The 57054-nt window shown below is 66.3% G+C and carries 50 protein-coding genes and 1 pseudogene (2 of these 51 only partly in view); 35 read left to right on the forward strand and 16 right to left on the reverse strand.

Translation table 11 applies throughout. The annotated features are described in order from the left end of the window. A protein-coding gene (locus tag QW861_RS16140; RefSeq protein ID WP_315751897.1) for an ActS/PrrB/RegB family redox-sensitive histidine kinase crosses the window boundary here: on the reverse strand, nucleotides 1-559 show its beginning. It extends 797 nt beyond the left edge of the window; 559 of the gene's 1356 nt are visible here — the first part of the coding sequence; it begins with the start codon at nucleotides 557-559; its stop codon lies beyond the left edge, outside the window. Nucleotides 560-656: 97 nt separating this feature from the next. Between QW861_RS16140 and QW861_RS16145 the strand changes: the two genes are divergently transcribed. From QW861_RS16145 to QW861_RS16165, 5 genes are all read left to right on the forward strand, one after another. Beyond that, nucleotides 657-1448, forward strand: coding sequence for an ABC transporter ATP-binding protein (locus QW861_RS16145; RefSeq protein WP_315751898.1), 792 nt, complete (start codon nucleotides 657-659; stop codon nucleotides 1446-1448). Beyond that, on the forward strand, nucleotides 1445-2257 hold the full coding sequence (locus tag QW861_RS16150; RefSeq protein WP_315751899.1) for an ABC transporter permease: 813 nt from the start codon (nucleotides 1445-1447) through the stop codon (nucleotides 2255-2257). Before QW861_RS16145 ends, QW861_RS16150 begins: the two co-directional genes overlap by 4 nt. A gap of 123 nt (nucleotides 2258-2380) precedes the next feature. Then, nucleotides 2381-3709, forward strand: a complete 1329-nt coding sequence (locus tag QW861_RS16155) for a polyhydroxyalkanoate depolymerase (protein WP_315715141.1) — start codon at nucleotides 2381-2383, stop codon at nucleotides 3707-3709. Between the two features lie 208 nt (nucleotides 3710-3917). Next, nucleotides 3918-4757 (forward strand): SprT family zinc-dependent metalloprotease, encoded by an 840-nt coding sequence (locus QW861_RS16160; RefSeq protein WP_315715142.1) that lies wholly within the window; start codon nucleotides 3918-3920, stop codon nucleotides 4755-4757. Nucleotides 4758-5074: 317 nt separating this feature from the next. Next, entirely contained in the window at nucleotides 5075-7738 is a 2664-nt protein-coding gene (locus tag QW861_RS16165; RefSeq protein ID WP_315751900.1) for an EAL domain-containing protein, read from the forward strand. Nucleotides 7739-7787: 49 nt separating this feature from the next. Here QW861_RS16165 and QW861_RS16170 read toward each other — a convergent pair whose 3' ends face one another. Further along, on the reverse strand, nucleotides 7788-9986 hold the full coding sequence (locus QW861_RS16170; protein WP_315751901.1) for a penicillin-binding protein 1A: 2199 nt from the start codon (nucleotides 9984-9986) through the stop codon (nucleotides 7788-7790). Between the two features lie 154 nt (nucleotides 9987-10140). Between QW861_RS16170 and QW861_RS16175 the strand changes: the two genes are divergently transcribed. The 4 genes from QW861_RS16175 (at nucleotide 10141) to QW861_RS16190 (ending at nucleotide 12191) form a co-directional block, all read left to right on the forward strand. Beyond that, nucleotides 10141-10569: a DUF1330 domain-containing protein gene (locus QW861_RS16175; RefSeq protein ID WP_315715145.1), complete on the forward strand. Its 429-nt coding sequence runs from the start codon at nucleotides 10141-10143 to the stop codon at nucleotides 10567-10569. Nucleotides 10570-10859: 290 nt separating this feature from the next. Continuing rightward, nucleotides 10860-11174 carry a metalloregulator ArsR/SmtB family transcription factor gene (locus QW861_RS16180; protein WP_315715146.1) on the forward strand — a complete coding sequence of 105 codons (315 nt, stop codon included), beginning with the start codon at nucleotides 10860-10862 and terminating at the stop codon, nucleotides 11172-11174. Further along, nucleotides 11171-11530: an SRPBCC domain-containing protein gene (locus QW861_RS16185; protein ID WP_315751902.1), complete on the forward strand. Its 360-nt coding sequence runs from the start codon at nucleotides 11171-11173 to the stop codon at nucleotides 11528-11530. Before QW861_RS16180 ends, QW861_RS16185 begins: the two co-directional genes overlap by 4 nt. Nucleotides 11531-11573: 43 nt before the next feature. Further along, nucleotides 11574-12191, forward strand: coding sequence for an ATP-dependent Clp protease proteolytic subunit (locus tag QW861_RS16190; RefSeq protein WP_315715148.1), 618 nt, complete (start codon nucleotides 11574-11576; stop codon nucleotides 12189-12191). Between the two features lie 255 nt (nucleotides 12192-12446). Here the strand turns inward: QW861_RS16190 and QW861_RS16195 are convergent, their stop codons facing one another. Beyond that, entirely contained in the window at nucleotides 12447-13673 is a 1227-nt protein-coding gene (locus tag QW861_RS16195) for an ABC transporter substrate-binding protein (protein ID WP_315715149.1), read from the reverse strand. A 464-nt stretch (nucleotides 13674-14137) separates the two neighbouring features. Between QW861_RS16195 and QW861_RS16200 the strand changes: the two genes are divergently transcribed. Further along, nucleotides 14138-15079 carry a transposase gene (locus QW861_RS16200; protein WP_316192330.1) on the forward strand — a complete coding sequence of 314 codons (942 nt, stop codon included), beginning with the start codon at nucleotides 14138-14140 and terminating at the stop codon, nucleotides 15077-15079. Between the two features lie 83 nt (nucleotides 15080-15162). Here QW861_RS16200 and QW861_RS16205 read toward each other — a convergent pair whose 3' ends face one another. Together QW861_RS16205 and QW861_RS16210 are read right to left on the reverse strand one after the other, a co-directional pair. Beyond that, nucleotides 15163-15528: a DUF1304 domain-containing protein gene (locus QW861_RS16205; protein ID WP_315715150.1), complete on the reverse strand. Its 366-nt coding sequence runs from the start codon at nucleotides 15526-15528 to the stop codon at nucleotides 15163-15165. A gap of 94 nt (nucleotides 15529-15622) precedes the next feature. Then, the gene (locus QW861_RS16210; RefSeq protein WP_315768051.1) at nucleotides 15623-18418 is read right to left on the reverse strand and encodes a [protein-PII] uridylyltransferase; all 2796 of its coding nucleotides are present in this window, start codon (nucleotides 18416-18418) and stop codon (nucleotides 15623-15625) included. A 196-nt stretch (nucleotides 18419-18614) separates the two neighbouring features. Here QW861_RS16210 and QW861_RS16215 point away from each other — a divergent pair, with 196 nt between their 5' ends. The 6 genes from QW861_RS16215 (at nucleotide 18615) to QW861_RS16240 (ending at nucleotide 24251) form a co-directional block, all read left to right on the forward strand. Continuing rightward, nucleotides 18615-19589 carry an aliphatic sulfonate ABC transporter substrate-binding protein gene (locus QW861_RS16215; RefSeq protein WP_316193265.1) on the forward strand — a complete coding sequence of 325 codons (975 nt, stop codon included), beginning with the start codon at nucleotides 18615-18617 and terminating at the stop codon, nucleotides 19587-19589. 367 nt (nucleotides 19590-19956) lie between these two features. After that, on the forward strand, nucleotides 19957-20898 hold the full coding sequence (locus tag QW861_RS16220) for a transposase (RefSeq protein WP_316192330.1): 942 nt from the start codon (nucleotides 19957-19959) through the stop codon (nucleotides 20896-20898). Nucleotides 20899-21026: 128 nt separating this feature from the next. Next, nucleotides 21027-21878, forward strand: coding sequence for an ABC transporter permease (locus QW861_RS16225; RefSeq protein ID WP_315825556.1), 852 nt, complete (start codon nucleotides 21027-21029; stop codon nucleotides 21876-21878). Further along, nucleotides 21878-22663, forward strand: coding sequence for an ABC transporter ATP-binding protein (locus QW861_RS16230; protein WP_315825555.1), 786 nt, complete (start codon nucleotides 21878-21880; stop codon nucleotides 22661-22663). The genes QW861_RS16225 and QW861_RS16230 overlap by 1 nt, the downstream gene beginning before the upstream one ends. A 57-nt stretch (nucleotides 22664-22720) precedes the next feature. Continuing rightward, nucleotides 22721-23230, forward strand: coding sequence for an OsmC family protein (locus QW861_RS16235; RefSeq protein ID WP_316193266.1), 510 nt, complete (start codon nucleotides 22721-22723; stop codon nucleotides 23228-23230). 220 nt (nucleotides 23231-23450) lie between these two features. After that, a complete protein-coding gene (locus QW861_RS16240; RefSeq protein ID WP_316193267.1) occupies nucleotides 23451-24251 on the forward strand; it encodes a hypothetical protein in 801 nt (266 codons plus the stop codon). A gap of 171 nt (nucleotides 24252-24422) precedes the next feature. Here the strand turns inward: QW861_RS16240 and mutS are convergent, their stop codons facing one another. Beyond that, on the reverse strand, nucleotides 24423-27167 hold the full coding sequence (gene mutS, locus QW861_RS16245; protein ID WP_316193329.1) for a DNA mismatch repair protein MutS: 2745 nt from the start codon (nucleotides 27165-27167) through the stop codon (nucleotides 24423-24425). A 360-nt stretch (nucleotides 27168-27527) separates the two neighbouring features. Here mutS and pcaF point away from each other — a divergent pair, with 360 nt between their 5' ends. Together pcaF and QW861_RS16255 are read left to right on the forward strand one after the other, a co-directional pair. Beyond that, nucleotides 27528-28736 (forward strand): 3-oxoadipyl-CoA thiolase, encoded by a 1209-nt coding sequence (pcaF, locus tag QW861_RS16250; RefSeq protein ID WP_316193268.1) that lies wholly within the window; start codon nucleotides 27528-27530, stop codon nucleotides 28734-28736. Between the two features lie 131 nt (nucleotides 28737-28867). Beyond that, the gene (locus tag QW861_RS16255) at nucleotides 28868-29761 is read left to right on the forward strand and encodes a dioxygenase (RefSeq protein WP_315751910.1); all 894 of its coding nucleotides are present in this window, start codon (nucleotides 28868-28870) and stop codon (nucleotides 29759-29761) included. Here the strand turns inward: QW861_RS16255 and QW861_RS16260 are convergent. Further along, nucleotides 29754-30044, reverse strand: coding sequence for a hypothetical protein (locus tag QW861_RS16260; RefSeq protein WP_316191547.1), 291 nt, complete (start codon nucleotides 30042-30044; stop codon nucleotides 29754-29756). The genes QW861_RS16255 and QW861_RS16260 overlap by 8 nt on opposite strands. Here QW861_RS16260 and QW861_RS16265 point away from each other — a divergent pair. The 4 genes and pseudogenes from QW861_RS16265 (at nucleotide 29926) to QW861_RS16280 (ending at nucleotide 34715) form a co-directional block, all read left to right on the forward strand. After that, a pseudogene (locus QW861_RS16265) lies at nucleotides 29926-30884 on the forward strand (phosphotransferase). The gene QW861_RS16260 and the pseudogene QW861_RS16265 sit on opposite strands and share 119 nt — an antisense overlap. A gap of 257 nt (nucleotides 30885-31141) precedes the next feature. Further along, a complete protein-coding gene (locus QW861_RS16270; RefSeq protein WP_315825821.1) occupies nucleotides 31142-32314 on the forward strand; it encodes a PspA/IM30 family protein in 1173 nt (390 codons plus the stop codon). Between the two features lie 22 nt (nucleotides 32315-32336). Further along, nucleotides 32337-32987, forward strand: a complete 651-nt coding sequence (locus QW861_RS16275; RefSeq protein WP_315825552.1) for an OB-fold-containig protein — start codon at nucleotides 32337-32339, stop codon at nucleotides 32985-32987. A gap of 36 nt (nucleotides 32988-33023) precedes the next feature. Next, a complete protein-coding gene (locus QW861_RS16280; RefSeq protein ID WP_315751913.1) occupies nucleotides 33024-34715 on the forward strand; it encodes a flotillin family protein in 1692 nt (563 codons plus the stop codon). 263 nt (nucleotides 34716-34978) lie between these two features. On the opposite strand, the gene QW861_RS16285 is transcribed toward QW861_RS16280, so the two are convergent. Genes QW861_RS16285 through QW861_RS16295 form a run of 3 tightly spaced genes read right to left on the reverse strand, consistent with a single transcriptional unit; the run spans nucleotide 34979 to nucleotide 38169 of the window. Next, the gene (locus QW861_RS16285) at nucleotides 34979-36535 is read right to left on the reverse strand and encodes an MDR family MFS transporter (protein WP_315751914.1); all 1557 of its coding nucleotides are present in this window, start codon (nucleotides 36533-36535) and stop codon (nucleotides 34979-34981) included. Nucleotides 36536-36539: 4 nt separating this feature from the next. Beyond that, nucleotides 36540-37697 (reverse strand): HlyD family secretion protein, encoded by a 1158-nt coding sequence (locus QW861_RS16290; RefSeq protein WP_315715163.1) that lies wholly within the window; start codon nucleotides 37695-37697, stop codon nucleotides 36540-36542. Then, nucleotides 37690-38169, reverse strand: coding sequence for a MarR family transcriptional regulator (locus tag QW861_RS16295; protein ID WP_315751915.1), 480 nt, complete (start codon nucleotides 38167-38169; stop codon nucleotides 37690-37692). The genes QW861_RS16290 and QW861_RS16295 overlap by 8 nt, the downstream gene beginning before the upstream one ends. 173 nt (nucleotides 38170-38342) lie before the next feature. On the opposite strand from QW861_RS16295, the gene QW861_RS16300 reads away from it, so the two are divergent. From QW861_RS16300 to QW861_RS16315, 4 genes are all read left to right on the forward strand, one after another. Next, the gene (locus QW861_RS16300) at nucleotides 38343-38834 is read left to right on the forward strand and encodes a Fur family transcriptional regulator (protein WP_315751916.1); all 492 of its coding nucleotides are present in this window, start codon (nucleotides 38343-38345) and stop codon (nucleotides 38832-38834) included. A gap of 194 nt (nucleotides 38835-39028) precedes the next feature. Next, entirely contained in the window at nucleotides 39029-39982 is a 954-nt protein-coding gene (locus tag QW861_RS16305; RefSeq protein WP_315751917.1) for a DMT family transporter, read from the forward strand. 13 nt (nucleotides 39983-39995) lie between these two features. Then, nucleotides 39996-41297, forward strand: coding sequence for a flavodoxin-dependent (E)-4-hydroxy-3-methylbut-2-enyl-diphosphate synthase (ispG, locus tag QW861_RS16310; protein WP_315715167.1), 1302 nt, complete (start codon nucleotides 39996-39998; stop codon nucleotides 41295-41297). A gap of 456 nt (nucleotides 41298-41753) precedes the next feature. Further along, nucleotides 41754-42266, forward strand: a complete 513-nt coding sequence (locus QW861_RS16315) for a GNAT family protein (RefSeq protein WP_315751918.1) — start codon at nucleotides 41754-41756, stop codon at nucleotides 42264-42266. A gap of 143 nt (nucleotides 42267-42409) precedes the next feature. Here QW861_RS16315 and QW861_RS16320 read toward each other — a convergent pair whose 3' ends face one another. Together QW861_RS16320 and QW861_RS16325 are read right to left on the reverse strand one after the other, a co-directional pair. Continuing rightward, complete coding sequence (locus tag QW861_RS16320) at nucleotides 42410-44017, reverse strand: Na+/H+ antiporter (RefSeq protein WP_316193269.1); 1608 nt, start codon at nucleotides 44015-44017, stop codon at nucleotides 42410-42412. A gap of 30 nt (nucleotides 44018-44047) precedes the next feature. Beyond that, the gene (locus QW861_RS16325) at nucleotides 44048-44422 is read right to left on the reverse strand and encodes a nuclear transport factor 2 family protein (protein WP_315756871.1); all 375 of its coding nucleotides are present in this window, start codon (nucleotides 44420-44422) and stop codon (nucleotides 44048-44050) included. 219 nt (nucleotides 44423-44641) lie between these two features. On the opposite strand from QW861_RS16325, the gene QW861_RS16330 reads away from it, so the two are divergent. Next, nucleotides 44642-46537 carry a caspase domain-containing protein gene (locus QW861_RS16330; RefSeq protein WP_316193270.1) on the forward strand — a complete coding sequence of 632 codons (1896 nt, stop codon included), beginning with the start codon at nucleotides 44642-44644 and terminating at the stop codon, nucleotides 46535-46537. Here QW861_RS16330 and QW861_RS16335 read toward each other — a convergent pair whose 3' ends face one another. After that, complete coding sequence (locus tag QW861_RS16335) at nucleotides 46538-47230, reverse strand: DUF1345 domain-containing protein (protein ID WP_316193271.1); 693 nt, start codon at nucleotides 47228-47230, stop codon at nucleotides 46538-46540. A gap of 9 nt (nucleotides 47231-47239) precedes the next feature. Next, nucleotides 47240-48163 carry a farnesyl diphosphate synthase gene (locus QW861_RS16340; RefSeq protein ID WP_315751923.1) on the reverse strand — a complete coding sequence of 308 codons (924 nt, stop codon included), beginning with the start codon at nucleotides 48161-48163 and terminating at the stop codon, nucleotides 47240-47242. Between the two features lie 185 nt (nucleotides 48164-48348). Here QW861_RS16340 and QW861_RS16345 point away from each other — a divergent pair, with 185 nt between their 5' ends. From QW861_RS16345 to QW861_RS16355, 3 genes are all read left to right on the forward strand, one after another. Then, on the forward strand, nucleotides 48349-49020 hold the full coding sequence (locus tag QW861_RS16345) for a transglycosylase domain-containing protein (protein ID WP_315751924.1): 672 nt from the start codon (nucleotides 48349-48351) through the stop codon (nucleotides 49018-49020). A gap of 168 nt (nucleotides 49021-49188) precedes the next feature. Next, entirely contained in the window at nucleotides 49189-49371 is a 183-nt protein-coding gene (rpmF, locus tag QW861_RS16350; RefSeq protein ID WP_006610266.1) for a 50S ribosomal protein L32, read from the forward strand. 187 nt (nucleotides 49372-49558) lie between these two features. Continuing rightward, complete coding sequence (locus tag QW861_RS16355) at nucleotides 49559-50284, forward strand: hypothetical protein (protein ID WP_315751925.1); 726 nt, start codon at nucleotides 49559-49561, stop codon at nucleotides 50282-50284. Nucleotides 50285-50302: 18 nt separating this feature from the next. Here the strand turns inward: QW861_RS16355 and QW861_RS16360 are convergent, their stop codons facing one another. Beyond that, nucleotides 50303-50524, reverse strand: a complete 222-nt coding sequence (locus QW861_RS16360; RefSeq protein ID WP_315715175.1) for a hypothetical protein — start codon at nucleotides 50522-50524, stop codon at nucleotides 50303-50305. Nucleotides 50525-50891: 367 nt separating this feature from the next. Here QW861_RS16360 and QW861_RS16365 point away from each other — a divergent pair, with 367 nt between their 5' ends. Continuing rightward, nucleotides 50892-52559, forward strand: coding sequence for a bifunctional diguanylate cyclase/phosphodiesterase (locus QW861_RS16365; RefSeq protein WP_316193330.1), 1668 nt, complete (start codon nucleotides 50892-50894; stop codon nucleotides 52557-52559). Between the two features lie 20 nt (nucleotides 52560-52579). Here QW861_RS16365 and phaR read toward each other — a convergent pair whose 3' ends face one another. Further along, a complete protein-coding gene (gene phaR, locus QW861_RS16370; protein WP_315715176.1) occupies nucleotides 52580-53173 on the reverse strand; it encodes a polyhydroxyalkanoate synthesis repressor PhaR in 594 nt (197 codons plus the stop codon). Nucleotides 53174-53555: 382 nt separating this feature from the next. On the opposite strand from phaR, the gene QW861_RS16375 reads away from it, so the two are divergent. The 4 genes from QW861_RS16375 to QW861_RS16390 form a co-directional block, all read left to right on the forward strand. Further along, a complete protein-coding gene (locus QW861_RS16375) occupies nucleotides 53556-54734 on the forward strand; it encodes an acetyl-CoA C-acetyltransferase (RefSeq protein WP_315715177.1) in 1179 nt (392 codons plus the stop codon). Nucleotides 54735-55005: 271 nt separating this feature from the next. Beyond that, nucleotides 55006-55731, forward strand: coding sequence for a beta-ketoacyl-ACP reductase (locus QW861_RS16380; RefSeq protein ID WP_315825544.1), 726 nt, complete (start codon nucleotides 55006-55008; stop codon nucleotides 55729-55731). A gap of 153 nt (nucleotides 55732-55884) precedes the next feature. Then, nucleotides 55885-56757, forward strand: coding sequence for a DMT family transporter (locus tag QW861_RS16385; protein WP_315751928.1), 873 nt, complete (start codon nucleotides 55885-55887; stop codon nucleotides 56755-56757). Between the two features lie 227 nt (nucleotides 56758-56984). Further along, nucleotides 56985-57054, forward strand: the beginning of a protein-coding gene (locus tag QW861_RS16390) for a putative bifunctional diguanylate cyclase/phosphodiesterase (RefSeq protein ID WP_316193272.1). 1940 nt of this gene lie beyond the right edge of the window; 70 of the gene's 2010 nt are visible here — the first part of the coding sequence; its start codon is at nucleotides 56985-56987; its stop codon lies beyond the right edge, outside the window.

Genomic DNA, 57054 nt, shown 5'->3' on the forward strand with positions numbered 1-57054 from the left:
ACGCATAGAGGCTGGTGACCCCGATCGCGAGCGCGATCGAGAGCCAGACACCGAACAGATAGATCGGCGGGAAGATCAGCGGCTCCTCGCCTTCCCACGGCAGCGGCAGATGCATGAAGAACAAGGCGGTGGCGCAGGTGACGGCGAGCAGGCCGAGCATGATCGTCAGGCGGACGGGGAGGGCGGTCGCCGAGATCAGCACCGGGGCGAGGAACATGTAGGAGAAGGGATTCTCCAGCCCGCCGGTGAGATAGAGCAGCACCGTCAGCTCGATGATGTTGAGCGCGAGCAGGCCGCCGGCGTGGGCCGGCTCCAGCAACTGCATCGGGTTGAAGGCGATCTGCAGGCCGAGATTGAGCAGCGCCGAGATGCTGATCACCGCGAGACAGGGCACCACTGGCAGGTCGAACTCCAGGCCCTGCACCACGATGAAGATCGCGCTCAATTGACCGAGCGCGGCCAGCCAGCGCAGCCGCAGGATGGTGTCGAGCCGGACGCGCTGTCGCGGATGGCGATAGTCGGTGTCGGGCGTGTCGATGATCAGGGCGTCGTCGGTCATGACGGGAACCTAATGCCGCGCAAGCACGGCGACAAATCTGGCCCGCCGTTGGTGGCCTGTTGCGGTTTGCGGCACAATGCCTCAATGAACCCCTCCCATGACGCAAGATGACGCAGTGCCGACCCTCTCATCCGATTCCAGCTCGGTTTCCCCCGCGATTGCCGTGTCGCGGCTGACCAAGGTCTACAAGACGACGACCGCTGTCGACGGCGTCTCGTTTGCGATCCGCCGGGGCAGCATCACCGGGCTGCTCGGCGGCAACGGTGCCGGCAAGACCACGACGATTGCGATGATCATGGGGCTGGTGCAGCCGACCTCGGGCGAGGTCGCCGTGCTCGGCCACAAGATGCCGGACGAGGCTGCGGCCGTGCTGGGGCGGATGAATTTCGAGAGCCCCTATGTCGACATGCCGATGCGGCTCACGGTGCGGCAGAACCTCACCATCTTCGGCCGACTCTATGCGGTGGACCACCTCAAGGAGCGGATCGCCGAGCTCGCGGCGCAGCTCGACCTGAGCGACTTCATCGATCGCGCCAATGGCAAGCTCTCGGCCGGGCAGAAGACCCGCGTGGCGCTGGCGAAGGCGCTGATCAACGATCCCGAGCTGCTGCTGCTGGATGAGCCGACGGCCTCGCTCGATCCCGACACCGCCGACTGGGTGCGCGGCCATCTTGAGCGATACCGACAGCGCCGCGGCGCCACCATCCTGCTCGCCTCCCACAACATGCTCGAGGTCGAGCGTCTATGCGACCGCGTCATCATCATGAAGCGCGGCCGCATCGAGGACGACGACAGCCCGGCGCAGATCATGGCACGCTACAACCGCTCGACGCTCGAGGAGGTCTTTCTCGACGTCGCCCGCGGCCGCAACCGGGAGGCGGCGCAATGAACGATCTTTCGCTCCGCATCGCCCCGCACCGGATCGGCGCGATGATCCTGCGCTACTGGTATCTACTGCTGTCGTCCTGGCCGCGGCTGCTGGAGCTGATGTACTGGCCGACCTTGCAGATCATCACCTGGGGGTTTCTGCAGACCTACATCGCCGCCAATGCCGGCTTCTTCGCCCGCGCCGGCGGCACCCTGATCGGCGCGGTGATCCTGTGGGACATCCTGTTCCGCGGACAGCTCGGCTTCTCGATCTCCTTCCTGGAGGAGATGTGGGCGCGCAACATCGGCAACCTGATGATGAGTCCGCTGACCCCGATCGAATTCCTGCTGGCGCTGATGACGATGAGCCTGATCCGGCTGGCCATTGGCATCATTCCGATGACCCTGATCGCGGTCTGCTTCTTCGACTTCAACTTCTACAGCATCGGCCTGCCGCTGATCGCCTTCTTCTGCAACCTGATCTTCACCTCCTGGGCGGTCGGCATCTTCGTGTCGGGGCTGGTGCTGCGCAACGGGCTCGGCGCCGAAAGCATCGTCTGGACACTGATGTTCGCGCTGATGCCGCTGGCCTGCGTGTACTATCCCGTTCAGGTGCTGCCGCACTGGCTGCAACTGGTTGCCTGGTCCCTGCCGCCAACCTACGTGTTCGAGGGCATGCGCGCGCTGCTGGCGGATCACGTCTTCCGGTCCGACCTGATGCTGACCGCGCTCGGGCTCAATGCCGCCCTGCTGCTGGCGTCGTTTGCGGCATTCACTGCTCTCTTGCGCAGCGCACGCCGCGCCGGCTCGCTGCTGGCGTCAGGGGAATAATTGCGCTTTTCCCGTGGATTTCCGGGCTTTTTCGTCGCTTTGAGGCACCTTCTCGTACACCACCGCATTGACGCATAATTACGCATTCGGCAGTATGCTGCGCTGCAGAGAGGTTGAACGAGAATGCCGATAGGTGAGTTTGGCGGTGCACCGCCCCTGGCGTCGGAAGGCAGTCCGGTCCTGACGACGCCGATGTACTGGATGTACGAAATGGCGCATGCCTCGCTCAATCCGGCGCGCGCCGTCACCGACGCCACCAAGATCCTGTTTCAGAATCCGCTCAATCCCTGGGCCCACACCCAGATGGGCAAATCGGTCGCGGCGGCCTGCGAACTGTTCGAGCGCACCACACGCCGCTACGGCAAGCCCGAATGGGGACTCGACGAGACCGAGGTCAACGGCATCCGGACCCCGGTCGAGGTCCGCTCGATCTGGGAAAAGCCGTTCTGCAGGCTGCTCTATTTCGACCGCAAGCTGACCCGCCCCTTGCGCGCGCCGCAGCCCCGGCTGCTGATCGTGGCGCCGATGTCCGGCCATTACGCCACCCTGTTGCGCGGCACGGTGGAAGCGTTCCTGCCGACCCACGAGGTCTACATCACCGATTGGTCCGATGCGCGGATGGTCCCGCTGGCCGAAGGCCGCTTCGATCTCGACGACTACATCGACTATGTCATCGAGATGCTGCGCTTTCTCGGCACCAACATGCACGTCATGGCGGTGTGCCAGCCGGCGGTGCCGGTGCTGGCGGCGGTCTCGGTCATGGAGGCCGAGCGTGACCCGTTTGCGCCGATCTCGATGACCTTGATGGGCGGCCCCATCGACACCAGGCGCAACCCCACCGGCGTGAACAATCTCGCCCAGGAGCGCGGCATCGACTGGTTCCGCAACCACGTCATCACCAAGGTGCCGTTCCCGCATCCGGGCGTGATGCGCGACGTCTATCCGGGCTTCCTGCAGCTGAACGGCTTCATCAGCATGAATCTCGACCGCCATGTCGACGCCCACAAGGCGCTGTTCGCCAACCTGGTGAAGGGCGATGGCGATCAGGTCGACAAGCATCGCGACTTCTACGACGAGTATCTCGCCGTCATGGACCTGGCTGCGGAATATTATTTGCAGACGGTGGAGACGGTGTTCATCAAGCACGCGCTGCCGAAGGGCGAGATGACCCATCGCGGCACCCTGGTCGATCCGTCGAAGGTTACGCGTGTGGCGTTGATGACGGTCGAAGGCGAGAAGGACGATATCTCCGGTCTCGGTCAGACCGAGGCGACGCACGGACTCTGCTCGTCGATCCCGGATCACCGCCGGGTTCACTACGTGCAACCGGGTGTCGGTCACTACGGCGTGTTCAACGGCTCGCGATTCAAGTCGGAGATCGTGCCGCGCATCAACGATTTCATGTTGTCGGCAGCCGATCCGAAGTCACTGCTCGCCATTGCGGCTGAATGAGCGAAGACGATGGTCACCGCGCCTCCGAATCCGGCTGCGCGGTAACCCTTTGAAGGGACGGTCGAAACCGAAACTCAGGAGTGACTCAAGCAGTGAATGTGGCGTCGCTTCTTGAGCGATGCTTTTGAATCTGAATTCATGTTTTCGGGGGCGCGCGAGGCCCAACTGCTAGGGTGCGGAACCTCCTGAACCCCTGTATGTTGGGCAAATGATTTGTTTTTGCGCCGAGCGCTTTCCGTGGCGGTGGATATGGCAAAATCCGGGCGAGCTCTTACCCCCCGGACTGACAGAAATGGCCACTCGCGCGCTACTCTATCGGCGGCCCGCCGAACCCTCGCGTCTTCTCGTCAAGCATGGCTCGCAAATCTACTCGATTAGATTGCGGCGTCACCGTCGTGCGCGACGTTATACCCTGAGAATTCATCCGTCGGATCGCGAGGCGATCCTCACGATGCCGCCGCGCGGCACCATCATCGAGGCGAAAGACTTCGCGCAGCGTCACGGCGCCTGGATCGCAGCCCGTCTAGGACGTCTGCCGAAGGCGGCGCCGTTCCTGCCGGGCACGTTGGTGCCGCTTCGCGGCGTGCCGCACAAGATCGTGCATCGCGCGGGCGAACGCGGCACGGTGTGGACCGAGACGCGAGACAGTGGCGAGAAGATCCTGTGCGTGGCCGGCGGGATCGAACACACTGAACGCCGCGTGCTCGACTTCCTGAAGCGCGAGGCGCGCCGCGACCTGCAGAAGGCGGCCGACGCCTATGCCGAGCAGCTTGGCGTCAAGGTCAAGCGGCTGTCGATCCGCGACCAGTCCAGCCGCTGGGGCTCGTGCACCTCGGCCGGCTCGCTGTCGTTCTCGTGGCGCCTGATCCTGGCGCCGCCCTTCGTGCTCGATTATCTCGCCGCGCACGAGGTCGCGCATCTGATCGAGATGAACCACTCGCCGCGGTTCTGGAAGGTGTGTGGCCGGATCTGCGCCTCGGTCGAGCGCGCCAAGAAGTGGCTCGACACCTGCGGCAACGACCTGCATCGCTACGGCATCGACGATTGAGGTATCGACGACGGACCGCTCGACGATGTGAATCCCAATGGCCCGGCCGTCTGGTCCGGGCCATTTCTTCGTAGGGTTCCAATCTGCAACGATGAACTCAGAACCCGCCTGCGGACTATCGAATTCTTAAGCCTTCTCGCCTGCAGTCGGAGGATATTGCCCAATTCGGCGGCGCTTTAACGTGGCTGTAACGCTGCGCTCGCCAGATTTACCGCAATCAAACCCAAGGTGACGTCCCAGCGAGCTGCCGGGTCGTTCGCTGCAACCAAAGCGCAGATCGTTTCTCTCGAAACGTGCAGCGCGCCTCGAATCAAACGATGCTTGCAAGCGAGTTCCAACCGGCCGCATCCACACAATTGCTCTCGGCCGCGCTCGACGGTGTTTCCGAGGCGATTCTCTTTCTCGACGCGCAGGGCCACGTCCAGCACGCCAATCGGGCGGCGTCGGTGCTGCTGCGGCGTGAGCCGGCCGCTCTGGTCGGCGCCGACCTCGAAAGTCTGGGTCTGCCCGCGGATCTGATCCCGGCGATCGCGTGCGACGAGACGACCGACGCGCAGCAGGAGGCGGACCAGTCCGACGCCCGCGAAATGACGATGCGCCATGCCGACGGCGGGTGGACCCGCCTCCGCCTGTCGCTGTGCGCGCTCCCGCCGGGCCGGGAGGATGAGCCGGTCCGTTCGCTGCTGTTTATTCGTGACGTGACCACCGAAGTCGACATGCGCGAGCGCAATGCGCTGCTGACGTCGGTCGCCGACCGGACCAACCGGGCCGTCATCGTCACCGACCGCGATCTCAACATCCTCTACACCAACGCCGCCTTTGCCAGCCTGTTCGGCTACACGCCTGAACAGGCGGTCGGGCGCCGCGCCGAGGAGCTGCTGATCGGCCCCTGCACCGATCCCGCCATCGTCGACCGGCTGAGACAATGCCTCGAGGACGACCGTGGCATCGAAGAGGACGTGCTGGTCTACGACAAGGACGGCCGCGAGATCTGGACAACCGCCTATGTCAAGGCGCACCGGACCAAGCGGGGCAAGGTCAGATATCTGTTCGGGCTGCTCACGGACATCCGGGAGACCAAGCAGCTGCGCTCGCTGCAGCAGCTGATCATGGCGTCGCTGGCGTCCGACGTTTCGATCACGACCATCGCCGATCAGCTGTGCCGCCGGGTCGAAGAGCTCGCTCCGGACGTCGTCTGCTCGATCCTGCACGTCGATTCCGATGGGCACGTACATCCGCTCGGCGGCCCCAGCCTGCCGCCCGCTTATTCGGCCAGCCTCGACGGCGTCGCGATCGGGCCGGACGTCGGCTCCTGCGGCACCGCCGCCTATCTCTGCGAGCCGGTGCTGTCGCACGACATCGATAATGATCCGCGTTGGCAACCCTACAAGGCCGGCCCGCTCGCCGCCGGCCTGCGTGCCTGCTGGTCGTCGCCCATCAAGGGTAAGGATGGCCGCGTCATCGGCACCTTTGCCTTCTACTTCCGTGAATGCCGCGGCCCCAGTCCCTGGCACGAGCAGATCGTCGCCGCCTGCGTCCAGCTCGGCGCGCTCGCCATCGAGCGCCAGGAGGTCCGCTCGACGATCTCACAGGTCGCCTATCACGACATGCTGACGGGCCTGCCCAACCGGGCCCGCATCCCGTCGCTGATCGCCGAAGCCATCAAGGCGTGTCCGGACGGCGGACACGTCGCCGTGGCCTTCCTCGACGCCGACAATTTCAAGGACGTCAACGACACGCTGGGCCATGCCGCCGGCGACGAGTTCCTGGTCGGCTTCGCCAACCGCCTGCGAGCGCAGATCCGCCCCGGCGACATGCTGGGCCGGCTCGGCGGCGACGAGTTCGTGATCGTGCTGCAGAACCGCGATGCCCTGGAAGCCTCGCTCGCGGCGGCGCGCATCACCGCCGCGCTGGCGATGCCGCTGACGATCGGCAAGCGCCAGGTGCCGATGTCGGCGAGCATGGGACTCAGCCTCTATCCTGATAATGCCAAGGACATCGAGACCCTGATCAAGCAGGCCGACGCGGCGATGTACAAGGCCAAGCGCGGCGGCCGGGCGACCTACCGCTTCTTCAGCGCCGACATCGACAAGCTCGCCGAAGAACGGCTGATGCATTCGACCGCGCTGCGCGAGGCGATCGCCAGCGAGGCCCTGACATTGCACTATCAGCCGCAGATCCGCACCCGCGACGGCGCGATCCACGGCGTGGAAGCGCTGGCGCGCTGGCACGATCCGGTGCTCGGCGACGTCTCGCCCGCCAAGTTCATTCCGCTCGCCGAGGAATGCGGCCTGATCGAGCAGATCGGCGTGTGGTCGATCAAGCTGGCCTGCCAGCAGATGGCGTCGTGGCGCCGCGCCGGTCTCGACATCCCCTGCATCTCGGTGAACCTGTCGCCGATCAACTTCCAGAACGTCAACCTGGCGGCGATGGTGGCGCAGATCCTGGCCGCCAACGACCTGCCGGCGAAGATGCTGATGCTGGAGATCACCGAGGGCGTCATCCTCAACGAGCGCGCCACCGTGATCGCGACCATGAACGAGCTGCGCAACATGGGCGTCGGCCTGTCGCTGGACGATTTCGGCACCGGCTATTCGAGCCTGAGCCGACTGGCCCAGCTGCCGATCGACGAGCTGAAGATCGATCGCAGCTTCATGCGCGATTTCGAGAACGACAGCGGCACGCGGGCGATCGTGACCGCGGTCGTGCGCGTCGGCCAGAGCCTCGACGTGGCTGTGGTCGCCGAAGGTGTCGAGACCGAGCCGCAGCGCAAGCTGCTGGCCGAGCTCGGTTGCGATGCAATGCAGGGCTTCCTGTTCGCGCGGCCGATGGCCGCCAGCGCCTTCAGCCGCTGGCTGCTGGACTACAGCGCGCTGCGGGCGAGCCTGATGCTGCGGCAGATCGGGCGCAAACTGGCCCGAGCGTCCGGCGCGGCAACCGCCGAGCCGGCAGCGCGTCCCATCGCCGCAGCCGCCAGCTGAGAAGGGTGCATCCCCTCGCGGATGCGCCTCTCACCTCATCTTCGCCGGCTCAGCGCTTTCCACCGAACAATCGATCCACCAGCCAGCCGTCGAGACCCGCGGCGGCTTCCGGTCGCGCGTTGCCGCGGCTCGGCGGCGCCGAGCGTGCGCTCGGTGCCGGCGCGGATGGCGCCGTGATCTGTGAGGCGATCTGCGCCAGGGTCGGGACCAGGCCCGAGCCCTGCGCGTTCGGCAGCGCCGCGACCGGCACGCCCTGATGCGCTGATCGCATGAAGCGGGTCCAGACCTCGACGGGCAGGCCGCCGCCGGTCGCCTTCTTGGTCGGCGAGTTGTCGTCGTTGCCGAGCCAGACGCCGGTGACGAGATGCGCGGTGTAGCCGATGAACCAGGCGTCGCGGAAATCCTGGCTGGTGCCGGTCTTGCCGGCAGCGATCCAGCCCGGGATCTCCGCCTTCTTCGCGGTGCCGGAGATCAGCGTCTCCTGCATCATCTGATTCATCATCGCCGCGTTGCGCGGCTCGATCACCTGCACCGGCTGCTCGGTCTGGCGCATGTAGAGCAGCTTGCCGTCGAGCGTCCTGATCCGCGTCACCACATGCGGCGAGACGGTGAGGCCGCCATTGGAGAACGGCGCGTAGGCGCCGACCAGCTCGATCATCGACACCTCGGAGGTGCCGAGCGCGATCGACGGGTTGGGATCGAGCTTGGAGGCGATGCCGAGCCGGTGTGCGGTCCGCACCACGTTCTTCGGTCCGACCTCGAGGCCGACGCGCACCGCGACCGTGTTGAGCGACATCGCCAGCGCCTGGGTCAGCGTCACCGGGCCGAAATATTCGCGGGTGTAGTTCTCCGGCTTCCAGCCCTTCAGATCGAGCGGCGCGTCCTGGCGGACCGTGTCCGGCGTCAGGCCCTGCTCGATCGCGGTGAGATAGACGAACGGCTTGAACGCCGAGCCGGGCTGGCGTTTGGCGGTTACGGCGCGGTTGAACTGGCTGTCGGCATAGTTGCGACCGCCGACCATGGCGCGCACGGCGCCGTCGGGGGTCATCGCCACCAGCGCGCCCTGGCTGACGTTGAACTTGACGCTCTTCGCCGCGAGCTCGTCGATGATGGCCGCTTCCGCCACGCTCTGCAGCTTCGGATCGATCGTGGTCTCCACCACGATCGATTCCTCGACCTGGCCGACGAGGTCGTCGAGCACCTCGCCGATCCAGTCGGCGACGTAGTTGATGGTACCGGCGCCGGCCGGCTTCACCGCGACGGATGGATGCGCGATCTGGGCCTGCGCCTGGGCCTCGGTGATGAACTTGGCCTCCGCCATCGCCGCCAGCACGGTCTGGGCGCGCTTGGCCGCGCCCTCCGGGTTGCGGTTCGGCGCCAGCCGCGACGGCGATTTGACGAGGCCGGCGAGCATCGCCGCTTCGCCCACCGTCACCTGCCGCGCCGACTTGCCGAAATAGCGCTGCGCCGCCGCCTCGACGCCATAGGCGCCGGAGCCGAAATAGACCCGGTTGAGATACAGCTCGAGGATCTCGCGCTTGGAATATTTGCGCTCCAGCCACAGCGCCAGCTCCGCCTCCTGCAGCTTGCGCGCCAGCGTGCGCTCCTGGGTCAGGAACAGGTTCTTGGCGAGCTGCTGCGTCAGGGTCGAGCCGCCCTGCGACACGCCGCGATGCAGGATGTTGGCGACGACGGCGCGGGCGATGCCGATCGGGTCGATGCCGAAATGCTGGTAGAAGCGGCGGTCCTCGATGGCGATGAACGCCTTCGGCAGATAGGGCGGCAGATCCTTCAGCGCGACGTTGGCGCCGGCCATCTCGCCGCGCTGCGCCAGCATGGTGCCGTCATAGCCCACGATCTCGATCGTCGGCGGCCGCTTGGGGATCTCCAGCGATTGGATCGGCGGCAGATGCGCGCCGGCCCAGATCACGACGCCGACCAGCGCGATCACGCCCCACAGGCCGCAGACCAGCGCCCAGTAGAACATGCGCCCGATCGACATTCCCCAGCGCGACTTGCCGCGTCTCGGCTTTGGTTTCGGTGTCGAGGCCTTCGGCTCGCGCGCCGGCACATCGTCCTCGTCGTCGGGCTCGACCGGCCTTTTCTTTGCAGTCTTTGCAACTGACTTCTTGGGCGTGTCGTCGGAGGGAATGCGATCCTTGGGGTCGAGGCGCAGATCGGCCATCGCGGCCGCAAGACCGAATCGCGGCTCCTTGCGTCCGCCGCCCTGTTTCCGTCCCCGCGCCATACGCAACCCGAGCCCGCGACCCCGCCGTCCGACCACGGTAACGTCCGGAGTTTAAGGGGCAGTTAGAAAGACCTTAACGCGCGATTAGGAGTTTCGCGCCGCTAACGCCGCGTTATGGTTAAGCCAAGGTAAACAACAACAGGCGAGGGAGTTCATGGGCCATATCGATCCCACCAAGGAGGTGTTCGCGCAGTTTCGGGAGAACGACCGCCCGGGGCCGATCCACATGCTGAACCTGGTGAGGCTGCGCAGGGAGGCAGCCTATCCCGATGGACGCAAGGTCAGCGGCGCGGAAGCCTATGCCGCCTATGGCCGCGAGAGCGGCCCGGTGTTCGAGCGCCTCGGCGGCCGCATCGTCTGGCAGGGCCGCTTCGAGCTGATGCTGATCGGTCCGCAGGACGAACGTTGGGACCACTGTTTCATCGCCGAATATCCGAGCGTGCAAGCCTTCGTCGAGATGATCCGCGATCCCGTCTATCGCGAGGCGGTGAAGCATCGCCAGGCGGCGGTCGAAGACTCGCGCCTGATCCGCCACGCCGTGCTGCCGGTGGGCAAGAACTTTGGCGAGGTGCCGGCGGTGTAAGTCTGACTACACCCGCAAGATTGGTAGTTCCCAGTCGCCAAGCAAAAGGTACGTTCCCTCCCCCTGTGTGGGGGAGGGCTAGGGAGAGGGGGCGTCCGGGCGACCGTCTCCGTGGCTACTCCCTCCCGAACCCTCCTCCCCCACAAGGGGGGAGGGAGCGCGGCAGTGGGCTGGGTGAGAGCGAATGCTGATCCAGAAGCGCCCGGGCGCGTCGCTCTGCTCGAAGACATCCGCGTTCTCAGCCTCCGTTGCCGCTTGCACGACACATAAGTTTATGCTTATGTGTCGGTATGATCGAGAGTGACATCTTCAGGGCCCTGGCTGATCCGACGCGATACGCGATCTTCGAGAAGCTGGCGAACGGCAGCATGAATGCCAGCGCGCTTCGCGAGGGTCTGACGATCAGCCAGCCGGCGATGTCCCAGCACCTCGCGGTTCTCCGAAGCGCGGGATTGGTGAGGGAAGAACGGCAGGGTCGCTTCGTCAACTATGAGGTCGATCCGGAGGGCTTGGCGCAGATCGCGCGCTGGCTGGCGAAGTACCGTGCCTACTGGCCGTCGCGGGTCGATGCGTTGAAGGCCGTGCTGAAGGACATGGACCAATGACCGATATCAAGGCTGACCTGCAGAGCGACGATCTGGTGCTCGACTACGAACTGGACGCGCCGCCGGAGAAGGTCTGGCGTGCCATCAGCATTCCTGCGCTGCGCGAGAACTGGCTGCCGCGCGGCGACCTCGCCGATGCTGCGCCAATCTCCGCGACGCCCGGCGAAGAAGTCCGCTACCGGATGCGCGACCACGAACCGCCGTTCCTGGAGAGCATCGTGACGTTTCAGGTCATGCCCAATGCCGAGGGCGGCACCCGGCTCAGAATCACTCACGGGTTGGTCGCCACGACGCTGATGCGGCGGACGCCGTCGGCGGCGAACAGCAACAGGCGCAGCCTGATGCGCGCGGCCTGATTCTCCAAGTCACCGACACCTCACTGAAACCGGGAGCTCGCGCATGCGCGACACGATGCAACTCGTCCCTATGGTCATCGAGCAGTCGAGCCGGGGAGAGCGATCCTTCGACATCTATTCGCGGCTGCTGCGCGAGCGGATCGTCTTCCTCAACGGCGAGGTCAACGATACGGTCTCCGCCCTGGTCTGCGCGCAACTGCTTTTCCTCGAGGCGGAGAACCCAAAGCGGCCGATCCATCTCTACATCAATTCACCCGGCGGCGTGATCACCAGCGGCCTGGCGATGTATGACACGATGCAATTCGTCAAAGCACCGGTGCACACGCTCTGCATGGGAACGGCGCGTTCGATGGGCTCGTTTCTTCTGATGGCGGGAGAGCCGGGCGAGCGGACGGCGCTGCCCAATGCAAGCCTTCACGTCCATCAGCCGCTCGGCGGCTTTCAGGGCCAGGCGTCCGACATCCTGATTCACGCGAGGGAGATGGAGCAGACCAAGCACCGCATGATCAGGCTCTACGCCGAGCATTGCGGGCGCAGCTATGAGGACGTCGAGCGCACCCTGGATCGCGATCACTTCATGACCGCGGACGAAGCCTTGCAGTGGGGCTTGATCGACCGCGTCGTCAAGCAACGCGACCTGGGTGACGTCATCAACGACTGATACTCCCTCGACGCGACGGCGGATCCTGCCGCAACAGCCGTCGTCACCCGCGATGCGGTCGAATGACCGTCGGCGAGCGCACGCAGCGGCGAACGGGCGCAACCCGTGCCGCAATGCAGAACGGGGCCGCGCCATCGCGCAGCCCCGTACCATCGATGTTGACCGCGTCATTCCGGGGCGAAGCGCAGCATCGAACCCGGAATCTCGAGGTTGGTTCGTCGCTGTCGCGACGCCCTGGAACGACGTCGAGTGCAGCTAGCCCGCCGCGCCCTTGTCCTCCAGGATCGGGCCGAACAGCTCCCAGCGCTCGCCGTTGAACTTCATCATCTGCAGTTGCTTGTTGACGCGATAGTCGGTCGGCGAGGTGTTGATCTTCATTCCCGGTAGCGAGAAGTCGCCGGTTACATCCTTCAGCGACGCCGCCTGCTTCATGACGTTCTCGTGCGTCAGGTTGTCGCCGCACATCTGCAGCACGGTGACCAGGAGCTGCGCGGTCGAATAGCCGTAGGTATTGAAGTTCGAGTTCTTGTCACCCTCGGGATAATACTTGGCCATGAAATCGAAATAGCGCTTCAGGCCCGGATCGTCCTTCCACTGCGGGTCGAGCGGATCCTTGCCGTAGTTGACGGAGATGACGCCCTTGGCAGCGTCGAGGCCCGCAGGCTGCATGACCGCGCCGACCGAGGTCGCGTTGATGTCGACAATGTGCACGGGGTGCCAATCGAGCTCATGGAGCTTCTTGATCGCCTGCGCGGCTTGTTTCGGCGTCGCGGCCGAGAACAACAGGTCGGCTCCCGCCGACTTGATCTTCAGGATCTGCGAGTCGATGGTCGGATCGGAAACCTCGTAGGAGGCTTCGGACACGATCATCGTCGACGCCTTGTCGCCGAGGCCGGCCTTGATGCCGTTCAGGTAGTCCTTGCCGAGATCGTCATTCTGATAGAGCACGCCGATCTTGGCGTTGGGATGCTCCTTCAGAATATACTGGCCGTAGATGCGGCCCTCGGTGAAGTAGTTGGGATTGTACCCCATGGTCCACGGGAAGTTCTTGGGGTCCGTGAACTTGGTGGCGCCGGTGGCGGCGAACAACTGCGGCACCTTCTTGGCGTTGAGGTATTTCTGGACCGCGGCGTTGGACGGCGTGCCGATGATCTGGAAGGTCAGCAGAACTCCGTCGTCCTCGACCAGCTTGCGGACCTGCTCGACGGCCTTGGGCGGCGAATAGGCGTCGTCATACTGGATCAGCTTGATCTTGCGGCCGTTGATGCCGCCCTGCTCGTTGATCATGTTGAAATAGGCGGCCTGGGTCTTGCCGATCGAGGCATAGGCCGAGGCGGGACCCGAGAACGGCACGGTCTGGCCGATCTTGATCTCGGTGTCGGAGGCGCCGGGGTCGTACTTCTTCTGGGCCGAGGCTGACGTGACGGAGAGGGTGACGGCCAAAGCAGCCGCCCCTGCAAGACGGAAATATCCCTGTCGCATGGGGTCTATCGTTCCTCCTGATTTGTTATGCGGCTGGTCTGCCCGACCGGGGCGCCATCGCTGGGAGGGAGTGTGGAGGAAGGGCTGGGCGGACGCAAGGCGAGGGGAGCACGGGTGCGGCGGTTCCGTCGATGTCGCTATGATGAGCCCAACTGGCTCAACAAGTTCGGTGTCGTCCCGGCCAAGCCCGGCGTCGCGCAGCGACGTCGGGCGCAGAGCCGGGATCCATAGCCACAGGCCGTCGTGTGGCTACGGCTCGGCGTGGCGATCCTGCCCCAAAACGCTGCCTGGGATTATGGGTCCCTGTGTCTGGAAAGTCTGCCATGATGATGGTGGGCGGGAAGCCGTTGGGTCCTTGGCGCTAGACGCCGTGAGCCGGCTCGGTCTCCCGCCCGTTCCATTTATCAACCTGAACAGTTGCACGAGGCTGCGCCAACAGACCTCGCATCACAGGGACAGGCACCGTGATCGTACCTTTTCGTTGCGTCGGAATCGACGTTTGCAAACCCTATCTCGATATTTTTGATGAAGCCGTGGGGGCGCCGGAGCGCATCGCCAACGGGCCACAGGCCATCACACAGCTGGTGGCGCGTTGGCGATGCGATGTTCTGGTGGTCTTTGAGGCCACGGGCGTCTACGACCTCGAACTGCGCGAGGCCCTGCGTCGGGCGGGCATCCGCTTTGCGCGGATCAACCCGGCTCGAGCTCGCGATTTCGCCCGCGCTAGCGGCCAACTCGCCAAGACCGATCCGATCGACGCGCGAACGCTGGCAGCCTTTGGGCGCGCCATGCAGCCAGCCACCGAGCAGGCCATGACGCCTGCCCAAAGCGCCCTCGCCAAGCTTGCAAAACGGCGGGATCAACTGGTTGCCATGCGCGCCCAGGAAAAGAACCGCCGCAGCGAGGCCGAGGACCGCGCCATGGCCGAACGCATCAGCCGCCTGATCGAGGTCCTCAATGACGAGATCGTCGAGATCGAGGCCGAGATCAACGCGCTCATCAAAGCCGAGCCGGTGCTTGCGGAGCAGGCACAGCTGATGCGCTCCGTGCCCGGTGTGGGACCCGTCGCCTGCATGCAACTCATCACCCAGATGCCGGAACTCGGCCATCTCGGGCCAAAGGAGGTAGCCGCTCTTGCGGGCCTGGCTCCCTTCAATCGCGATAGCGGGGCGTATCGTGGCAAGCGCAAGATCGGCGGCGGCCGGAAGCGTGTCCGCGACGCCCTCTACATGGCCGCCCTCAACGCCGTCCGCCGCGCCGATCGCTTCAAGATCTTTTACAACCGTCTGCGCCAAGCCGGTAAACCCGCCAAGCTCGCCCTCATCGCCGTCGCCAGGAAGCTTCTAACCATCCTGAATGCCATGATGCGCGACCGAAAACCTTATGCGATCACTCCATCAACATAACAGTTGCCGGATCGGCGCCGCGACGCGCTTGTGCGCGTCACGGCTTGTCCGGGACGACACAGAGGATGGAGATACAGCCCGGCTCAGCCCGCGAGCCAAACCAGCACAAGGCCGATCGTGGCCGGCACGCTCTGGATGAACAGGATTTTGCGGCTGGCGGTGGCGGCGCCATAGAGCCCGGCGACGAGCACGCAGAGCAGGAAGAAGATCTTGATCTGGAACGCGAAGGCCGGCGTCGGGTGCGCCAGGCCCCAGAACAGGCCGGCGGCGAGGAAGCCGTTGTAGAGGCCCTGATTGGCGCCGAGCACCTTGGTCTGCTCCGCGCGCTCCGGCGTGTTGTTGAACGCTCTCAAGCCGGCCGGTTTGGTCCAGAGAAACATCTCGAGTACGAGAATATAGACGTGCAGCAGGCCGATCAGCCCGACGACGATGTCTGCAATCAATGCCATGGTTCGGCTCCCCCAAGCCTGCGTGGGCCGGCGCTGGTGCCGGTCCCCTCGTTCAAATCGAGCTCCGAGCGGCTCAGGGCCGCGCGATGGTCGCTCATGCCGCCGGTTGAGCGGCCGCGTCGTCGTTCGCCAGCAGATGCAGCAGCGCGCTCTTGATCGCGGCCTGCCGGGTCGGCGCGTTGATCTGCGCGCCCAGCAGGTCGGTGACGTAGAACACGTCGCGGGCGCGTTCGCCGAAGGTGGCGACATGGGCCGAGGCGATGTTGAGATTCAGCTTCGAAATCGCGGTGGTCAGCTCGTACAGCAGGCCGGGGCGATCGAGGCCGGAGACCTCGATGACGGTGTAGAGCTCCGACCATTGATTGTTGATGGTGACCTCCGGCTCGACCGAGAATGCCTTGTGCTGCTTGCCCCGCGTGGTCCGCCGCGCCACGGCGTCCGGCAGCCGCAGCTTGCCCTCCAGCACCTGCTCGATGGTCTCGCCGATCCGCGTCGCGCGCCGGCCTTCGTCCTCGTCGCGCTCATATTCGCGGGAGATCGCGATGGTGTCGAGCGCGCGGCCGTCGGTCGTGGTGTAGATCTGGGCGTCGACGATGTTGGCCCCGGCGGAGGCGCAGGCGCCGGCGATGATCGACAGCAGCCACGGATGGTCCATCGCGAAGATCGTCAGCTCGGTCACGCCCCGCGCCGGATCGAAGCCGACGTTGATCGCGAGCTTGTGGCCGGCATCCTCGCTCGATCGCACGAAGCGGGCATGGCGGATCTTGCGCGGCAGCTCGACCTTGAGCCAGTAGGCCGGATAGTGCCGGCCGATATAGGTGTTGAGCTCGTCCTCGGGCCAGTCGGTGAAGGCGTTGCGGAATTCGGCCTGCGCCGCGGTGATGCGTTTGGCGCGGTTGACCTCGGAGAAGCCGCCGGTCAGCACCGGCTCGGTCTCGTAATACAGCGTACGCAGGAGCTGCGCCTTCCAGCCGTTCCAGACGCCGGGCCCGACTCCGCGGATGTCGGCGGTGGTCAGGATGGTCAGCAGCTTCATCTGCTCGACGGACTGCACCACGGCGGCGAAATTCTCGATCGTCTTGCGGTCCGACAGGTCGCGCGACTGCGCCACCGTCGACATCGTCAGATGCTCCTCGATCAGCCAGGCGACCAATTCGGTGTCGGCATTGTTGAAGCCGAGCCGCGGGCACAGCCGGCGCGCGATCTTGGCGCCGGCGATGGAATGGTCCTCGGGCCGCCCCTTGGCGACGTCGTGCAGCAGCACGGTGATGTAGATGACAGCGCGGTGCTCGGGCCGGATCTTGCGCATCAGGTCGGAGGCCAGGGTGAACTCGTCGATGCCGCCGCGCTCGATCTCCTGCAGGAACCCGATGCAGCGGATCAGGTGCTCGTCGACCGTGTAGTGATGATACATGTTGAACTGCATCATCGAGACGATGCGGCCGAAGGCGCGAATGAAGTGGCCGAGCACGCCGGTCTCGTTCATCCGCCGCAGCACGACCTCGGCATCGTTGGAGGTCAGGATCTCCATGAACAGCCGGTTGGCCTCGGGATCGTCGCGCAGCTCGGTGTTGATCAGGTTCAAAGAGCGCGTGACCGCGCGCATCGCGTCGGGATGGAAGGCGAGGTTGTGCTTCTGCGCCAGCCGGAAGATGCGGATCAGATTGACCGGATCGTGCTTGAAGACGTCGGGCGCGGCGAGGTTGATGCGGTTGTTGTCGACGATGAAGTCGTCGCTCTCCGGCACGCGCCGCCAGGTGGCGCCGGTGGTCAGGCGCGAGATCATCCGGCTCAGCACCGGCGCCGGCTTGGCCTGCTGGTCCTCGAGCTTGGCGCACAGGATGGCGGTGAGATTGCCGACCTCCTTGGCGACCAGGAAGTAGTGCTTCATGAAGCGCTCGACATCCTGCATGCCGGGATGGCTGGTGTAGCCAAGCCGCACCGCGATCTCGCGCTGCAGGTCGAACGACAGCCGTTCTTCCGGACGGCCGCTGACGAAATGCAGGTTGCAGCGCACCGACCACAGGAAGTCCGCGCAGCGCCGGAAGGTGCGGTATTCATGCGCGTCGAACACGCCGCGCTCGACCAATTCGGCGGTCTCGCGCACGCGGTAGACGTATTTGGCGATCCAGAACAGCGTGTGCAGGTCGCGCAGGCCGCCCTTGCCGTCCTTGACGTTGGGCTCGACGAGATAGCGCGACTGGCCGCCGCGGCGGTGCCGCTCCTCGCGCTCGGCGAGCTTGGCGGCCACGAACTCGGCTGCGGTGCCCTGCACCACCTCGCTGTCGAAGCGCGCGACCAGCTCGTCATAGAGCGGCCGGTCGCCCGCGAGATAGCGCGTCTCCAGGATGGCGGTGCGGATGGTCATGTCGCCGCGCGCCTGGCGGATCGACTCGTCGACCGAGCGGGTCGCGTGGCCGACCTTCAATCCCATGTCCCACAGCGAGTACAGAATGGCTTCGGCGACCTGCTCGCCCCAGGCGGTCTGCTTGTAGGGCAGGATGAACAGGAGATCGATGTCGGACTCCGGCGCCATCAGGCCGCGGCCATAGCCGCCGGTGGCGACCACCGCCATGCGCTCGGCGCCGCTCGGCACCTGCGAGCGATAGAGGTGCTGGGTGGCGGCGGCGTAGAGGATGCGAATGATCTCGTCCTGCACGAAGCAGAGCTGCTCGGCGCAGCGCCGGCCGTGGCGGTCCTTCAACAGTTGCGCCTGGGCCGCCGCGCGCGCCTTGACCAGCTCGGCCTTGAGGAATTGCACCACGGCGGCGCGGAACATGTCCTCGCGTCCCGAATGCTGCGCGGCCAACGCGTCGACCGCAGCCGCGATGCCGGCGCTGTCGAAATCGGAAAGGCTATCAGGGTGGGAATGGGGGGCGACGCTGTCCATGGATGCAACCGGATATCGAACAAGGCCTGTGCTGTCACGAAACTTCCAATGCAACAATCGATCCATGCTGTCATCGGTGCTCACGGGATGATGATCGTTCTGAACGGCGCCGTCGAAAGGAAAAGCAATTCTCGCGCGCCCCTGGCATAACTCATTGAAACAACAGCAATGTTTCTTGAGGGTTGGAGGGGTGACGATGGGTGGATTGTCGAGGCGCGGATTTGCTGCGGTTGCGGCCGTGGTTCTACTGGGATGCGGCGCTGCACGCGCAGCCGAGCCGGTGAAGGAGATCCGCTTGGATTGGGCGACCTACAATCCGGTGTCGCTGGTGCTGAAGCAGAAAGGACTTCTGGAGAAGGAGTTCGCCAAGGACGGCATCAGCATCGTCTGGGTGCAGTCGGCCGGCTCCAACAAGGCGCTCGAATTCCTCAACGCCGGCTCGCTCGATTTCGGCTCGACCGCCGGCTCCGCCGCGCTGGTCGCCCGGATCAACGGCAACCCGATCAAGTCGGTCTACGTCTATTCGCGGCCCGAATGGACCGCGCTGGTCACGGGCAAGGATTCCAAGATTGCCTCCGTGGCCGACCTCAAGGGCAAGCGGGTCGCGGTGACCCGCGGCACCGATCCGCACATCTTCCTGGTGCGCGCGCTGCTGTCGGCGGGCCTCACCGACAAGGACATCACGCAGGTATTGCTGCAGCACGCCGACGGCAAGGCGGCGCTGATCCGCGGCGACGTCGACGCCTGGGCCGGGCTCGATCCGATGATGGCGCAGGCCGAGGTCGAGGAGGGCGCCAGGCTGTTCTACCGCAAGGCCGACGCCAACACCTGGGGCATCCTGAACGTGCGCGAGCAGTTCCTGAAGGATAATCCGGAGATCGTCCGCCGCGTGCTCGCCACCTACGAGGTCGCGCGCAAGGACGCGCTGGCCAACTACGACGACCTCAAGAAGACCTTCATCGCCGTCACGAAGCTGCCTGAGACGGTGGTCGACAAGCAGCTCAAGGAGCGCACCGAGCTGACCCATAGCCGCATCGGCGCACCCCAGCGCGAGTCGATTCTGGCTGCGGGCCTGGCGCTGCAGCAGGCCGGTGTCGTCGATGCCAAGGTGGATGTGAAGGCCACGCTGGACGCCCTGATCGACGACCAGGTCCCGTTGCCGACGAATTAGGACTTGCGCGGCTCGGGCAATAGGCCGCTGCGCCAAATCGCCTATGCCAAGAGCCGGCGATCAAAAACCGGTGTCGTCCCGGACAAGCTCGCCAACGCGATAGCGTTGGCGGGCGCAGATCCGGGACCCATAATCTGTGACGCCTGTTGTGAGGCAAAGCTGGAGCGGCATCTCGCTTCAATACGACGGCCGCGGAGTATGGGTCCCTGTGTCTGGAAAGTCTGCCATGATGATGGTGGGCGGGAAGCCGTTGGGTCCTTGGCGCTAGACGCCGTGAGCCGGCTCGGTCTCCCGCCCGTTCCATTTATCAACCTGAACAGTTGCACGAGGCTGCGCCAACAGACCTCGCATCACAGGGACAGGCACCGTGATCGTACCTTTTCGTTGCGTCGGAATCGACGTTTGCAAACCCTATCTCGATATTTTTGATGAAGCCGTGGGGGCGCCGGAGCGCATCGCCAACGGGCCACAGGCCATCACACAGCTGGTGGCGCGTTGGCGATGCGATGTTCTGGTGGTCTTTGAGGCCACGGGCGTCTACGACCTCGAACTGCGCGAGGCCCTGCGTCGGGCGGGCATCCGCTTTGCGCGGATCAACCCGGCTCGAGCTCGCGATTTCGCCCGCGCTAGCGGCCAACTCGCCAAGACCGATCCGATCGACGCGCGAACGCTGGCAGCCTTTGGGCGCGCCATGCAGCCAGCCACCGAGCAGGCCATGACGCCTGCCCAAAGCGCCCTCGCCAAGCTTGCAAAACGGCGGGATCAACTGGTTGCCATGCGCGCCCAGGAAAAGAACCGCCGCAGCGAGGCCGAGGACCGCGCCATGGCCGAACGCATCAGCCGCCTGATCGAGGTCCTCAATGACGAGATCGTCGAGATCGAGGCCGAGATCAACGCGCTCATCAAAGCCGAGCCGGTGCTTGCGGAGCAGGCACAGCTGATGCGCTCCGTGCCCGGTGTGGGACCCGTCGCCTGCATGCAACTCATCACCCAGATGCCGGAACTCGGCCATCTCGGGCCAAAGGAGGTAGCCGCTCTTGCGGGCCTGGCTCCCTTCAATCGCGATAGCGGGGCGTATCGTGGCAAGCGCAAGATCGGCGGCGGCCGGAAGCGTGTCCGCGACGCCCTCTACATGGCCGCCCTCAACGCCGTCCGCCGCGCCGATCGCTTCAAGATCTTTTACAACCGTCTGCGCCAAGCCGGTAAACCCGCCAAGCTCGCCCTCATCGCCGTCGCCAGGAAGCTTCTAACCATCCTGAATGCCATGATGCGCGACCGAAAACCTTATGCGATCACTCCATCAACATAACAGTTGCCGGCCCAAGGCCGGGACGACAGCGATTGCTGGGCGCCGTCCTTGGTCACCATGCTGATCGGCCACCACGACTATCCGCCAACGCCACGCCTTGCATTCCCGCGCGAGACACTGTTCTCACTATGACCATGACCGTCGAATTGCAGGCACCCGCTTCGGCCGCCCCGACATCCCAGACCGCTACCACGCCGCGGCTCGCACGCTTCGCGCGGCCGCTGGTGGGCCTGCTGCTGCCGCTATCGCTCGCACTCGCCTGGGAGCTTGCCGTCCGGGCCGGCTGGTCCAACGGCCGGCTGGTGCCGCCGCCCTCGAAGGTCTTCACCACCATCGCCGAGCTCGCCCGCTCCGGCGAACTCTCCCGCCACATCACGATGACCTTGACCCGCGTCGGCATCGGCTTCGGCCTCGGCGTCGCCGCCGGCACGCTGCTCGGCGGCATCTGCGGCTATTGGGGTTTCGCGCGCCGGCTGGTCGATCCGACGATCCAGGCGCTGCGTGCGATTCCGTCGATCGCCTGGGTGCCGTTGTTCATTCTGTGGCTCGGCATCTTCGAGACCTCCAAGGTGGCGCTGATCGCAGTCGGCGTGTTCTTCCCGGTCTATCTCGGCCTGACCGGTGCCATTCTTTCGGTCGACCGCAAGATCGTCGAGGTCGGCCGCGTTTTCCGCCTGTCCGGACCGGCCATGATCCGCCGCATCCTGCTGCCGGCGGTGCTGCCGGCCTATGTGGTGGCGCTGCGCGTCGGCCTCGGCCTGGGGTGGATGTTCGTCGTTGCCGCCGAGTTCATGGGCGCCTCCGAAGGGCTCGGCTACCTCCTGATCGACGGCCAGCAGCTCGGCAAGCCGGCGCAGATCGTGGCGGCCATCGTCATCTTCGCGATCATCGGCAAGGTCACCGACTGGCTCCTGGAGATATCAACCGCGCCGCTGTTGCGCTGGCAGGACAGTTTCGCGCGCCAGAGCGGGGCGGCCTGATGCTGCAGCTCGCATCCGTCACCAAGGTCTATCCCAACGGTGTCCACGCGCTGGAGCGGTTCTCGGCCGGGATCCAGCTCGGCGAGATCATCGCCATCATCGGCGGCTCCGGCTGCGGCAAGTCGACGTTGTTGCGCACCATCGCCGGGCTCGACCGCGCCAGCGCCGGCGCCGTGACGCTCGACGGCGAGGCGATCATTGCGCCGCATCCCAAGGTCGGCATCATCTTCCAGGAGCCGCGGCTGCTGCCGTGGCTCACGGTCGCCGACAACATTGGCTTTGGCCTGTCCGAGCTGCCGGCAGCCGAGCGTCGCGACCGTGTCGCCCGCGCGCTGCAACGTGTGGGCCTCGCCGACAAGGCCAAGGTCTGGCCGCGCGAACTGTCCGGCGGCCAGGCGCAACGCGTCGCGATCGCCCGCGCATTGGTGGCGCAGCCGGAGGTGCTCCTGCTCGACGAGCCGTTCTCTGCGCTCGATGCCTTCACCCGCAAGGATCTGCAGGATCATCTGCTCGATCTCTGGGCCGATACGCGCCCGACGCTGGTGCTCGTGACCCACGACGTCGAGGAGGCCGTGGTGCTGGCCGACCGCGTGCTGGTGATGCGGCCGCATCCGGGCCGGCTGTTCGAGGAGATCACCATCAATCTGTCGCGGCCGCGCGACCGCAACGCGCCCTTGTTCGAGCAGTTCAAGCGGCATGTCTTGACCGCGCTGGACCGCTCGCTCGACCGGACGATGCCGGACACGCAGGGCAGGCGTGAGCCCGGCGGCGGCCTGTGGTGGTGACTTTGGCGGCCCGGCCCGGTAAATCTCGTCTGAAATAAATCCGGGAGAGAACGACAAATGGATGCTGCCGAGCTGCGCGCCATGCAGGCGCCGATCAAGGAACGCTACAAGGCCGACCCGTCCGCCGCCGTGATCACCTTGAAGGCCAAGGGCGAGGTCGGGCAGGAGGGGCTGACCTGCAAGCTCGAGACCGGGCGCGCGATGGCGGTGGCCGGCCTGCATCCGGGGACCGGCGGCTCGGGGCTCGAGCTGTGTTCCGGCGACATGTTGCTGGAGGCTCTGGTGGCCTGCGCCGGCGTCACCTTGAAATCGGTCGCGACCGCAGTCGAGGTGCCGCTCAAGAGCGGCCACGTGTTCGCCGAAGGCGATCTCGATTTCCGCGGCACGCTCGGCGTCGACAAGGAGGCGCCGGTCGGCTTCCAGGAAATCCGTCTGCGCTTCGAGGTCGACACCGACGCGCCGCAGGACAAGCTCGAACTCCTGCTCAAGCTCACCGAGCGCTATTGCGTGGTCTATCAGACCATCAAGAACGGCCCGAAGGTGTCTGTCAGCTTGAAGCGGGTGTAGTTGCGCGGCGGCGCTGCCGCTGAGGAGACAAGCTGTTGAGGCTCGCTCGGTCTGCGCCTCCCCCGCCTGCGGGGGAGGTCGCCTCGCATCGCCGATGCGAGGCGGGTGGGGGACTTCTCTCCACACGGCACACCCCATCATCGCCACCCGAGCCGCGCCCCCACCCCAGCCCTCCCCCGCCTGCGGGGGAGGGAGCCCACTGCCTGCGCAGCATGAACTGATGTCCCTCGATCCCTCCTTCCTGCTGCTGCTGGCTCTGCGCATGGCGATCGCGGCGTCGTTCGTGGTGTCGGCGTCGATGATCGCCGAGCGCACCGGCCCGGTGATCGGCGCGCTGGTCGCGACCCTCCCGATCTCGGCCGGCCCGACCTACGTCTTCCTGGCGCTGGATCACGATGCCGCCTTCATCGCGCAGGGCGCGCTGACCAGCCTGCCGATCAATGCCGCGACGATCTTCCTCAGCCTTGCCTATGCCGTGCTGGCGCAGCGCCGCAGCGTGCTGGTGGCAAGCGCCACCGCGGTGGCGGTGTGGCTCGGTCTCGCCGCGCTGATCAAGAGCGTGCAATGGACGCTCTTGATGGGCATCGTCGCCAACATCATCACTTTCGCCATCTGCCTGCCGTTGTTGCAGCGCTATCGCCATGCCAAGATGCCGCTGATCACGCGGCGCTGGTACGACGTGCCGCTGCGCGCCTCGCTGGTGGCAACGCTCGTCGCCACCGTCACCTCGGTCTCCGGCTGGGCCGGCCCCAGCGTCTCCGGCATCCTGGCGCTGTTTCCGATCGTCTTCACCTCGATGATGCTGATCCTGCAGCCGCGCATCGGCGGGCCCGCGACGGCGGCCGTGCTGGCCAACGGCGCCTGGGGCCTGATCGGCTTCTCGCTCGCGGTGGTCGTGCTGCATCTCGGCAGCCTGCACCTGGGCGCCGTCGCCGGCCTGAGTGGTGCGCTGGCGACCTGCGTCGGGTGGAATCTCCGCCTGTGGTGGCTGGGGCGACGGAAGGTCGCTGCGGTCCGATAGGTCTCTCCACGTCATTGCGAGCGAAGCGAAGCAATCCAGGGCTGCGGGCGGGACTCTGGATTGCTTCGGCGCAAAGGCGCCTCGCAATGACGGCGGTTGTTGATCGATTGACCTCGCCACACTCGGTGTCATTCCGGGCTCGCGCTTTGCGCGCCCCGGAATGACACCCAGCTACGACTTCGGCAATTTCGCCTTCAGCGCATACAGCGCGTCGATCGCCTCGCGCGGCGTCATCTCGTCCGGATGCAGCGCCTTCACCGCGGCGATCAGCTCTTCCGCTTCCTTCGACATGGTGGGCTCGACCGCCGCGCGCGAGGGCACCGCGAACAGCGGCAGATCATCGACCAGCGCGCGGGCGTTCTGGCCGCGGTCGGCGGCCTCCAGTTTCGCCAGCACCGATTTGGCGCGGCTGATCACGGCCGGCGGCAGGCCGGCGAGCTTCGCCACCTGGATGCCGTAGGAGCGGTCGGCGGAGCCGGGCAGCACCTCGTGCAGGAACACGACGTCGCCCTGCCATTCCTTGACCCGCACCGTGGCGTTGAACAGCCGCGGCAGCTTGGCGGCGAGCGCCGTCAGCTCGTGATAATGCGTGGCGAACAGCGTGCGGCAGCGGTTGCTCTCGTGCAGGTGCTCGATCGCCGCCCAGGCGATGGAGAGGCCGTCGAAGGTCGCGGTGCCGCGCCCGATCTCGTCGAGGATCACCAGCGCGCGCTCGCCGGCCTGGTTGAGGATCGCCGCGGTCTCGACCATCTCGACCATGAAGGTCGAGCGTCCGCGCGCCAGATCATCGGCGGCGCCGACGCGCGAGAACAGCCGGTCGACGATGCCGATGCGGGCACGGCTCGCCGGCACGAATGAGCCGATCTGGGCGAGCAGGGCAATCAGCGCGTTCTGGCGCAGGAAAGTGGACTTACCCGCCATGTTGGGGCCGGTGAGCAGCCAGAGCTGACCGCTCTTGTGCCCCGGCGTCGGCGACAGGTCGCAGGAATTGGCGATGAACGGCTGCCCCTCACGCTTCAGCGCCTGCTCCACCACCGGATGACGGCCGCCCTCGATGGCGAAGCCCAGCGAGCCGTCGACCTCCGGGCGCACATAATTGTCGTCGACCGCGAGCTTCGCCAGCGCAGTGGCGACATCGAGCATCGCGAAGCCGTGCGCGGCGGCGCGCAGATCGTCGCCGATCGCGAGCACCTGTGCGCACAGCCGGTCGAAGATCTCGAGCTCGAGATTGAGCGCGCGCTCGCCGGCATTCGCAATCTTGGCCTCGATCTCGCCGAGCTCTGATGTCGTGAAGCGCACCTGGCCCGCCAGCGTCTGGCGGTGGATGAAGGTCGCGTTCAACGGCGCCGACATCAGCTTGTCGCCGTGCTGCGCGGTGACCTCGACGAAATAGCCGAGCACGTTGTTGTGCCGGATCTTCAGCGCCTTCACGCCGGTCTGGTCGGCATAGCGCGCCTGCATCGAGGCGACGACGAGCCGCGAGGCGTCGCGCAGATTGCGTGTCTCGTCGAGCGTCGCATCATAGCCGGATCGGACGAAGCCGCCGTCGCGCTTGATCAGCGGCAGCTGCTCGTCGAGCGCACGGGCGAACTCCTCGGCGAGCGTGCGCGCCGGCCGCGCCAGCGCGGACATGACCGACGCCACCTCCTGCGGCGGCTGGTCGAGCGCCGACAGCCGCGCCAGCGCCTGGTCGGCCGCAACGATACCGTCGCGCAGAGCGGCGAGATCGCGCGGACCGCCGCGGCCGACGGACAGCCGCGCCATAGCACGGGTCATGTCGGGCGCGCCGCGCAGGATCGAGCGGATGTCCTCGCGCGCGGCGCTGTCGGCGACGAAGACGTTGACGGCATCGAGCCGCCGGCCGATCTGCACCGGCTCCGTCAGCGGCGCGGCGAGCCGCTGCGCCAGCAGGCGCGAGCCGGCCGAGGTCACCGTGCAGTCGATCGCGTCGAGCAGCGAGCCGCGGCGCTCGCCGGCGAGCGTGCGCGTCAGTTCGAGGTTGGCGCGCGTCGCCGGATCGATCGCCATCGTGCTGCCGGTCGCCTCGCGCGCCGGCGGCGCCAGCGGCGGGCGCTGCCCCACTTGCGTACGTTCGACATAGGTGACGCAGGCGGCCGCCGCGGTCGCTTCCAAACGCGACAGCACCGCGCGGCCGTCCATGGTGGCGACGGCGAAATAGTCGCACAGCCGCCGTTCGGCGGTGGCCCCGTCGAACACGTCGCGCGTGAGCGGCGTCACCGCGGCGAGCTCGCGCAGCACCGGCTCGAACGCTTCGTCCGAGTACAGCGCGTCGGAGACGATGACTTCGTTGGGATTGATCCGTGCCAAGGTCGCCGTCAGCTCGGCGAACGCGCATTCGGTGACGATGAAGTCCGACGTCGAGATATCGATCCAGGCAAGCCCGAGCCGGTCGCCACCGGAGGAGCCGCGGCTGCGCGCGATCGACAGCAGATAGTTGTTGGCGCGCGCATCGAGCAGATTGTCTTCCGTCAGCGTGCCCGGCGTGACCACGCGCACCACGCCGCGCTTGACCACGCTCTTGTTGCCGCGCGCCCGCGCCGCCGCCGGATCCTCCATCTGCTCGCAGACGGCGACGCGGATGCCTTGCGCGATCAAGCGATGCAGATAGTCCTCGGAGCGCTCCACCGGCACGCCGCACATCGGGATGTCCTGGCCCAGGTGCTTGCCGCGCTTGGTCAGCACGATGCCGAGCGCTTTCGAGGCGGCTTCCGCATCCTCGAAGAACAGCTCGTAGAAGTCGCCCATCCGGTAGAACAGCATCAGCCCCGGATGCGCTGCCTTGATGTCGAGATACTGCTCCATCATCGGCGTGAGCTTGGCCGGCGCCTCGGCGGGCGCGGCCGCAGGCACTGATTCTTGCGGAACCGGGGCGGAGATCGGCTGCTGGATCGTCATGGCGCGGAAACTAGCCAATTTGCCCGGACGGTCCTACCGCTTTGCAGGCGATGTCCCGGTTTTCCACGATGAGCGGTGCCTGCTGTTGCACCTCCCCCGCTTGCGGGGGAGATCGTATCGCATCGAAGATGCGATACGGGTGGGGGAAGTCTCTCCTCACGGGGATTCTCGCTTGGGGCGGCCCCCACCCCAACCCTCCCCCGCAAGCGGGGGAGGGGGCGCACCGCTCGCGTTGAGATAGCGTCGCATACGACAGCGCCGCGCATGCCACCCCGCGCTCCCGTCATTTGACCTGCCCCGATCGCACTCCTAAAACCGCCGTCAATTCTGACCAGAAACACGAAAGTTCGGGAGAGAGCGATGCGAGACGTGTTCATTTGTGATGCGGTGCGGACTCCGATCGGCCGGTTCGGCGGCGCGCTGGCCAAGGTGCGCACCGACGATCTCGCGGCCACCCCGCTCAAGGCGCTCAAGGCGAAGCATCCCAATCTCGACTGGGCTGCCGTCGACGAGGTGTTCTTCGGCTGCGCCAACCAGGCCGGCGAGGACAACCGCAACGTCGCGCGCATGGCGCTGCTGCTCGCGGGCCTGCCGGATTCAATTCCGGGCCAGACCTTGAACCGTCTCTGCGCCTCCGGTCTCGACGCGGTCGGCGCGGCGGGACGTGCGATCCGCGCCGGCGAGGTCGATCTCGCGATCGCGGGCGGCGTCGAATCCATGACGCGCGCGCCGTTCGTGCAGGGCAAGGCGACGGAGGCGTTCTCGCGCTCGGCCGAGATCTTCGACACCACGATCGGCTGGCGCTTCATCAATCCGCTGATGAAGCAGCAGTATGGCGTCGATTCGATGCCGGAGACCGGCGAGAACGTCGCCGAGGAATTCCAGGTCTCGCGCGCCGACCAGGACGCGTTCGCGATCCGCTCCCAGCAGCGCGCCGGAAAGGCCATCGCCTCGGGCTATTTCGCCGCCGAGATCACGCCGGTCATGGTGCCCGGCGGCAAGGCCGGCCCTGTGACGGTGGACAAGGACGAGCATCCGCGCCCCGAGACCACGCTCGAAGGTCTGGCCAAACTGAAGCCGATCGTGCGCAATCCGGGCACGGTCACCGCCGGCAACGCCTCGGGCGTCAATGACGGCGCCGTCGCCATGATCCTCGCTTCCGAACCCGCCGTGAAGAAGCACGGCCTCACGCCGCGCGCGCGCGTTCTCGGCCTCGCCTCGGCCGGCGTGCCGCCCCGCATCATGGGCATCGGCCCGGTGCCGGCGGTGCGCAAGCTGATGGAGCGGCTCGGCCTCAAGATCACCGATTTCGACCTGATCGAGCTGAACGAGGCGTTCGCGTCCCAGGGCATCGCCTGCCTGCGCCAGCTCGGCGTCGCCGAGGACGCCGATTTCGTCAACCCGCATGGCGGCGCCATCGCGCTCGGTCATCCGCTCGGCATGAGCGGCGCGCGCATCGCGATGACCGCGGTGCACGGCCTCGAGGTCCGCGGCGGCAAGCGTGCGCTCGCCACGATGTGCGTCGGCGTCGGCCAGGGCGTCGCACTGGCGGTCGAGACGATCAACTGACGACGCGCTGAGCGCTTCGTCATTCCGGGCAGCCCGCAGGGCTGAACCCGGAATCTGGAGATGAGTCCTGCAATATCGAGATTCCGGGTTCGACGCTGGCGCGTCGCCCCCGGAATGACGGAGTCCTGACGATGACCATCTCCCGCGAACAGGACGTCACGCCGGCGGTGCTGGCGGTGATGGAGCGCACCGAGAACCCGCGGCTGCGCGAGATCATGGTGTCGCTGATCAAGCACCTGCACGGCTTCGTCCGCGATGTCAGGCTTACCGAGGTCGAATTTCGCGAAGCCGCCGCCATCATCGCCGAACTCGGTCAGCGCACCAACGACAGCCACAACGAAGTCGTGCTGATGGCCGGCTCGCTCGGCGTCTCGCCGCTGGTCTGCCTGCTCAACAATGGCGATGGCGGCAACACCGAGACCGCGCAGTCGCTGCTCGGCCCGTTCTGGCGGTTGAACTCGCCGCGCACTGATAACGGCGGCTCGATCGTGCGCTCGGCGACATCAGGCCCGGCGCTGTTCGTGCACGGTCGCGTGGTCGATCCGAACGGCGCGCCGGTCGCCGGCGCCGAGGTCGACGTCTGGCACGCCTCGCCGGTCGGCTACTACGAGAACCAGGATCCCGATCAGGCCGACATGAACCTGCGCGGCAAGCTCGTGACCGATGCCGATGGCCGCTTCTGGTTTCGCTCGGTGATGATGGTCGGCTATCCCATCCCGACCGACGGGGTCGTCGGCCGCCTGCTGAAGGCGCAGGGCCGCCATCCCTATCGCCCGGCGCATCTGCATGCGCTGATCGTCAAGCCGGGATTCAAGGTCCTGATCTCGCAGGTCTACGACCCCAACGACCCGCACATCGACAGCGACGTGCAGTTCGGCGTCACGAAGGCGCTGCTCGGCAATTTCGTCCGCCACGACGAGCCGCATCCGACGGACGCCGACGTCACCACGCCCTGGTATTCGCTCGATCACGTCTACCGGATGGAGATCGGCGACACCGTGCTGCCGCGCGCGCCGATCAAGTAGCGATTCGGAATATCCATGCTAGTGTGGGCAAGCTGCAACCCTGAAGGGACGGCGCCCACATGTCCTCCACCGACTTGCCGTCCGTTGCCAAGCCCGCCGCGTTGACGGCGACGATGCGTGAGGCGGGTGTGCTCGAGTCCGGCGCGGTCTCGGACGTCGCCGTGATCAGCGACCGGCCGATGCTGTTGTCGCGCATCATCCGCCTTGGCTTGTCGTATAGCGGCGCGGCCCCGGACGCGCCGAAGACGCTGATCCTGAAAATCCCGATGCCGGCCTTCGCCAAGACGCTGTGGCGGGGCGGGCGCCACGAGGTCAATTTTTATCGCGGACTGGCGCGGCTCATGCCGACGGGCCTGGTGCCCGGCTCTTACGGCGGCGCGTGGGACAAGCCGCGCTCACCTGGCACTTGCTGCTCGAGGATCTCACCGACACGCACCAGACGGCGACGCCATGGTCGTTGCCGCCCGCGCTGCCCCAGGCCGAGGGGATCGTGCGGGCGCTGGCGCGGCTGCATGCGGCGTGGTGGGACGATCCGCGGCTCGGCGTGTCCATCGGCAGCTTCGCGACCGCGGACGAGCGCGCCGAGCGCAGCAGGACCTTTGCCGGCCACTATCAGCGCTTCGCCGATCAGTTGGGAGACCGCCTGAGCGCGGACCGGCGCGCGGTCTACGAACGCCTGATGGCGGCGACGCCGCGGCTCTCGGAACGCTATCTGTCGCGGCGAAACCTCAGCATTGCGCATGGCGACGCGCATGTCTGGAATTTTCTGGTGCCGAAGGCCGCCGACAGCGACGACGTGCGCGCCTTTGATTTCGACCAGTGGCGGATCGGCGTGCCCGCGAACGATCTCGCCTACATGATCGCGCTGCAAATCTATCCCGACCGTCGGGCGCGGATCGAGCGGCCGTTGCTCGACAGCTATCATCAGACATTGGTCGCAGGCGGTGTGACCGGCTACGACAGGGCGGCGCTGGATCAGGACTATCGTCTCGCCGTGCTCTGGCACATCGCCCAGCCGGTCTGGCAATGGGCGATCCAGCTCCCTCCGGTGATCTGGTGGAATAATCTCGAGCGCATCTTCCTTGCGTTCGACGATCTCGGCTGCCGCGAATTGCTGGACTGACGGCGCTTCCCTCGCGACAGGGCCGCACGCGCGCGGCGAGGTCTTTGTCGCTACACGTCACTGCGGTGCATTTGCCGGCGTCGCTAGCAGCCCCCTTAACGATCACCAGAGATTGTTCGCCGGCCTTAAACCGCCGGCCAGCATCGGCGCGACATATCGGCATGGGCATGGCGTTCGACATGGTCACGGACGGGAGCGGCGTTCTTGGATCGGGAGCTGGCTTGCTAAAGCACGGATATTGTGCTTTAACGTTCCCGATGGCCGGAAGCACTTACGATCAGGCTGTTCGCTACCGTCTGCTCCTCTCCCCCGAGGCGCGGGACGCGATCGAGGCGACCTTCGCCGACTATGCCCGGATGATGGACATGCTCGACGAGATCGCTGCTGGCAAAGGCATCGGCGCCAATCTCGTCACGCTGCACGGCCATGCCTACGACCCGATCCGCAAGGCCACGCGGCTGCCGTCGCGCCTCGTCACGCTCGGCTTGCGCGACCGTGCCGCCTATCGCGCCGCCTCGAACCCGCGGCTGCCGCTCGACGACCGTCTGGTGAATGTCAGGAATGCCGGCATGTTGTCGCTCGGCACCGCGCGCGGTCGCTTCGCGATCCCGTTCGAGGTGACCGGCTACGTCGCGGGCTGGCCGCACGCGACGCCGGCGCAGCTCGTGCGCACGGACCAAGATGACTTCGAAGTCCATTTCGGCGTTACCGCAACGTCACACGCTCGTCTCAGCCCAACAGTCAGCCCACGAAAGGACCACGTCATGCTCGCCGAACACGCGCCGGCTCCCGACACGCTCCTGTCACGCGCCGGGCGCCTCATCGCCGGGATCGCCTATGGAGCGATCGAAAAGGCCGAGGACAAGAACCGGGTCGCGCTGGTCAGCCAGGCGATCCGCGAGATCGAGCAGGCCGAGCGCGAATCGCGCGAGAGCCTGTCGCATGCGCGCGCGGAGGAATATCGGCTCAATGCACGCCGCGCCGAGATCGAGCGCGAGACGACCGTGCTGGCCGAGCAGATCCGCATCGCCATCGTCGAGCACCGCGACGATCTCGCCCGCGCCGGCATCGCCCGGCAGATGGATCTCGAAGCCCAGTTCGAGGTGCTGTCGAAGGCGATCGACGAGAATGCCGAGCGCATCGATGCGGTGCTGACGACCCTGCGTGCGATTCTGTCGAGCCTGCAGGACGCGCAGGCGCGTCTCGCCGAACTCGAACGCAGCGAGGCGCGCGCCGACCAGCCGAAGGCCACATCGCGCAAGGGGCCGGATGCCGGCCTCGCCAAGGCCGCGCGCGCCTCCCGCGTCATCGCCCGCGCCACCGGCGTGCCGGAAGGCATCCCGCCGTCGCCCGACATCGACGAATTGTCGAAGCTGAAGCGTGACAAGGACATCGCCGAGCGGCTGGCGCGGCTGAAATCGCAGAATTGAGCGGGCGGGGGCGCGTCGTCCCATGACCATCGTCGACCATTTCATGCAACCCGAGGTGCGGCCGTTCGCGATTGCCGCCGTGATGATCGTTCTGGTCGGCGGCGTCGAGATCGGCTCGATGCTGATCGGCCTGTCGATCAGCGAGTTGCTCGGCCAGACCGTCGATCTCGGTCACGACGGCCACAGCACCAGCGTCGGCCACGTGCTGTCCTGGATCAATGTCGGCGGCGTGCCGCTGATGATCTGCATCCTGCTCGCGCTCGGCATCTTCTCGATCACGGGCTTTCTGATCCAGGATGCCGCGCGGCTGGTGGCGGTGGCGCTGCCGCCAACGGCCGCGGGCGTGCTCGCCGCCGTCGTCACGGTGCCGCTGCTGCGGCGCTCGACGCGCTACGCGGCGCGGCTGGTGCCGCAGGATGAGAGCTATGCGGTCGGGCTGTCCGATCTCGTCGGCCGCATCGGCGAGGTGGCGGTCGGCCCGCTCGATGGCGGGCTGCCCGGCCGCGTCCGCGTCAAGGACGTCCACGGCAACTGGCACATGGTGACGGCCTCGGCCGCGCCGGACTCGCCGTCCTTGCCGGTGGGCGCGTCGGTTCTCCTCGTCGACCGCAAGGATGGCCGCTTCATCGCGATCGCCGCAGCCGACGAGCTCACGAACTCCAAGACACCTTAGCTCCAAGACACTTTCCTCAACCCGAAAGTAAATCCCATGTTTGATCTGGTTCTGCCTGCGTCGATCGGCGTTGTGCTGCTGGTCGTTCTCGGCACTGTCTTTGCCGTTCTCTACCATCGGTCCACCCGCGACGAGGCGTTCGTGCGCACCGGCCTGGGCGGCAAGAAGGTGGTGCTCGACGGCGGCGCGGTGGTGCTGCCGATCTTCCACTCCATCGCGCGCGTCAACCTCAAGACCTTGCGGCTCCGCGTCGAGCGCTCGAAGAAGGATTCGCTGATCACCAAGGACCGCATGCGCGTCGACATCGACGCCGAGTTCTACGTGCGCGTGAAGCCCGACGTGGATTCGATCGCACTGGCGGCGCAGACGCTCGGCGCCGTCACCAACAATGCCGAATTGTTGCGCGACCAGGTCGAGGCCAAGTTCGTCGACGGCCTGCGCTCGGTCGCGGCGACGATGGAGCTGTTGGACCTGCAGGAGAAGCGCTCGGATTTCGTCAAGCACGTCCAGGCCGCAGTCGAGGCCGACGTGCAGTCCAACGGCCTGGAGCTGGAATCGGTCTCGCTGACCAAGCTCGACCAGACCGACATCTCGTTCTTCAACGCCGAGAACTTCTTCGACGCCGAAGGCCTGACGCTGTTGAAGACGGTCACCGAGACCCGGCGCCGCGACCGCAACGCGATCGTGCGCGACAACGAGGTCGCGATCGCGCAGAAGGACCTCGAGGCGCGCCAGCTCACGCTCCAGATCGAGCGCACCAAGAAGGAGGCCGAGCTCAGCCAGGAGCGCGACATCGCCAACAAGACCGCGAGCACCCGCGCCGAGGTCGCAAGCGCGACGCAGACGGCGTGGCAGACCGAGGAGAATGCGCGCATCGAGGCGCAGCAGAAGATCGCGCAGCGCGAGGCGGAAGCCTTGAAGGTGCGCGAGACCGCGGCGATCGAAAGCAATCTCGCGATCAACCGCCGCAAGACCGACGCCGACCGCGAGATCCAGATCGCGACGCAGGACAACGACATCCAGATCGCGACCAAGAGCAAGGAAACCTCGGAAGCGCGCGCGGTGGCCAAGGCGGCCGAGGCGCTCGCGGTCTCTGCGGAGGAAAAGGTGACGACGGCGCGCGCCATCGAGATCGCCGACCGCGAGCGTCAGACCGCGGTCATGGCGGCGCGGAAAGAGGCCGAGCAGCGCTCGACCGGCATTACCGTTGCCGCCGAGGCAGAAAAGCGCGCCGCGGTCGATCGCGGCGCGGCGGCCAAGACCCTGGCCGAAGCGGAGGCCGAGGCCAACAAGATCAAGGCCGTCGGCGTGCGCCAGATCGGCGAGGCGGAAGCCGCGGTCATCCTGATGAAGAACGAAGCCCAGAACAAGCTCGGCAGCAACGTGATCGATTTCGAGCTCGCCAAGCAGCGCATCGCGACCATGCCGGCCGCGCTCGGCGAGATGGTCAAGCCGATCGCCAATCTGAAGGACGTGCGCATCCTGCACACCGGCGGCGCGTTCGGCGGCAACGGCGGTGCCGGCGGCAATGTCGGCTTCGGCGAAGGCCTCGCCGGCGAACTGCTGCGCGTGCACGCGCTGAAGCCGTTGATCGACGAGATCCTGGTGCAGTCCGGCTTCAAGCCCGGCGACGATCCGGTGCAGGCGCTGGCCGGCGTGATCCTGCCGACGGCCGAGGCCAGGCCCGCTGCCGCACCGGCGAAGATCGAGCCGCTGCAGAAGCCGTAGGCCAAAATGTGAAAAGGGAGGCCCCGGGGCTGGGGGCGGCGCTGGAGGAGCCACCGCCCCCGCCCGGCACATCACGAGTGGGGCGCTCATGAGGTGCAGTCCCTGCGCGCAACTCATACGCAGAGAACCGAGTGGGGTGAGCAGAAGATAGCCGGAAACGCGCCGGATTGAAGTTACAAATCCATCACGTCGCGGTCACCTTTTTGCTATCCCGCCCCCACCCTGTCTCGACAGCGCGCGCATTTTCCGTCGCGGGGAAGCAGTCACTCCATCACGGCGTGGTCGGCCGGGGCGGACTGCGCGCGCAACGCGGTGCGCGTCGAGCCGATCATGACCGCGAGCGGGATCGAGACCAGGATGAACGTCATGACCAGCTGGTAGTCGTGCGAGAATGCCAGGATCTGCGCCTGCACGGTCACCATCGCGTCGGCCATCGCGCGCCCGGCATCGGTGGACAGGTTCAGGAGGCCGGCAACATTGGGCATCTGCAGCGCGTGATTGAACGGGTTGATGTGCTCGACCAGGATCGCGTGGTTGCGCCGTGTTCCCTCGGTGAGCTGCGCGATCGCGATCGAGATGCCGATCGAGCTTGCGACATTTCGCACCAGGGTCAGCATCGAGGTTCCATCAGTCCGCAACTCCCCCGGCAAGGTCAGGAATGCCACGGTCGAAAGCGGCACGAACACGAGGCCGAAGCCGAACCCCTGCATGATGCTGATGGTGATGATCTCGGGCACGCCAGTCTGGTCGGTCCACGCCGTCATCTGGAACAGCGACACTGCGGTCAGCGCCAGGCCGACGATGATCAGCGTGCGCGCCTCGATATAGCGCAAGAGACGCCCGACCAGCATCATCGCGACGAAGGTGCCGCAGCCGCGGGTCGCGAGCAGCACGCCGGCGGTGATGATGGGATAGCCGATGACGTTCTGCAGGAACGGCGACGACAGCGCCATGGTCGAGAAAAGCACGAGGCCCATCACCGTCATGAACACGCAGCCGCCGACGAAATTGCGGTCCTTGAACAGCGCGAACTGGATGAACGGCCGCTGCGTCGTCAGCGAATGCGCCAGGAAATAATAGAAGCCGACGGCGGCGATGATGAACTCGATGATGATCTCGTTGCTCTCCAGCCAGCCCTGGTCCTCGCCGCGGTCGAGCGCGATCTGCAGCGAGCCGATGCCGATGGCGAGCGCCGCGAAACCGAACCAGTCGAAGGTCAGCTCCGCGTTCGGCTTGGTCTCCTCCATGAACGCCATCAGGCCGAGCACGGTCACGGCGCCGAACGGCAGGTTGACGAAGAACACCCAATGCCAGGAATAGGTCTCGGTCAGCCAGGCGCCGAGCGACGGCCCCATGATCGGGCCGAGCATCACGCCCATGCCCCAGATCGCCATCGCCTTGGCGCGCTCATGCAGCGCGTAGGAGTCGAGCATGACCGCCTGCGACAGCGGCACCAGCGAGGCGCCGAACACGCCCTGCAGGAGGCGGAACAGCACCATCTGGGTGATGTCCTGGGCGAGCCCGCACATCACGGAGGCGATGGTGAAGCCGGCCGAGCAGACGATGAAGGTGCGCTTGCGGCCGAAGCGGTTGGCGATCCATCCCACCGGAGCGGTCATGATCGCGGCCGCGACGATGTAGGACGTCAGCACCCAGTTGATCTGGTCCTGCGAGGCCGACAGCGTGCCCTGCATGTAGGGCAGCGCGACGTTGGCGATGGTGGTGTCGAGCGCCTGCATGATCGTCGCCGTCATGGCGCAGATCGTCACCATGTTCCGGCGGAGGCCCGGAACTGCGGATGAGGCCGCAGGCGCGGTCATGACGCTACTCGTCCTTGTCCGCCGCGTGCGCCGATCCGAACAGCCCGGCCAGCGTGCGCTCGTGGCCGGTATCGATCGACACGTTGACGCTCATGCCGGCCTTGAGCTTCGCGACGAATCTGTCGGCCTTGTCGAAATAGATCCGGACCGGCACGCGCTGCACGACCTTGACGAAATTGCCGCTCGCATTTTGCGGCGGCAGGATCGCGAACTGCGCGCCGGTGCCCGGCGACAGCGAGCCGACCGTGCCCTTGAAGCGGTGGTTGGGGAAGGCATCGACGTCGAGCTCGACCGGCTGGCCGACCGCGACATAGGTGAAGTCGCTCTCCTTCGGGTTGGCGTCGACCCAGGGATTGCTGATGTCGATCACCGAGAACACCGGCGTGCCCGCGGCCACGAAGCGGCCGAGCTGGATCTGGTCGACCTGGGTCGCGATGCCCGGCATCGGCGCGCGCAAGGTGGTGTGGTCGAGGTCGCGCTGCGCGTCGTCCAGCTTGGCCTTTGCCTGGACGTAAGGCGGGAACTGCTCCAGCGGCAGATCGGGATTGCCGAGCAGCTGCGTTTTCGCGTTCGACAGCTGCTGCTTGATGTACTGCGCCTGTGCGCCGGCGGTCACCAGCGCATTCGCGGCATTGTCGAGGTCGAGCTGCGAGCCGAAATTGCTCTTGGCGAGCGTCTGCTTGCGCTCGACGTCCTTCTGCTTCAGGTCGATGCCCTGCTGCGCGAGATCGAGCATCTGGCCGTAGATCTTGATGTTGGCGGTGAGGTTGTCGTAGCTGATGCGCGCCTGCTCCAGCGCCGCCTTGGCCTGGTCGACCGCCAGGCGATAGGGCACGGGGTCGATCTCGAACAGCTCGTCGCCCTTCTGCACCTGCTGGCCTTCCTTGACGACGACCTTGACGATCTTGCCGGAGATGTCGGGCGTGATCAGCACCTTCTGGGCGCCGACATAGGCGTCGTCGGTCGTCACGTAGCGGCCGCCATTGAGATACAGCACGAGGCCGCCGATGGCGGCGACGAGCGGCAGCACCACCAGCAGCAGCGTGCGACGGTAGCGGCGCAGCAATCCGGGGCGCGCCGGCTTCGCGTCGGCGGCCGCGGGCGGCGCCGCATCCGGGCTGGCCTTCTGGTCGGGGGCGAGTTTCAGGGCGGGCTCAGCCATAGCGCTGCTCCTTTCGCTGCTCGTCGCACAGCGACTGCAGGGCGTTTCTCACGTTTTCCTTGATGGCTTCGAGATGGGTCATCAGCCGCTCGGCATCACCGGCGCTGATGCCCTGGAGGGCGGTGTCGGTCAGATCGCTGCGCAGCACCGCGAGCTTCGCGAGCAGCGGGCGCGCGGCCTTCTTCAGATAGAGCCGGTTGACGCGGCGGTCGCTGTCGTCGCCGCGCCGCTCGATCAGCCCGGCCTCGGCGAGCTTGTCGATCAGCCGTGTCAGCGTGATCGGCTGCATCTCCATCTGCTCGGCGAGCTCGGACTGCTTCATCCCCTCGTAGCGCTCGACCTTCGCCAGCACGGCCCATTGCGCGCGGGTCATGCCGAAGCGCGCCGCCTCCTTGTCGGCATAGGCGCGCACCAGGCGCTGCAGCTCGCCGAGCGTAAACAGGAAGTTCACGTCCACCGACGTGCGGGTCATGGCTGATCTCGATTCCAAGAGGGGGAACTAAGCTTTGGCTGTAATGAGCCTCGGATATGATAAGCAAGCTTATGAATATTTGATGGCTCTGCCGAGCGCACCCGCCCCGCCGCAGATGCATGGCTCGGCCGCGGCCTTTGGCGAGACCGCCCCGAGATGCTAGATTGTCGGCAATGACCCTCGCAAAGCCCACCTTCCCGGCGCCGGACCACGACCATGGCCGCTGCGCGGCCGATGCCCTGGACCATGCCGAGCGCATCTGCGCCCAGCGCGGCCAGAAGTTCACGCCGCAGCGCCGCCAGGTGTTGGAGGCGCTGCTGTCGAGCCACCGGCCGCTCGGCGCCTACGAGATCATCGAGGAACTTGCCAAGGTCGCCGCGCGGCCGGCGCCGATCACCGTCTATCGCGCGCTCGAGTTCCTGATGGCGAACGGCCTGGTGCACCGCATCGAGAGCCGCAATGCCTTCCTCGCCTGCGCCCATGACCACGAGCAGACCGCGCTGGTGGCGTTCCTGATCTGCGAGAGCTGCGGCGCCGTCGGCGAGGTTCCGGCGGCTCCGATCGCGGAAAGCCTGAAGCTGGCCGCCGCGGCATCGGGCTTCACGCCGAAACTGTCGGTCGTCGAGATCACCGGGCTGTGTGCCCATTGCCAGAAGGCGGCGTGAGAACGCTCACTGCGGCGCAAGCTGTACACGTGTGAATGACCGTCGTATTCGAGTTTCTGCGCGAGTCCGGTGCGCGCAGGGAGAGGCCAGCACCGCCGCTCTACGTCCGCATCATCTCCGACTGACCAAGACAAAGCTGACCACACCTTGATGGCGGTCCAAAAAACGAAACGCGCCAGGGAGCCAACGTCCTCGTGTCCGCAACGCCAACCTCATCCGCCGCGACCCGGCCGCTCGGCCTGGGCGCGATCGCCGTCATCCTCGTGCTGTGCCTGTCCTGGGCGTTCAACCAGATCGCCGTGAAGCTCGCGCTGCCTGAAATTCCGCCGCTGCTGCAGGCCACCTTCCGTTCGCTCGGTGCGCTGCCGGTGCTGCTGGTGTTCGCGCGGGTGCGCGGCGTGAAGATGTTCGAGCGCGACGGCACGCTGGGGCTCGGCCTGGTGGCAGGCCTGCTGTTCGGCTTGGAATTCGTGCTGATCTATCAGGGCCTGCTGCTGACCTCGGCGTCGCGCGCCATCGTGTTCCTGTATACCGCGCCGTTCTTCGTCGCGCTCGGCTCGTTCCGCTTCCTCGGCGAACGGATGGGCCCGGCGCAATGGGGCGGGCTGGCGCTCAGCTTCACCGGTGTGGCGCTCGCGATCGGCATTCCCCAGGCCGATGTCGACGGCCGCGTGCTGCTCGGCGATCTCCTGGTGGTCGGCGGCGGCCTGCTCTGGGGCGTGACCACGGTGTTCGTCAAAGGCACCCGGCTGCGCTTCATCGCGCCCGAGCGGGCATTGGGGTACCAGGTGGCGGTCTCCGTCCCGATCATGGCCGTGGCGGCCCTCATTGCCGGGGAGCGGTTGACCCAGGTTCCCAGCCCGTTCGTGATCGGCCTGATGGCCTACCAGTCGATCTGGGTGGTCGGGACCACGTTCACGGTCTGGTTCGCCCTGATCAAGGCCTACTCGGCCAGCAAATTGTCGGCATTTACCTTCATCACCCCTTTATTCGGGGTGGTGGCGAGCTATTTCATCCTGCATGACGCCCTGACGCTGGCCTTTGGCTTGGCTGCCGTGCTTGTGATCGTTGGGCTTTTTCTCGTAAACCGCCCGAACCGCGTGGTCCTGGCCGCGACTGATCCATTGCTGAATGTCACCAAAACCTGATATCCGAGCGCCCATGAACAAGCCCGAGATCCTGACCGAGAACACTTCAGCGTCCGATGTCGCCGGACCCGCTCCCCGGCATCGGACCACCCGCGTCATGGTCGGCAACGTCGCCGTCGGCGGCGGCGCCCCGATCGTGGTGCAGTCGATGACCAACACCGACACCGCCGACGTCGACCAGACGGTGGCCCAGGTTGCAGCGCTGGCGCGCGCCGGGTCCGAGATGGTCCGCATCACGGTCGACCGCGAGGAGGCCGCCGCGGCCGTCCCGCAGATCCGCGAGCAGCTCGACAAGCGCGGCATCACCACGCCCTTGATCGGCGACTTCCACTATATCGGCCACAAGCTGCTGACCGACTATCCGGCCTGCGCCGAGGCGCTGGCGAAATACCGCATCAATCCCGGCAATGTCGGCTTCAAGGACAAGCGGGACACGCAATTCTCGACCATCATCGAGCTCGCCAACAAATACGGCAAGCCGGTCCGCATCGGCGCCAATTGGGGCTCGCTCGATCAGGAGCTGCTCAGCAAGCTGATGGACGAGAACGCGGCTTCCGCGAACCCGCGCGATGCGCGCGCGGTGATGCGCGAAGCCATGGTGCAGTCGGCATTGCTGTCGGCCGCCCGGGCCCAGGAGCTCGGCATGCCGAAGGACCGCATCATCCTGTCGGCCAAGGTCTCGGCCGTGCAGGACCTGATCGCGGTCTATCAGGACCTCGCCGCACGCTCCGACTACGCCATCCATCTCGGCCTCACCGAGGCCGGCATGGGCTCGAAGGGCATCGTCGCCTCCTCGGCGGCGCTCGGCATCCTGCTGCAGCAGGGCATCGGCGACACCATCCGCATCTCGCTGACCCCCGAGCCCGGCGGCGACCGCACCCTCGAAGTTCAGGTCGCGCAGGAGCTGTTGCAGACCATGGGCTTCCGCACCTTCGTGCCGCTGGTTGCGGCGTGCCCCGGCTGCGGCCGCACCACCTCGACCACGTTCCAGGAGCTGGCGCGCTCGATCCAGGACTTCATCCGCGAGGAGATGCCGGCCTGGAAGACGCAATATCCCGGCGTCGAGGCGCTCAACGTCGCCGTCATGGGCTGCATCGTCAACGGCCCCGGCGAATCCAAGCATGCCAATATCGGCATCTCCCTGCCGGGCACCGGCGAGGCCCCGGCCGCGCCGGTCTTCGTCGACGGCAAGAAGTTCCGCACCCTGCGCGGGCCGACCATCGCCGCCGACTTCAAGGCGCTCGTCATCGACTACATCGACCAGCGCTACGGCAGCGGCGCGAAAGCGCCGGAGAACGTGACCGCGGCGGAGTAGGGCGGCACGCTGGTCCCGGCTCAGCCAGCGGCGCCTCCTGTCCGCTGGGTTGATCGCGCGGTTGCTTGCGGCGAGAAGGCCTGACCATTCGTTACTCCGTCATGCCCGGGCTTGTCCCGGGCATCCACGTCGTTCCGAGGATGCCGAGCGGCGTGGATGGCCGGGACGAGCCCGGCCATGACGATGTGGCAGCAGACGGGCGCACAACTCCGATCGTCATATGCGATCGCTCTGTCGCAGGCGGGGAGCTTGAGAGTCCTCAGCTAGATTCCATGTCCAATCGGCCTGCCGTGAGAGCGACTGCCGACCTGCAACCGACGGCTGCTTGTGCCGCGCGCCGCGGTCTGAAATTTTCGCGCGCGGATCGGCTGCAGCCGACGTAATCGGACGCGCCGGCGCCGCCCCACTGCCGCCCGCATGATCAGCACCTTGAGGCCTGCTGAAGAGGACGCCTCGATGAATCTCGATATCCGCGAAATGGAACTTGCCGAGACCTCGCTGGTCATCGACTACTTCTATTCGTCGAGCATCGAGCAACTCGACCTGATGGGCATCGACCCGACGCGGATGCCGACCAGGCCGGTGTGGGCCGGACTCTTCCAGACACTGTACGAGACGCCGTTGGCCGAGCGCGCGGCGCTGCTGGTGATCTGGCGGCTCGACGGCCGCGCCATCGGCTTTTCCAGCTGCGACCGCATCGTCTACGGCAACCGCGCCCACATGCACCTGCACGTCACCGAACCGGAGCTGCGCGGCCGCGGCCTCGGCACCGCATGCGTCCGCCGCAGCATCGATTTCTATTTCGAGAGATTGCGGCTCAAGCAGCTGTTCTGCGAGCCGCACGCCTACAATACCGCCCCCAACCGCGCGCTGCAGAAGGCCGGCTTCCGCTACTTGAAGACCTACAAGACCGTGCCTGGTCCGATGAACTACCACCAGGCGGTGACGCGCTGGATGATCGAACGGTGACGTGAGGCTCCCCTCCACGTCATTGCGAGCGCAGCGAAGCAATCCAGGGCCGCGCAAGGATTTCTGGATTGCTTCGCTGCGCTCGCAATGACGGCGTTTGCCGCAACATCGCGTCCTACAACCGCGTGACCAGCTCTCAGCTCCTACAGCGGCAACTCACCATACGAGCGATTGGCGAGGCTCGCTTCCTCCAGATCGAGATCGCGCTCGATGCGGCGGCGGGTCTCGTCGGTGATCTTGCCGTCGCGCAGCATCACGTGGATGAATTTGCGTTCTGCCGTGATCAGCTCGCGGGTCAGCTCGATGCCGAGCGCGGATGCGTCGTTGTCCTCGGGCTTCAGACCTTCCGGGAGCTGGTTGGTCCGGACCTCGTGGCGCGCCCGTAGCAGCCGCACCACCTCGTCCGACAGCTCGCGATCGCTGGTCATCGTCTCCAGCGACCGCAAGGCGCTGTCGAGCGCCTCGCGCCGGGCGGCGATCTCCTGCTCATGCTCGCGCTGATGCTCGGCGCGACCCTGGTTGCCGACCCCGAGCCAGCGCACGACGGCCGGCAGGGTCAGGCCGAGGCCGATCAGGGTGAAGAAGATCACGCCGAAGGCGATGAACAGGATCTGGTCGCGATAGGGAAACGCGTCGCCGGTCGACAGCGTCAGCGGAAGCGCCAGCGCGGTGGCGAGCGAGACCGTGCCGCGCACGCCGGTGAAGCCGATGATGAAGGTCTGCCGCCAGGGCGGCAAGGGATCGCGGGCTCGCAGCGACGAGCTCAGCAAACGCGGCAGGATGGTCGCCGGGAAGGTCCAGGCGAAGCGCGCGATAACGACGATGGCGAGCACCAGCGCGGTCGCGATCATGATGTCGTCGAGCGGAAAGACCTTCGACTTCTCGTAGATCAGCCGCATCTGGAAGCCGGTCAGCAGGAACAGCATGCCCTCGATGAGGTAGATCATCAGGTCCCAGAAGAAGATGCCCTGCAGGCGGGTCGCCGAGGAGATCCACAGCGGTCCGTTCCAGCTCATGTAGAGGCCGCAGGCCACCGTCGCGATCACGCCGGAGCCGCCGACATGCTCGGGGATCCAGAACGCCAGATACGGCGTCAGCACCGACAGGGTGATCTCGACCTGCGGGTCGCGGGCATAGTGACGGGCGCGCAGCATCAGCCAGCCGACGCCGATGCCGAACGCGATCTCGCCGACCACGATCAGGCCGAACTCGCCGGCCGCGACCGGAAAGGAGAAGGCGCCGGTGGTGATGGCGGCCACCGCGAAGCGATAGAGGATCAGCGCGGTCGCGTCATTGGCGAGGCCCTCGCCTTCGAGAATGACCATGACCCGGCGCGGCAGGTGCAGCCGGCGGGCGATGGCGAGCGGCGCCACCACGTCTGGCGGCGCAACGATGGCGCCGAGCAGGAAGCCGAGGCTCCAGGGCAGGCCGAGAAGATAGTGGGTCGCGGTGGCCACCATGGAGGCGGTGAAGATCACGCAGCCGACCGCGAGCAGCACGATCGGCCGCAGATTGCGCTTGAACTCGCGCCAGCTCATCGCGACGCTCGACGAATAGATCAGCGGCGGCAGCACCACCAGCAGCACGAGCTCGGGGGGCAGCGCGAACGCCGGCATCGTCGGCACGAAGGCGAGCGCGATGCCGGCGAGCATCAGGAGGATCGCCGGCGCGAGATTGGCGCGTCGCGCGATCAGGGCGGTTCCCGCCAACACGGCCAGCAGGATCAGGAATATCTGAAAGTGAGCTTCCATGGCTGGGGGCTTGGCGTCGTCGCGCCGGCGTCAATCCCGGAGGTCGTAGCGGTAGGACTTCGACACGATCTGCCAGCCGTCCTTCAGTTTCATCGCCACGAGATAGTCGGTGAAATAGCGCGGCGGCAGCTGGCAGCGCACCTTGATGAAGGCCGTCTTGTCGTCCGAACGATCGATGGTGACGATGAAGTCCTCGCGCGGCTTGCCCTCAGCCTTGGCCGATGGGCGCTTGCGCACCCAGGCCAGCCAGTCCGGCACGGTCAGGATCTTGAGTTCGCCATTCTCGACCCAGCGCAGGTCCGCGGTGGGGTGGAACACGGCACCGAGCTTGTCGGCGTCGCCCTCGTAGAGCGCATCGAAATATCCCTGAACGACGGCCTCGACGGTGGAACGGTCTGTGCTCACGGCCAACTCCCTGGGAACCTGGACAAACAAGGATCGCATTTTCGATGCAAAACGGCGCTTGGCAAGGCATGAACTGGCGTCATTGCGCCAGCGACAGACTATAATGGCCGAGGCCAGGTCGATCGGGAATAAATCTGCGTGATCCCGGTCACAAGCCCAATGGGCTGCACTCTGATAGGCAGGTCCCAGCAGGTCTCCCAGCGGTATGGGGTAGGTACGATGTCTTGGTCACTTCGATTAGGCGGTTACATCCTGGCGGGAGCGCTGCTGCTGGTCGGCCACCCCGCGCTCGCCGACAAGCGAGTGGCGCTCGTCATCGGCAATTCCGCCTATCAGAACGTGCCGCAACTGACGAACCCCGCCAATGACGGCGCGGTGATGACGGCGACCTTCAAGAGCGCGGGCTTCGATGTCGTCGATTACCGGCGCGATCTGACCGCGCGGGAGACCAGGCGGGCCTTGCGCGATTTCGCCGACGCCGCCCGCGATGCCGATATTGCGGTGGTCTACTACGCCGGCCACGGCATGGAGGTCGAAGGGGCGAACTATCTGATCCCGATCGACGCCCGGCTCGAGCGTGACACCGACGTCTATGACGAGACGCTGTCGCTCGACCGTATTCTGGTCGCCGTCGAGCCGGCGAAGAAGCTGCGCCTGGTCATTCTCGACGCCTGCCGCGACAACCCGTTCACCCGCAACATGCAGCGGACGGTGGCGACCCGCAGCCTCGGCCGCGGCCTCGCCAAGGTCGAGCCGACCAGCCCAAATACGCTGATCGCCTATTCCGCCAAGGCCGGCTCGACCGCGCAGGACGGCGACGGCAAGAACTCGCCATTCACGCTAGCGCTGTCGCGGCATATCGCGACCCCCGGCCTCGACGTCCGCAAGGCGTTCGGCTTCGTCCGCGACGAGGTGCTGAAAGCGACCGCCAACCGCCAGGAGCCGTTCGTGTACGGCTCGCTCGGCGGCGAGGACGTGCCGCTGGTCCCTGGCGTGCCGCGCGTCGTGACACAGATGCCGGTGACGCCGCCGCCGAGCCCGCAGGCCGACGTCCGGCGCGACTACGAGCTCGCGATGCAGGTCGGCAACAAGGGCGCGCTGAACGCCTTCCTGGCGCAATATCCCGACGGATTCTACGCCAGCCTCGCCAAGTTGCAGCTCGACAAGCTCACCGCCGAGGAGAATCGCGCCGCCGCTTCCGAGAAGGCCCGCGCCACCGAGGCCGAGCGGGCGCGGCTCGCCGCCGAGGGCGCGCGCAAGGAGACGCTCGCCAAGGCGGAGGCCGAGGCCAGGGCGGCGGAGCAGGCTCGGATTGTCGCTGAGAAGGCCAATCAGGTCGCGCAGCAGCAGGCGGCCGAAGCCGAGAAGAAGCGCGGTGAGCAGCAGCTCGCTGCGGTCGACAATCCGCGCGCGGCGACCTCGCCCGGCGCGCCCACGCCCGCAGCACCGCAGCAGGGCCAGGTCGCCTCGCTCACCCCGGCCGCGCAGCCCGCTGATCTCGCCAAGTCGGTGCAGCTCGAGCTGCGCCGCGTCGGCTGCCTCACCGAGGATGCCGATGGCGACTGGGGCTCGGCCTCGCGCCGCTCGCTGTCGCAGTTCAACCGCTATGCGGGCACCAAGCTCGATACCCAGGCCGCCTCGGCCGATGCGCTGCAGGCGATCAAGCTCAAGCAGGCGCGCGTCTGCCCGCTGGTCTGCCAGCATGGCACCAAGCCGGACGGCGACCGCTGCACCCGCATCGTTTGCGCCGAGGGTTCGTTCGTCAACGACGACAATGAATGCGAGAAGCGGCGCGACAGGAAGCCGGTCGCCAAGCGCGATGGCAGCGACGAAGATGTGCCGTCGCGCCGCCGCGCCCGTGCGGCGCCGGATGCCGGCCTGCCGATGCCGGCTCCCGGTGCGGGCGTCGGGGTTGGGATCGGAGGTGGTGGCGGTCTCGGCGTCGGGGCGGCCCCAGGCTATACCAGGCCGCAGACGCAAGCCGCCCGGCCGAAGTCGGGCGGGCAGATCTATTGCGACGCCTATCTGTGCCGCGCCGTCAGGCCCGGCTGCCGGCTGGAATATCGCGGCGGCGGCGGCCCGGCCAATAATGCCAGCGTCGAGGTGTGCAACTGATCAGGACGAGATTACGCTGGCGGCGATGTTGACCATCAGGGCGACCAGCGCGGTGTTGTAGACGAACGAGATGATGCCGTGCACGGTCGCGGTGCGGCGGATGATCTTGTCGGTGATGCCGACGTCGGAGACCTGGGCGGTCATGCCGATGATGAAGGAGAAGTAGACGAAGTCCCAGTAGTCGGCGTGCTCGTCCGTGTCGCCGCTGGGGAATTGCAGGCCGCCGGGCTTGGCGCCGCGGTAGTAGTCATGGGCGTAGTGCAGGGCGAAGGTCGCATGCACCGCGGCCCAGGACAGCGAGACGGTGAGCAGCGCCAGCGTCAGCGCCGGAGCGTCGCGCTTGGAAGCGCCGAGCTCGAGCACGATCGCGGCGATGCTGGCGAAGGCGCCGAGCGCCGTGACCAGCAGGATCACGAAACGGCCGTCGTCCTGCATGACCGCCTTGCGGCGGATGTGATGATGCTCGCTGCGCAGCATCATCGCCGCGACCAGCACGAGGTAGAGCGCGGTGAAGATGTCCCAGCTGATCAGGAGCCGCGTGATCAGGCGGAGTGCCGGCGGCAGCAGGAAGAACGCAACGATCGCGAGGCCCAGCGATATGAAGGTGCGCGGCCGCGCATAGATGACGCGCAGCGCAGCCGGCAGCCGCGTGAAGCGGGCGAGGTCCGGATCGTCGGGATGGACTCCGCCCAATGCCTCGCCTCAGCTCTTGCGTTCGGCGACGAAGTGCGCGGCGGCCCGCAGCACGTCGCCCTTGGCGCCGAAGACCGATAGCGCGGCATCGCCGCGGGCGAGCAGGTCGCGGACGCGCTGCCTGGCGCCCTCGACGCCGAGCTGGGTGACGAAGGTGGTCTTGCCGAGCTCGGCGTCGGCACCGGCCGGCTTGCCGAGGGTGGCGGCATCGCCCTCGACGTCGAGCAGGTCGTCGGCGATCTGGAAGGCTTCGCCGAGCGCGCGGCCGTAGTCGTCGAGCGCCTGGTACTCGGCCGCCGAGGCCTGGCCGAGCAGGGCGCCGGCGATGCAGCCGAAGCGGAGCAGGGCGCCGGTCTTCATCTGCTGGACGCGGGCGACGTCGACCGGGCCACTGTCGCCGAACCGGCCCTCGCCGGCGAGGTCGAGGATCTGGCCGCCGGCCATGCCGCCGACACCGGCGCAGCGGGCAAGCGCCCGGGTCAGCGCCAGGCGGACGCCGGCGTCGGGATGGATCTCGTCGCGGGTGATGATGTCGAAGGCGATGGTCAGCAGCGCGTCGCCGGCCAGGATGGCGGTGGCGTCGTCATAGACCTTGTGCAGCGTGGGGCGGCCGCGCCGCAGGTCGGAATTGTCCATCGCCGGCAGATCGTCGTGGATGAGCGAGTAGCAGTGGATGCATTCGAGCGCCGCGCCGGTCAGCAGCGCGCCCTTGCGCGGGACGCCGAACACGGCGGCGCTCTCGACCACCAGGAACGGGCGCAGCCGCTTGCCGCCGTTCAGGCTCGAATAGCGCATCGACTCGATCAGCCGCTTCGGCCTGATGATCTCGTCCGCCAGCGGCGCATCGCCGAGGAGCTCGCCGAGCAGGGCTTCGGTCTCTTCCGCGGTCTTGTCCAGGCGTTGGGTGAAGTCGGTGAGGGCCGTCGCAGTCATTTAACAAGAGCTCCAGGGGCAAAATTCGCCGGACAATCGTTGATGGCGGCGACTTCGTCAATTGCCGGAGCGGTGGCGGCTTTCGGCCGTAACGGCGGAAAAAAGCAGGAAACCACATCGAGATGTCGGATAATCCCGGCCAATTGTCCGCCCCCGCGGTGGTCCCAACCGAGCGGCGCCTGCCCTTGCGTACCGTCAGAACCATCCTCGTGATCGCCGTGCTGGTGCTGCTCGTGCCCTATGCGCTGACGCCGTTCTATGCCGTGGGTCACCCCGTCTCGACCCTGATGCTGTGGCGGTCGGTGACGGGGCAGCCGGTGACGCGGCACTGGATCGACCTCTCGGCGATGTCGCCGTATTTGCCGCGCTCGGTGGTGGCCGCGGAGGATGCCAAATTCTGCAGCCATCACGGCATCGACTGGGGCGCGCTGCGCGAGGTCATGGACGATGCCGAGGACGGCGAGGTCTCGCGGGGCGGCTCGACCATCACCCAGCAGGTCGCCAAGAACCTGTTCCTGTGGCAGGGCCGCAGCTATGTTCGCAAGGCGCTGGAACTGCCGCTGGCGCTGTGGATCGACCTCGTCCTCGGCAAGCGGCGCATCCTCGAAATCTACCTCAACATCGCCGAGCTCGGTCCCAGCGGCCAGTTCGGGGTGGAGGCGGGCGCCAATTACGCGTTCAACCGCTCGGCAGCTGGCTTAGGGCCGCGCGAGGCGGCGCTGATGGCCTCGATCCTGCCGAACCCCGTCCGGCGCAGCGCCCGGGCCCCGGGGCCGGGTGTGCGGCGGCTGTCGGCGACCTACATGGTGCGGGCCCAGGCCTCCAGCCTGCAGGCCTGCTGGGGGGAGCGGCGGTGAGGTCCGAGCGGGCGCAATTTTGGCCAAAAATGCCTCGGAGAGCCCTAGCCATGCCGCACCCCTTCCTCTATAAGCGCGGCCTTGATCGGCATCCGGGCTCGCCAGCTTCATGGCTGCAGCCGTCCTTTGCGGACGATGCCTTGCAAAAATACCCTAGAGGATACCGATATGGCCGTCCCCAGAAGAAAAACTTCGCCGTCGCGCCGCGGCATGCGCCGCTCGGCTGACGCCATCAAGAAGCCGACCTATGTCGAGGACAAGGATTCCGGCGAGCTGCGTCGTCCGCACCACCTGGACCTGAAGACCGGCATGTACAAGGGCCGCCAGGTCCTGAAGAAGAAAGACGCCTGATTGTCCGCGCGGGCCGCTTTCCAAGCTGCCCGAATTCGGCCATCGATGGGGTTGAAAGCGGTCCCGTGCGACGTGATTCGCCGGGACCGTTGCGTATCTGTGCCGCGTGATCCCGTCTCGCTGTCTCATCTTCGCACCGATTGACTTTGCGCCGGGCCGCCGCCCGCGCCATCCAAGGCTTCAACCGATGTCCATGGTCGGTTTCCCGCTGCTGCTGATCCCGCTGGCGATCTACAACATGATCGTCTTCCTGATGCCGGGGGTCGCGTTCAGCGAGACGCTGCTGCGCCTTCAGCTTCCGTCCGGCGAGGTCTGGACGATCTCGCTCGGCGACATGCTGCTGGCCCTGGGCGTGCTGCTGCTGCTGCTCGAAATCATCAAGGCGGCGAAGCCGAACGGGAAATATCTGACCGATCATCTGCTGTCGCTGCTGGTCTTCGGCGGCGCCGCGGCGGAATTCGCGATGTGGCAGAAGTTCGGGAATTCGACCTTCCTGCTGCTGACCCTGCTGGCGATGGTCGATTTCTTCGGCGGAGTCTCGCTGCGCACCAAGCGCGCCGCCCGCTCAGTCGTCGCAGCTCCCGCTTCCGTGCCGGCGCCGGCCGAAGCGACCGTGCCTGATTCGGAACCTCAGCCGATCGAGGAGCCGGCCAGAGAATCGGTCAAAGAACCGGCCAAGGCGGAGGTTGAGCAGGCGGAGGTTCAGAAGGCGGATGCTGCCGCGCCCGTCGTTGAAGAGCCGATCGATGCCGTGCCGGCTGCTGCTTCGGTCGCCGAGTCCGTGCTGCTCGACCGCTCGGTCCCCCGGCCGGCTCCCGCTCCGACGACCGGCTGGGTCGCGGAGGCAAAGGAGACCGAGACCGCTGCTCCGGGCGCTCCAGAGCCGCCCAAACCCGACGCGCCGAAGCCCTGAGGCGCAGGAGCGCGCCGCTCAGATCATTTCTCGGGTCCGGCCGCCGGCACGCGTGACCGGCTGAAGCCTCGCCGCATAGGCACTGTGGACGTCGGCAACCGCCGCGCGCCTGAGCGTGCGGGTTTGCGGCAGCTGCTCGGCGGTCGCGATCAGATGGGTCACGAAGCCGGCGTCGGGGCGTGCTGCGCGAACGATCCGCGCGCGAAGGTCATGGCTCGCATCGCTCGGCAGCAGCGTCACGGAGCGGGAGGTCTGCTCCGACCCATCCAGGCGATCGCCGTCCTGATCAATCGTTAACATTGTCCAACCACCGCCGGCGCGATTGTCACGTTCTGGGACGCCGGAGCCTTTCGCTCCTCGATCTCGCAAGAGCAATGCCGTTCCAAGCGCTCTGGAGCGCTGCATGTTCCAAACATGGTTGACGCGTCTCGGACACGCGCTCGTCGCCTCGGCATGCTCTCCGTTAACCAGAGATGCGTAGTCTGATTCGCGAACTCGGCCGCCGCCGCTCGCGCGGATGCGCGCTGGCCGTTCCCAAATCAGCGCCGGTCCTGCCGGCCTGTGCCGAAACGAGGCGACCTTGACATCCGAATTGCCACAGACCGCGATGATCCTGGCGTCCCTGGGCCAAGCCGCCTTCGTCTGGGATCTGGCGAGCGACGTGATCGTCTGGAGCGATCACGTCGGGGCGGTGTTTGCCGACGTTCCGCTGCCGCAACTCTGCAACGGCGCCGAATTCAGCAAGCTCATCGAGCCGGACCGCAGCATCCGCTCCGAGATCATGCACCAGGCGGCGCCGCTGCATGGCGCCGCCGGCACGCCGTACCGGATCGAATATGGCGTGCGCACCCACGCCGGTGCGCCATTGATCTGGGTCGAGGAGACCGGCTGCTGGTTCGCCGGCCCCGATGGGCGGCCCTTGCGTGCCCAGGGCATCGTGCGGATCAACAACGAGCGCCACGCCCGCGAGGAGCAGCTGCTCAAGCTGTCACGGCACGATCCGCTGACCGGCGAGCTGAACCGAACGCATCTGCTGGCGACGCTTGCCGAGGTGATCGAGGAGTCGCAGCGGTTCCGCTTCTCCTGCGCCTTCATGCTGGTCGGCATCGATCATCTCGCGCGCATCAACGACGCCTTCGGCTTCGACGTCGCCGACGGCGTCGTGCTGGAGATCGCCCAGCGCATCCGAGGCCGGCTCCGCGGTGGCGACACGCTCGGGCGGTTCTCGGGCAACAAGTTCGGGTTGATCCTGAAGAACTGCACGATGGACGACATGACCACCGCGGCCGAGCGCTTTCTCGCGACCGTGCGCGACGAGGTGGTGCCGACCAAGTCAGGTCCGGTCGCCGTCACCGCGACGATCGGCGCCGTGAGCGTTCCCCGTCACGCCCGCTCGGTCGAGGAAGCGGTCAACCGCGCCCATGAGACGCTCGACGCCGCCAAGCGCCGCCGCATCGGATCGTTCTCGACCTGGCGGCCGAACGTGGAGCGCGACGCACAGCGCAAGGTCAACATCCGCGTCACCGACGAGATCGTGACCGCGCTCAATGAGCGGCGCATCGTCACAGCGTTCGAGCCGGTGGTGAATGCCAACACGCTTGCGCCCGCCTTCTATGAATGCCTGGTGCGGATGCGCCAGGATGACGGCCGGGCCTTGCTGGCGCCGGACGTCGTCCCAGTCGCCGAACGGCTCGGTTTGATCCGTCTGGTCGATCACCGCATTCTGGAGCTGGTGGTGGCGGAGCTCGCGAGCACGCCCGACGTCACCCTGAGCCTCAACATCTCGCCTGAGACCACCATGGATCCGGACTGGTGGGCCTCGATCGAGTCCATGATGCGCGCCCATCCTGGGGTCGCCGAACGGCTGATCGTCGAGATCACCGAGACGGTCGAGATCCAGGACGTCGACGATCTCCGCGGCTTCGTGACGCGGCTGAAAGATCTCGGCAGCCGAATCGCCATCGATGATTTCGGCGCCGGGCACACCTCGTTCCGCAATCTGCGCAAGCTCGGCGTCGACATCGTCAAGATCGACGGCGCCTTCGTGCAGAATCTCGTGCGCTCGGCTGACGACCGCGCCTTCGTGCAGACGCTGGTCGAGCTGGCGCGACGGCTGCAGATCAAGACGGTCGCGGAATGGGTGCAGGACGAGGCGTCGGTCGGGCTGCTGCGCGACTGGGGCTGCGATTACATCCAGGGCCGGGTGATTGGCCTCGCCTCGGTCGATCGGCCGTGGATCGGTAACGGCAGGGTGGAGCTGCCGGCGGCGGGTTGATCAGCCGCCGGCCTTCGGCGTCAGCCTTGCTGCTCGTCCTTCTTCGGCTCCGACATGCGATCGAGCCGGTCCTGCATTTCCTTCATCTGACGGCGCAGCTCGTCGATGTTGTCGTCGGCGGCCGGGGCCGGCTCGGCGGCCTTCTCGTCGGCGCGCACCGGCGGCGTGAACGGCTTGAACATCGAGAACGTCTGCTGGAACAGTTCCATGTTGCGGCGCACCTGCTCCTCGAGCGGCGCGAACGGCGTCCCGCTGAAGGTGTCGGCGATCTGCTTGCGGAACTTCTCCTGCTCCCGGGTCAGGGTATCGATCGACTGCTCAAGGTACTTTGGCACCACCATCTGCATGCTGTCGCCGTAGAAGCGGATCAGCTGGCGCAGGAACGTGGTCGGCAGCAGGTTCTGACCGGCCTTGTTCTCCTGCTCGAAGATGATCTGTGCGAGGACCGACCGCGTGATGTCGTCGCCGGTCTTGGCGTCGTAGACTAGGAAATCCTCCCCGTTCTTAACCATCGAGGCCAGATCTTCGAGGGTCACGTAGGTACTCGTCCCGGTATTGTAGAGCCGCCGGTTCGCGTATTTCTTGATTGTGGTGGGTTGGTCAGATTTCGCCATGAGCTCACACATGCAAACCGAGAACAGGGAACCCGGCGGCGTCGCCGCAGGGCGAAGAGCTACGCAATGCAATAACGTAATCACTTTCGAGCGAGTTCGGCTACGGTTTTGTGCGGAACGGTTAATCCCGCAGCAGAAATCTTGCTCACGAAACGGCCAAGCATCCCAATTTGAATGCGCTGCAGCAGGAATTGCTGATGCCGCCAATTGACATGTCGCAACGACGTTAACAGGATGAAGGACGAAGGTTGCGCACTCGCCAATCCGGGGCTTGCGGAGGGCCGGCACGACCGTGAACTGAAAAGATCATTTTCATTTCAAATACCCTCGAGTCTCAAGCCCTCGCTTTCACGTCCAAGATCAAGAACCCCAGGAGATGCTCATGTCAGACGATGTCGTCATCGTCAGCGCCGCCCGCACCGCGGTTGGAAGTTTCAACGGTGCCTTCGCCAGTGTCCCGGCTCATGAATTGGGGGCGGTGGCCATCAAGGCCGCGCTGGAGCGCGCCGGCGTCGAGCCGGGCCGCGTCTCGGAGGTCATTATGGGCCAGATCCTGACTGCGGCGCAGGGCCAGAACCCGGCGCGCCAGGCTTCGATCGCCGCCGGCATTCCAGTCGAGAGTCCGGCCTGGGGCATCAACCAACTGTGCGGCTCCGGCCTGCGCTCCGTGGCGCTCGGCTACCAGGCGCTCGTCAATGGCGACTCCGACATCGTGGTCGCCGGCGGCCAGGAGTCGATGAGCATGGCGGCGCACGCGCAATATCTGCGCGCCGGCGTGAAGATGGGCTCGCTCGATCTGGTCGACACGATGATCAAGGACGGCTTGTGGGACGCCTTCAACGGCTATCACATGGGCAACACCGCCGAGAACGTTGCGAAGCAATATCAGATCACGCGCGCGCAGCAGGACGAGTTCGCCGTTGCATCGCAGAACAAGGCCGAGGCGGCTCAGAAGGCCGGCAGGTTCAAGGACGAGATCGCACCCGTGACGGTCAAGAGCCGCAAGGGTGACACCGTGGTCGACACCGATGAATATCCGCGTCATGGCGCGACGATCGAGGCCATGGCCAAGCTGCGTGCGGCGTTCGAGAAGGACGGCACGGTCACCGCCGGCAACGCGTCGGGCATCAATGACGGCGCGGCTGCCGTGGTGCTGATGACCGCCAAGCAGGCGGCCAAGGAGGGCAAGACCCCGCTGGCGCGGATCGTGTCCTGGGGCCAGGCCGGCGTCGACCCGAAGATCATGGGCACCGGCCCGATCCCGGCGTCGCGTTCGGCGCTGAAGAAGGCCGGCTGGAACATCGCCGACCTCGACCTGATCGAAGCCAACGAGGCGTTCGCCGCGCAGGCTTGCGCGGTGAACAAGGATCTCGGCTGGGATCCGGCCAAGGTCAACGTCAACGGCGGCGCGATCGCGATCGGCCATCCGATCGGTGCGTCCGGCGCGCGCGTGCTCGTGACTCTGCTGCACGAGATGCAGAAGCGCGACGCGAAGAAGGGTCTTGCCACGCTGTGCATCGGCGGCGGCATGGGCATCGCGCTGTGCGTTGCACGCGACTAAAAACCCGGCAGTGACTGCGAACCGTTCAGCCTTCGCAATCGCGTCCAGCTCAACTAAAGATCAACGCCCGGCGATCTCGCCGGGCGTTTTGTTCTTGATGTCCGTCAAACACGTCGCATAATCGACCACTAAAAAAATGGAGTTGAGCGAGCATGGACGGTCGTGCGGCAAGTTGATCGTCGCGCGGAGGTTCATGATCCAATAACAACGGCAAGCGCGGCGACAGCCAGAGGTTGTCCTGTGCGATCAGTCATCGAGGGAAGGATTCGACATGGCACGTGTAGCGTTGGTGACGGGGGGAACGCGCGGTATCGGAGCGGCGATCAGCAAGGCGCTGAAGGCGGCTGGATACAAGGTCGCGGCGAATTACGGCGGCAACGATGCCGCGGCGGAGAAGTTCAAGAGCGAGACCGAGATCCCCGTCTACAAATGGGACGTCAGCTCGTTCGAGGCCTGCGGCGAAGGCATCAAGAAGGTCGAAGCCGATCTCGGTCCCATCGATGTGCTGATCAACAATGCCGGCATCACCCGTGATACGGCCTTCCACAAGATGACGCTCGAGCAGTGGAGCGCGGTGATCAACACCAATCTCGGCTCGCTGTTCAACATGACCCGCCCGGTCATCGAGGGCATGCGCGCGCGCAAGTTCGGCCGCATCATCAACATCTCCTCGATCAACGGCCAGAAGGGCCAGTTCGGCCAGGTCAACTACTCCGCGGCGAAGGCCGGCGACATCGGCTTCACCAAGGCGCTCGCGCTGGAGACGGCCAAGGCCGGCGTCACCGTCAACGTGATCTGCCCGGGCTACATCAACACCGAGATGGTGCAGGCGGTGCCGAAGGACGTGCTCGAGAAAGCCATCCTGCCGCTGATTCCGGTGGGGCGCCTCGGCGAGCCCGAGGAGATCGCGCGCGCCGTGGTGTTCCTCGCGGCTGATGAGGCCGGAGCCATCACCGGCTCGACGCTGTCGGTCAATGGCGGCCAGTACATGGTGTGAGCCTCGCCGGCGGCGTTGCCTCCGGCCACCATCTGCGGTTAAGGAAAACCTGATGCCCGCGCTCGCCGCGGGCATTCACGTCTTGGACGCTCCCCGCACGGACGCAGGCGTGGGTGGCCGGCATGAGCCGGCCGTGACGGAGCCTGCCGCCTGATGTCCCAGCGCAATGCGACCCTGATCGGTCTGACCGCGATCCTGATGTGGTCGCTGCTCGCCTTGTTGACGGTGGCAACTGGCACGATCCCCGCCTTCCAGCTTGCGGCGATGACCTTCGCGATCGGCGGCGCGGTCGGCCTGCTCAGTCTGGTCCGCCGACCGGACGGGCTACGGGTGCTGCGGCAGCCGCTGACGGCGTGGGCCGTGGGCGTCGGCGGGCTGTTCGGTTATCACGCGCTGTACTTCCTGGCGCTGCGCTTCGCGCCGCCGGCAGAAGCCGGGCTGCTGAACTATCTTTGGCCGCTGCTGATCGTGCTATTTTCGGCCTTTCTGCCGGGGGAGCGGCTCGCGGTTCATCACGTGACCGGCGCCGTGATCGGGCTTGTCGGCACCGCGCTGCTGTTGCTCGGCAACGGTGCGAGCTTCGCTGCGAGCCAGTTGCCGGGGCTCGCGGCCGCCTTCGTCGCGGCGTTCGTGTGGGCGATCTATTCGGTGCTCTCGCGCCGTCTGAAGGCGGTGCCGACCGATGCCGTCGCCGGCTTCTGCATGGCGACGTCCGCGCTCGCGGCCCTGGTCCATGTTGCGGTCGAGCGAACGGTCTGGCCCGACAGCCCGACGCAGTGGCTCGCTGTTGCCGGTCTCGGCATCGGCCCGGTTGGCGCCGCGTTCTATGCCTGGGACATCGGGATGAAGCGCGGAGACATTCGCGTGCTCGGTGCCGCATCCTATGCGACGCCGCTGCTGTCGACGGCTTTCCTGATCGTTGCCGGCTATGCCCGACCGAGCGCCACCCTGGCGGTGGCCGCACTGCTGATTGCCGGCGGCGGTCTGGTCGCGGCCAAGGACATGTTCCTCCTGCGCAAGCGCTGACCGCATCAGGTCGAGCGACGTCAGGCGGGGCCGGCTCGCATGCGGACTCGGCACGGCGGTCCGAATCCGCCGGTTATCCTTGATGCGCACTTAATCGTGCGCAAAACCGGCGCGCCGGCCGGTAGCTCACAACCGCCGATTACAGTTTGGCGCGGTCTGCACCTAACCCGCCCTTTACCCGTGCTGAGCGATAGTCCCTGCGAAATGGTGCTGACAACGGGGCGGCAATGCCGGACGTGAGACGTTACATGGCCCGCGCAGGGGAGTTGTTTCGCGTTCCCGCCGACAGTCCCGAGC

Source organism: Bradyrhizobium sp. SZCCHNRI1029, from assembly GCF_032487555.1.
Classification (GTDB): Bacteria; Pseudomonadota; Alphaproteobacteria; order Rhizobiales; family Xanthobacteraceae; genus Bradyrhizobium.

What these genes read in the sequence shown, in the direction of transcription:
- QW861_RS16145 (WP_315751898.1), top strand. Translation starts at nt 657, where the DNA reads ATGACGCAAGATGACGCAGTGCCGACCCTCTCATCCGATTCCAGCTCG.
- QW861_RS16150 (WP_315751899.1), top strand. Translation starts at nt 1,445, where the DNA reads ATGAACGATCTTTCGCTCCGCATCGCCCCGCACCGGATCGGCGCGATG.
- QW861_RS16155 (WP_315715141.1), top strand. Translation starts at nt 2,381, where the DNA reads ATGCCGATAGGTGAGTTTGGCGGTGCACCGCCCCTGGCGTCGGAAGGC.
- QW861_RS16160 (WP_315715142.1), top strand. Translation starts at nt 3,918, where the DNA reads ATGATTTGTTTTTGCGCCGAGCGCTTTCCGTGGCGGTGGATATGGCAA.
- QW861_RS16165 (WP_315751900.1), top strand. Translation starts at nt 5,075, where the DNA reads ATGCTTGCAAGCGAGTTCCAACCGGCCGCATCCACACAATTGCTCTCG.
- QW861_RS16170 (WP_315751901.1), bottom strand. Translation starts at nt 9,986, where the DNA reads ATGGCGCGGGGACGGAAACAGGGCGGCGGACGCAAGGAGCCGCGATTC.
- QW861_RS16175 (WP_315715145.1), top strand. Translation starts at nt 10,141, where the DNA reads ATGGGCCATATCGATCCCACCAAGGAGGTGTTCGCGCAGTTTCGGGAG.
- QW861_RS16180 (WP_315715146.1), top strand. Translation starts at nt 10,860, where the DNA reads ATGATCGAGAGTGACATCTTCAGGGCCCTGGCTGATCCGACGCGATAC.
- QW861_RS16185 (WP_315751902.1), top strand. Translation starts at nt 11,171, where the DNA reads ATGACCGATATCAAGGCTGACCTGCAGAGCGACGATCTGGTGCTCGAC.
- QW861_RS16190 (WP_315715148.1), top strand. Translation starts at nt 11,574, where the DNA reads ATGCGCGACACGATGCAACTCGTCCCTATGGTCATCGAGCAGTCGAGC.
- QW861_RS16195 (WP_315715149.1), bottom strand. Translation starts at nt 13,673, where the DNA reads ATGCGACAGGGATATTTCCGTCTTGCAGGGGCGGCTGCTTTGGCCGTC.
- QW861_RS16205 (WP_315715150.1), bottom strand. Translation starts at nt 15,528, where the DNA reads ATGGCATTGATTGCAGACATCGTCGTCGGGCTGATCGGCCTGCTGCAC.
- QW861_RS16210 (WP_315768051.1), bottom strand. Translation starts at nt 18,418, where the DNA reads ATGGACAGCGTCGCCCCCCATTCCCACCCTGATAGCCTTTCCGATTTC.
- QW861_RS16215 (WP_316193265.1), top strand. Translation starts at nt 18,615, where the DNA reads ATGGGTGGATTGTCGAGGCGCGGATTTGCTGCGGTTGCGGCCGTGGTT.
- QW861_RS16225 (WP_315825556.1), top strand. Translation starts at nt 21,027, where the DNA reads ATGACCATGACCGTCGAATTGCAGGCACCCGCTTCGGCCGCCCCGACA.
- QW861_RS16230 (WP_315825555.1), top strand. Translation starts at nt 21,878, where the DNA reads ATGCTGCAGCTCGCATCCGTCACCAAGGTCTATCCCAACGGTGTCCAC.
- QW861_RS16235 (WP_316193266.1), top strand. Translation starts at nt 22,721, where the DNA reads ATGGATGCTGCCGAGCTGCGCGCCATGCAGGCGCCGATCAAGGAACGC.
- QW861_RS16240 (WP_316193267.1), top strand. Translation starts at nt 23,451, where the DNA reads ATGTCCCTCGATCCCTCCTTCCTGCTGCTGCTGGCTCTGCGCATGGCG.
- mutS (WP_316193329.1), bottom strand. Translation starts at nt 27,167, where the DNA reads ATGACGATCCAGCAGCCGATCTCCGCCCCGGTTCCGCAAGAATCAGTG.
- pcaF (WP_316193268.1), top strand. Translation starts at nt 27,528, where the DNA reads ATGCGAGACGTGTTCATTTGTGATGCGGTGCGGACTCCGATCGGCCGG.
- QW861_RS16255 (WP_315751910.1), top strand. Translation starts at nt 28,868, where the DNA reads ATGACCATCTCCCGCGAACAGGACGTCACGCCGGCGGTGCTGGCGGTG.
- QW861_RS16270 (WP_315825821.1), top strand. Translation starts at nt 31,142, where the DNA reads ATGGCCGGAAGCACTTACGATCAGGCTGTTCGCTACCGTCTGCTCCTC.
- QW861_RS16275 (WP_315825552.1), top strand. Translation starts at nt 32,337, where the DNA reads ATGACCATCGTCGACCATTTCATGCAACCCGAGGTGCGGCCGTTCGCG.
- QW861_RS16280 (WP_315751913.1), top strand. Translation starts at nt 33,024, where the DNA reads ATGTTTGATCTGGTTCTGCCTGCGTCGATCGGCGTTGTGCTGCTGGTC.
- QW861_RS16285 (WP_315751914.1), bottom strand. Translation starts at nt 36,535, where the DNA reads ATGACCGCGCCTGCGGCCTCATCCGCAGTTCCGGGCCTCCGCCGGAAC.
- QW861_RS16290 (WP_315715163.1), bottom strand. Translation starts at nt 37,697, where the DNA reads ATGGCTGAGCCCGCCCTGAAACTCGCCCCCGACCAGAAGGCCAGCCCG.
- QW861_RS16295 (WP_315751915.1), bottom strand. Translation starts at nt 38,169, where the DNA reads ATGACCCGCACGTCGGTGGACGTGAACTTCCTGTTTACGCTCGGCGAG.
- QW861_RS16300 (WP_315751916.1), top strand. Translation starts at nt 38,343, where the DNA reads ATGACCCTCGCAAAGCCCACCTTCCCGGCGCCGGACCACGACCATGGC.
- ispG (WP_315715167.1), top strand. Translation starts at nt 39,996, where the DNA reads ATGAACAAGCCCGAGATCCTGACCGAGAACACTTCAGCGTCCGATGTC.
- QW861_RS16315 (WP_315751918.1), top strand. Translation starts at nt 41,754, where the DNA reads ATGAATCTCGATATCCGCGAAATGGAACTTGCCGAGACCTCGCTGGTC.
- QW861_RS16320 (WP_316193269.1), bottom strand. Translation starts at nt 44,017, where the DNA reads ATGGAAGCTCACTTTCAGATATTCCTGATCCTGCTGGCCGTGTTGGCG.
- QW861_RS16330 (WP_316193270.1), top strand. Translation starts at nt 44,642, where the DNA reads ATGTCTTGGTCACTTCGATTAGGCGGTTACATCCTGGCGGGAGCGCTG.
- QW861_RS16340 (WP_315751923.1), bottom strand. Translation starts at nt 48,163, where the DNA reads ATGACTGCGACGGCCCTCACCGACTTCACCCAACGCCTGGACAAGACC.
- rpmF (WP_006610266.1), top strand. Translation starts at nt 49,189, where the DNA reads ATGGCCGTCCCCAGAAGAAAAACTTCGCCGTCGCGCCGCGGCATGCGC.
- QW861_RS16355 (WP_315751925.1), top strand. Translation starts at nt 49,559, where the DNA reads ATGTCCATGGTCGGTTTCCCGCTGCTGCTGATCCCGCTGGCGATCTAC.
- QW861_RS16365 (WP_316193330.1), top strand. Translation starts at nt 50,892, where the DNA reads ATGATCCTGGCGTCCCTGGGCCAAGCCGCCTTCGTCTGGGATCTGGCG.
- phaR (WP_315715176.1), bottom strand. Translation starts at nt 53,173, where the DNA reads ATGGCGAAATCTGACCAACCCACCACAATCAAGAAATACGCGAACCGG.
- QW861_RS16375 (WP_315715177.1), top strand. Translation starts at nt 53,556, where the DNA reads ATGTCAGACGATGTCGTCATCGTCAGCGCCGCCCGCACCGCGGTTGGA.
- QW861_RS16380 (WP_315825544.1), top strand. Translation starts at nt 55,006, where the DNA reads ATGGCACGTGTAGCGTTGGTGACGGGGGGAACGCGCGGTATCGGAGCG.
- QW861_RS16385 (WP_315751928.1), top strand. Translation starts at nt 55,885, where the DNA reads ATGTCCCAGCGCAATGCGACCCTGATCGGTCTGACCGCGATCCTGATG.